We start from the raw sequence: 55,689 nt of genomic DNA on the forward strand, positions 1-55,689 counted from the left end.
GTCCGGCGCGGACCGCGGGCACGGTCGTCAAGGACGAGGGCGAGGGCGGCAAGCAGCTCGCCGCGTTCCTGGCCGACCAGAAGTTCATCTAGTCCCCGCCCGTCAGCGCATCCAACGATCGATCAGGAGCAACGAATCATGGCTGAGATCCTGGTTCTGGTGGACCACGCCGATGGCGCGGTCCGCAAGCCGGCCCTCGAACTGCTGACCCTGGCCCGCCGCATCGGTGAGCCGTCCGCCGTCGTGCTGGGCGCGGGTGCCGCGGCCGCCGACATCGCCGCCAAGGCCGCCGAGTTCGGTGCCGCCAAGGTGTACGTCGCCGACGGCGCCGAGTTCGCCGACCAGCTGGTCGTCCCGAAGGTGGACGCCCTGGCCCAGATCGCCAAGGCCAACGACGTGGCCGCCGTGCTGGTCACCTCCTCCGGTGAGGGCAAGGAGGTCGCCGCCCGCGTGGCGCTGCGGATCGGCTCCGGCATCATCACCGACGCCATCGACCTGGAGGCCGGCGACGGCGGTCCGGTCGCCACCCAGTCGGTGTTCGCCGCGTCGTTCCAGGTGAAGTCCACGGTCACCAAGGGCGCGCCGGTCATCACCGTCAAGCCGAACGCCGTCGCCCCCGAGGCCGTCGCGGCCGCCGGCGCGGTGGAGAACGTGTCGGTGGAGTTCACCGGCAACGCCGCCAAGGTCACCTTGCGCACCCCGCGCGTCTCCACCGGCCGTCCCGAGCTGACCGAGGCCGCCATCGTGGTCTCCGGCGGCCGCGGCGTCGGTGCCGCCGAGGGCTTCGGCGTGGTCGAGGAGCTCGCCGACGCGCTCGGCGCGGCCGTCGGTGCCTCGCGCGCCGCCGTCGACGCCGGCTGGTACCCGCACAGCAACCAGGTCGGCCAGACCGGCAAGCAGGTCTCGCCGCAGCTCTACATCGCGGCGGGCATCTCCGGTGCCATCCAGCACCGGGCCGGCATGCAGACCTCGAAGACCATCGTGGCCGTCAACAAGGACCCCGAGGCCCCGATCTTCGAGCTGGTCGACTACGGCGTGGTCGGCGACCTGTTCCAGGTGCTGCCGCAGCTGACCACCGAGGTGAAGACCCGCAAGGGCTGATCCGCGGCACGGTCCCGAGGACCGGAGGGCGTGGTACCGGGTGCTCGGTACCACGCCCTCCGTCGTCGTGCCCCGGGCCGCGGGGAGCGCCGCGCCGGCCCGTAGAGTCGGCCCGACGGCGCCCGGGCGCGGGAGCCCCCGGCGCGAACAGGGCGAGGACGAGGGCGAGGACCGAGGCATGGCACTGCTGACGGCACTTCATGGCGACCACGGCGACGCGGCGGACGCGCTGCGGATCGACGGCCGGACGCTCTCCCGGGAGGAACTGCTGGGCGCGGCGACCGCGGTGGCCGACCGGGTGGCCGGGGCCCCCGCGCTGGCGGTGCTCGCCCGGCCCACCCTGGAGACGGTCACCGCCGTGGTCGGCGGACTGCTGGCGGGCGTCCCGGTGGTGCCGCTGCCGCCGGACTCGGGCCCCAAGGAGCGCGAGCACATCCTGCGGGACTCCGGCGCCGTGCTGCTGGCGCACGCCGCCGGGGAGGACGCGCCCGACGCCGGGCCGGTGGCGGCCCTGCCCGTCGACCCCGCCGAGCGCTCGGCGACCGGCTACGCCGAACCGGCCGCCGACGCGACCGGCTTCGTGCTCTACACCTCGGGCACCACCGGCGCGCCCAAGGGCGCGGTGATCCGGCGGGCGGCGATCGCCGCCGACCTGGACGCCCTCGCCGCCGCCTGGCAGTGGACCGCCGAGGACACCCTGGTGCACGGGCTGCCGCTGTTCCACGTGCACGGGCTGCTGCTCGGCGTGCTCGGCGCCCTGCGCACCGGCAGCCGGCTGGTGCACACCGGACGGCCCACCCCCGAGGGGTACGCGCAGGCGGGCGGCAGCCTGTACTTCGGCGTGCCCACCGTGTGGTCCCGGCTGGCGGCGGACCCGGCGGCGGCCGGGCGGCTGGCCCCGGCCCGGCTGCTGGTCTCCGGCAGCGCGCCGCTGCCCGTACCGGTCTTCGAGAAGCTGGCGGCGCTCACCGGGCACGCCCCGATCGAGCGCTACGGGATGACCGAGTCGCTGATCACCGTCAGCACCCGGGCGGACGGCGAGCGGCGCCCCGGCAGCGTCGGGCTGCCGGTGGACGGGGTGCGCACCCGACTGGTCGGCGAGGACGGCGGGCCGGTGCCGTACGACGGTGAGAGCGTCGGCGAACTGCAGGTCAGCGGCCCCACCCTGTTCAGCGGTTACCTCAACCGGCCGGATGCCGACGCCGAGGCCTGGACGGCGGACGGCTGGTTCCGCACCGGAGACGTCGCGGTGATCGGGGCCGACGGCTTCCACCGGATCGTCGGCCGGGCCTCGGTGGACCTGATCAAGAGCGGCGGCTACCGGATCGGCGCGGGCGAGGTGGAGGCCGCGCTGCGCGACCACCCGGCGGTCGCCGACGCCGCCGTGGTCGGTGTACCGGACGAGGACCTCGGACAGGCGGTCGTCGCGTATGTCGTGCCGGACGGCGCCGTGACGGGGGAACAGCTGACGGCCTTCGTGGCGGAGCGGCTCTCGGTGCACAAGCGCCCGCGCCGGGTCGTGCTGGTACCCGAACTGCCCAGGAACGCGCTGGGAAAGGTGTTGAAGAAGCAGCTCCTGACGGAGCACCGCGGGCACTGATGAGAGGGCGTCGGGACACGCCCGGTGGTGACGGGTGTTCACTCTGATGCGCCGTCGGCGACCGGTGCCCGGGAAACCTTCCTTTGGCGCACTCCACTGCGCGCGGTGAGCGGACGCGTGCCTAACGTGACGAGCAGGCAGAACTGAATCCACGGGAGACATGCCGCGGCCCCCGGTCGCACGGCCGGGGGCCGCGGCATGTCGGACCGGGGTCTGCCGAAGGTACGGACCGGCGGTGCCGGGACGTACCGCGTGTCCGCAGCAGTTTCCGCAGCCGCCCTTCCGGCGGCCGTACGCCGCAGTGCGTTCGCAGCAGTGAAGGAAGTCAGCAGGGATGACCACCGTCAACACCGGCGCACCGGATGCCGCCGACGAACCGACCGGGCAGCACGCCCCCGCCACCGCCGCCCGCCCCGCCGGCACCGCCCGTCCCTCGCGGGCCGCGCGGATCCGCCGGGGGATAGGCATGGCGGCCGTGATCGCGGTCGGCGTGGGGACCATCGGCCTCGGCACCGGGGTGACGCCCGCCGCGGCCGAGAAGGCCCCGGCGCACGCCGGGTGGGACGGCTCGCGGTACTGGTTCAAGAACAGCCAGGGGCAGTGGCGCTGGACCACCCACTACAGCGTGTACGTGGCGCGGACCGGCGGCGCCACGTCCTCTTCGAAGTCCTCGTCCTCCTCGAACTCCGCCAAGTCCTCGAACGGCGGGATCAAGCAGGGCTGGGACGGCTCGCGGTACTGGTTCAGGAACAGCAAGGGGGAGTGGCGCTGGACCACCCACTACGACATCTACCTGCAGCGGACCGGCGGCTCCTCGTCCTCCTCCGGTTCCTCCGGCTCCCCCCACGAGGTGGCGGCGGACGGCGACGTCGAGACCGCGGTGGAGTACGCGCTCGCCCAGCTGGGCAAGCCGTTCCGGACCGCCGGCAACGGCCCGGACGGGTACGACTGCTCGGGTCTGGTGCAGCAGTCCTTCCGGCGCGGCGGCATCGACCTGCCGCGGGTGGCCAACGACCAGTACGCGGCCACCACGCCGATCAAGGCGAGCCAGCTGCGCCGCGGTGACCTGCTGTTCTGGTCGCCGGACGGCACCGCGCGGGGCATCCAGCACGTGGCGATCTACCTGGGCAACAACCGGTACGTGGAGGCCGCGCGGCCCGGGACGCTGATCCGGATCTCCGGGATCAGCAGCGGGTACTACCCCGCGTTCATGGGGCGGCCGTAGCGCAGGGGGTGCGGGGCGTCCGGCCGGTGGGCCGGGCGCCCCGCACCCGCGCGGTCAGAGGTCGGCCGGGCGGGGGAGGGCGCCGCGGGCGCCGAGTGCGGTGACGGCGAACGCCCCGGCGGCGACGGCGGTGGCGGCCGCGTCCGGCAGGTCGGCCAGGCGGGCGAGGCCGGCGGCCAGCGCCCCGCAGAAGACGTCGCCGGCCCCGGTGGTGTCGACCACCCGGACGGTCGGTGCGGGCAGCCGGGTGAGTGCTCCGCCGACGACGACCACGGCGCCCTCGCCGCCGAGGGTGACCACCGCCCCCTCGCCCTGCCGGGCCAGCGCACGGGCCGCCTCGACAGCGCCCGCCGCGCCGGTGAGCTGCCGCGCCTCGACGGCGTTGGCGACCACCAGCGGGCGGCGCCCGGTGGGGCCGGGGTCGGGCAGGGCGCCGGCCGGGGCGGTGTTGTGCAGCCAGCGGGTGCCGCGGCGGGCAGGGCCGCGGCGACGGCGCGGATGCACTCCGCCGGGACCTCGTTGCTGGTGAGGACGACGTCGACCGGGAGCAGGTGGAGCCGGGCCAGGGCCGCGCCGACCTCGTCCGGAGCCAGGTGGGCGTTCGCGCCCGGCACGACCACGACGCTGTTCTCCCCGGCGGGGTCGACCAGCACGATCGCCTGGCCGGTGGGCGCGTCGGGGTGGGTGTGGACGGCGCCCGTCTCCACGTTCGCGCCGCGCAGGTCGTCGAGCGCTGCCGTGCCCTCGGCGTCGCGCCCCACCTTGGCGACCAGGTGGGTGGCGGCCCCCATCCGGGCCGCGGCCACCGCCTGGTTGGCGCCCTTGCCGCCGAAGCCCAGGGTGGCGTCGGTGGCCAGGACGGTCTCGCCGGGTGCGGGGAGCACGGGGCAGCGGAGGATCCGGTCGGTGTTGACCGAGCCGATGACGATGACCCGGCCGGCGGGGAGCAGCTTCACCGGGGACCTCCGTGGACACCCCCGGCTCCGGCCGGGGGCGGGGGTACCACCCGCTTGCGGGGGAGGAAGGGACCGGCTGCGGAGCGCGTCAGGTGGCGGGGTCTCGCCGTCGGGGCGGACCGCCGTGCGGGCGGCCGCGTCCGGTTGTCAGTGCCGGCCGGTCGGTTGATGTCGTGCATCTCAGGTATTCCTTTCGCAGCTGTCCGACGGAGGCTCAGCGGAAGGCGGCGGCCCGTACGTCCGGTGTGCGCGGGTCGGCAGTCGTTGCGGTTGTCCCGCAACGGGTTCCGCATCCGGGGCAACGGCAAACTGGACCTTGCCGGGATCGGCGATGAGGGCGGGGGCAGGGAGCGGTGGGCGGGAGGACGGGGGAGTGGGAGGGCGCAGGGACGGCGCGAGCGGCGTACGGTCGGGGCGCGCGCCGGAAGTCGGCCGGTCCGACTTCCCGTGCGAACGGTGTGGCGGCGGGGTGCGGCTTTGATGGCGGCCGGTCCGCATATATCCGTACCGGGCCCGTGGCCTGGGCACATGCCGCTGTCAAGGGGCGGGCCGGGGCGCGCGGGCGGGCGCGGCGAGCAGTTTTGGGGAGCGGCATGGCGCGGGTACCACCACGGGTGGCGCTGGTTCGGCCGACGGGGGCGCTGCCCGGTGCGAACGGCATCGGGGCAAGTCGAGGGCAGGGGACGTTGTGATCGTCTGGGTCAATGGCACATTCGGGGCGGGCAAGACGAGCGCCTGCCGCGAGCTGGTGGAACTGCTGCCCGGGAGCGTGCTCTTCGATCCCGAGCTGGTCGGCTTCGGACTGCGCCGGATGCTTCCGGCCGACCGGCTGGCCACGGTGTCCGACTTCCAGGACCTCGCGGCCTGGCGTCGGCTGGTGCCCGAGACGGCCGCCGCGCTGCTCGGCGAGGTGGGCGGGCCGTTGGTGGTGCCGATGACCCTGCTCAGAGAGGACTACCGGGACGAGATCTTCGGTGATCTCGCCGCGCACGGGATCACGGTGCACCACTTCGTCCTGGATCCAGAAGAAACGATCCTGCGAAACCGCATCGCCCACCGCGACGAATGCCCGGGCGACCCGGAGCGCAGCGAGCGGGTCCGCACCTGGTGCCTGGAGCACCTGCCGCACTACCGGGCGGCCCGCCGCTGGCTGGTCGGCGACGCCCGGATGATCGACACCGGCGCGCTCACCCCGCGCGAGACCGCGCACCGGATCGCCGAACTCGTCCGGGTCGGCGCCGCCCGCTGCCCGATCGTCCAGGCCCCCGATCCGACCGGCGACACCGTCGCCTCGGCCGTGCTGTTCTTCGACGAACAGGACCGGGTACTGCTCGTCGACCCGGTCTACAAGCCCGACTGGGACTTCCCCGGCGGCGTGGTCGAACGCGGCGAGGCCCCCACCGACGCTGCCCTGCGGGAGACCGCCGAGGAGCTCGGACTGCGCCTGGACCCCTCGGTGCTGCGGCTGCTCGCCGTCGACTGGGAACCGCGTACCGGCCCGCGCCGCGGCGGCCTGCGGCTGATGTACGACGGCGGACTGCTGGACGACGCCGGCCGGCAGAACCTGCTGCTGCAACAGGAGGAGCTGCGCGGCTGCCGGTTCGTCACCCTGGACGAGTCGGCCGACCTGCTGCCGCCCAGCCGCTACCGGCGCCTGGCCGCCGCGCTGGACGCTCGGCGCAGCGGGGAGCTGCGCTACCTGGAGGCGGGGTGCCGGGTGGCGCTCGGCCGCCTGGCCAGCACGGCGGACGCGGCGTAGGGCCGGAGGGCGTAGGGCCGGAGGGAGGAGGGCCGACCGCGCGGCCCCGGTTGGTGGCGTGGCCGGTGTGGGGGTCAGGATGGGGGCATGCCGTTCACGCTGAGCCATCCCGCCGCCGTCCTGCCCCTGCTGCGCGCCGCCGGGGAGCGCGGGCCGCTGGTGGCCTCGGCGCTGGTGGCCGGGTCGATGGCGCCCGACGTGCCGTTCTTCGCCGAGTCGCTGCTGCCCGGGGTGTACGGGCACGGTGGGCTGACCCATGCCTGGTGGGCGGTGCCGACGCTGGACGTGGCGATCGCCGGCGCGCTGGTGGCGGGGTGGCACGGGCTGCTGCGGGCGCCGCTGGTGGGGCTGCTGCCCGAACGGTGGGCGGGCGGCGCCGAGGCGTTGACGGTCCGCCGGGCCGCGGCGACCGGTGCGGGCGCTACCGGCGGCTGCGGCGGTGCCGGGGGCCTGGGCGCGGACGCGGCCTGGTTCCTGGCCTCGGCGGCGGTCGGTGCGGCCACCCACGTCGGCTGGGACGCGTTCACCCACGGCGGTCGGCTGGGCGTGCGGCTGCTGCCCGTACTGGACCGGACGGTGGCCGGGGTCCCGGTCTACGAGGCGCTGCAGTACGGGAGTTCGGCGCTGGCGCTGGCCGCGCTGGGCGGCTGGGCGGCGCGCGCGGTGCGGGCCGTCGAACCGGTGCGCCCGGCCGTGCGGCCGGCGCCGCGCACCCGGCGGGCGGCCACCGCGGTGCTGGCCGCGGCGACCGCGGCCGGGGTGCTGCACCGGATCGCCCCGCTGCGCCGCAATCTCGTCCCGGAGGTGTGCTTCGGGGCCGGTGCCGGGCTCGCGGTGGGTGCGGTCGGCTACGCGGCGGTGGTCGCGGCCGCCCGCCGGTGGCGTGGCGGGCGGCCCGGGACCGGCGGGAACTCCCGTCAGACGGTGCGCAGTTCCGCGTAGCGGCGGAGGAACAGGGCCTCGGTGAGGGCCATCCGCTCCAGCTCCTGCGGGTCGACGCTCTCGTTGACGGCGTGGATCTGGGTGGTCGGGTCCTCGACGCCGATCAGCACGATCTCGGCCTGCGGGTAGAGCGAGCGCAGGGTGTTGCAGAGCGGGATCGAGCCGCCCTCGCCGGAGGCGACCATCGCGGTGCCGAAGGCCTCGGCCATCGCCTCGCCCATCGCCTCGTAGGCCGGGCCGCTGGTGTCGGCGCGGAACGGGGCGCCGTTGCCCTGGCGCTGGACGGCCAGGCGGGCGCCGAGCGGGACCTGCGCCTCCAGGTGGGCGACCAGGGCGTCCTGGGCGGCCCCGGTGTCCATGCCCGGCGGGACGCGCAGGGAGATCAGCGCCTTGGCGGCGGCCTGCACCGAGGAGGTGGCGCCGATCACCGGCGGGGCGTCGATGCCGAGGACGGTGACGGACGGGCGGGCCCACAGCCGGTCGGAGACGGTGCCGGTGCCGGTCAGGGCGACGCCGTCGAGCACCTTGGCGTCGGCGCGGAACTGCTCCTCCGGGTACTGCACGCCCTCCCAGGTCTGGTCGGCGGCCAGTCCCGCGACCGCGACGTCGCCGTTCTCGTCGTGCAGCGAGGCGAGCACCTTGATCAGTGCCTGCAGCGCGTCGGGGGCGGCGCCGCCGAACCCGCCGGAGTGCAGGTTGCCGGCCAGCGTGGTGATCGAGGCCTCGACCACCGTCATGCCGCGCAGCGTGGCGGTCACGGTCGGCAGGCCGGGGGCGAAGTTGCCGGTGTCGCCGATCACGATGACGTCGGCGGCGAGCAGCTCGGGGTGGGCCTCGGCGTAGCGCTCCAGACCGCCGGTGCCCTGCTCCTCGGAGCCCTCCACGATGACCTTCAGGCCGACCGGGTAGTCGTCGCCGTAGACCTGGCGCAGCGCCCGCAGGGCGGTCAGGTGCATCAGGATGTTGCCCTTGCAGTCGGCGGCGCCGCGCCCGTACCAGCGGCCGTCGCGCTCGGTCAGCTCGAAGGCCGGGCTGTGCCAGCCGCTCTCGTCGAGCGGGGGCTGCACGTCGTAGTGCGAGTAGAGCAGGACGGTCGGGGCGCCCTCGGGGCCGGGCAGCTCCCCGTAGACGGACTGGGTGCCGTCCGGGGTGTCCAGCAGCCGGATGCCGGTCAGGCCCTCGGCGGCGAAGGCCTCGGCGACCCAGTGCGCGGCCTTCTGGCACTCCTCGACCGGGAACTGGCGCGGGTCGGCGACCGACTGGAAGGCGACCAGCTCGGCGAGGTCGGTGCGGGCACGGTCCATCAGGGACCGGACGGCGTCGGCCAGGGGCTGTGTCATCGGTGCTCCGAAAGGGACGGGTCCGCCCGGGGGGTGGTACGGGCGGAGGGGGTCGGTTGGGGTACCGCCGATCATAGGCGGAGCCGTCTGGAGGACAGCGGGGAGCTTCCGGATCGGTGGGTGGTGCGGCGTCCGGGGCACCGGGCGGACGCATAGGATTGGTCGACGTGACTGACTCCGGAAGCCCTGATTCCCGTAGCCCGATCGACAACCCGTCGGACGTTCCGGTCGAGCGCCCGTCGGACGCCCCGGTCGACAGCCCGTCGCAAGCCCCGTCGGAGGGCCCCCTCGACGAGGCGTCGCAGCCGCAGGACGGCGTCTGGGACGTCGTGGTGGTCGGCGCCGGACCGGCCGGGGCCTCGGCCGCGCACGCCGCCGCCGCGCAGGGCCGCCGGGTGCTGCTCCTCGACAAGGCCGAGCACCCCCGCTACAAGACCTGCGGCGGCGGCATCATCGGCCCGTCCCGGGACAGCCTGCCGCCGAACTTCGAACTGCCGCTGCAGGACCGGGTGTCGGCCGTCACCTTCGCCTACGACGGGCAGTACACCCGGACCCGGCGTTCCAAGCGGATGCTGTTCGGACTGGTCAACCGGGACGAGTTCGACCTGCGGCTGGTCCAGTCCGCCAAGCAGGCCGGGGCGGTGCTGGTCACCGGAGTGACCGTCACCGGGGTCGAGCAGCGCGGTGGCGAGCACCGCACGGCCGTGGTCACGGCCGCCGACGGGCGCACCTTCGAGGCCCGGGCGGTGGTCGGCGCGGACGGCAGCGCCAGCCGGATCGCCCGGCACGTGGGCGTCACCTTCGACCAGATCGACCTCGGCCTGGAGGCCGAGATCCCCGTCCCGCCGCAGGTCGCCGCCGACTGGTCGGGCCGGATCCACCTCGACTGGGGCCCGCTGCCCGGCAGTTACGGCTGGGTGTTCCCGAAGACCGAGACCAGCAGCCTGACCGTGGGCGTGATCTCGGCGCGCGGCGACGGCGAGCGGACCAAGCAGTACCTCGCCGACTACATCCGGCGCCTGGGCCTGTCCGGCTTCCCCCCGCGGGTCGAGTCCGGGCACCTGACCCGCTGCCGGGCCGAGGACTCGCCGCTCTCCCGCGGCCGGGTCCTGGTGGCCGGGGACGCGGCCGGACTGCTGGAGCCGTGGACCCGCGAGGGCATCTCGTACGCGCTGCGCTCCGGTCGGCTGGCCGGGGAGTGGGCGGTGCGGATCGCGGAGGCGGGTGACGCGGGCACGGTGCGGCGCGAGGCGCTGAACTACGCGTTCGCGATCAAGGCCGGGCTGGGGGTGGAGATGCGGGCGGGCAAGCAGCTGCTGAGCGCCTTCGAGCGGCGGCCGTACCTGTTCCACACGGCGGTCACCACGGTGCCGGCGGCGTGGCGGGCGTTCGCCCGGACCACCCAGGGGCACACCACCTTCGCGCAGCTGCTGCGGCAGAACCGGGCGGCGCGCAAGCTGATGGCGATGGCCGCCCGGTAGCGGGACCCGGTCCGTGCGGCCGGGCCGGCAGCCCCGTTCGGGGCGCCGGCCCGGCTGGCGGTGGTGGTCACTCGAGCCCGGTCACTTGAGCCCGGTCACTTGAGCCCGGTCACTTGAGCCCTGCGTCGAGGGCGGACATCAGGGTGCCCGACGGGGTGTCGCCGGACATCTCCCAGATCATGCCGCCGAGCAGGTTCTTCGATTTGAGGTAGGCCGCCTTCTGGGCGATCGACCAGGCGTCGTCGAAGGTCCACCACTGGCCGTTCGCGCCCGTGTAGCCGTACGTGGCCACGGACTTGGGATCGTGGTAGACGGTGAGGCCCGGCACGCCGGTGATCAGGTTCTGGTACCCGCGGGTGCCGGCCTCCTCGGCGAACTGGCCGGGCGCCGCGCCGTTCGCGGACTGCCAGACGCCGTGGGCGCCGCCGTCCGCCACGCCCTGCCAGCCGCGCCCGTAGAACGGGAAGCCGATGGTCAGCTTGCGCGGGTTGACCCCGGCGGCGAGGTAGGTGCGGACGGCGCCATCCACGCTGAAATGGAAGCCGTAGGGGTCGTTCGGGTCGGGGTAGAGGTTGGAGGCCTGGCCGGTGCGGTTGGGCTCCCAGGAGTTGTCGCTGCCCGAGCCGTGGAAGTCGTAGCCCTGGACGTTGGCGATGTCGAGCGAGGTGAAGACCTTGCCGAGGTCCCAGCCGGCCGCGACCTTGGCCGGGTCGGCCGGGGTGAAGGCGGTGAGCAGCTTGTGCGGGCCGCCCAGCGCGTCGAGCTGCTTGCGGAACTCGGCCGCCAGCAGGGTCAGGTCGGCCTTGTCGTTCGCGCTCCAGTGGTTGCCCGGGTGGCCGTCGCCGGAGCCGGGCCACTCCCAGTCGAGGTCGATGCCGTCGAAGATCCCGGCGGCCACGCCGTCACCTCCGGCGCCGTTGTAGGCGGGGAGGTTGCCCTTGATCCAGGTGTCCACGCAGGACTTGACGAACTTCTGCCGGGACGCGTCGGTGGCGGCGACGTCGGAGAAGTACTTGGAGTACGTCCAGCCGCCGAGCGAGACGACCACCTTGAGGTTCGGGTACTTGGCCTTGAGCTTCTTCAACTGGTTGAAGTTGCCCCGGAGTTTGCCCCAGCCGTCGTCGGCCACGCCGTCCACCGACTGGTCGGCGCTCATCGGGCGGGCGTAGTCGGCGTCAGCGTCACCGGCGCCGGTGCCCTGGTCAGGGTCCTCCGGGTTGGCGGTGGTGCCCTTGGTGACGCCCGCGAGGCAGGTCAGGTTGACCGGATCGATGTTCTCGAAGGCGTAGTTGACGATGTCGAGCTTGGCCGCGCTGCCCGAGGTGTCGAGGTTCTTGACGAAGTACTGGCGGCCGTAGATGCCCCACTGGACGAAGTAGCCGACCCGGGCGTACGTGCCGGCGCCGACGATGTCCGCGGTGGTCACGGCGAGCGGCGCGGAGGCCGGCGAGGTGTTGTCGGCGGGGTCGCGGGCCTGCACCGTGAAGGTGTAGGCGGTGGACGGCGAGAGGCTGCCGACGGACGCGGTCAGCGTGCCGCCGTCGACCGTCGTCACCAGGGTGGCGCCCTGGTAGACGTCGTACGCGGCGACCCGGACGTTGTCGGTGGCGGCGTTCCAGGCGAGCGCCACGTCCGAGGAACCGACCGATGTGGCACGGAGGCCGGTGGGTGCGGTCGGCGGGACCCGGTCCGTGGAGGGGTCGAAGGTGGTGGCGGTCACGGGCGCGCTGAGCGGGCCGGTGTTGCCGCGGCTGTCCTTGGCCCGGACGGTCAGGGTGTAGGTGGTGGCCGGGGTGAGCCCGGTGACCAGGGCGTTGGCGGTCGGGCCGGAGGCGAGCACGGTGGTGCCGCTGAGCACGTCGTAGGAGGCGACCGGGAAGTCCCCGCCGGTGGCGGCCGGCCAGCTCAGGGCGAGGGTGTGCGCGGTCGACCCGGTGACGGTGGGGGTGCCCGGCGCGGACGGCGGGACGTCGGCGGAGCCGTCGCACTTGTCGCCGTTGATGCGGCAGTTGAGCGGGGTGGAGACCGGGCCGGTGCCGACGAACCAGAAGCTGTACGGCTCGGTGGTGCTGTGGGCGTTGACGGTCGCGTTGTAGTACGCGGCGGTGGCGGTGACGTGCCGGCCGTTGACGGTCGCGGTGCCGTTGCTGGTGTTGCCCAGGGTGACGCCGGCGGGCAGGTCGAAGTCCAGGGTCCAGCCGGTGACGGCGGTGGCGTTGTCGTTGTGGACGATGTACGTGCCCTGCCACCAGGAGCCGTTGTCGGCGGTGGTGAAGGTGGCGGTGAGCTTGCCCGCCGCGTTCGCGGGGGCGGCGAGTGCGGTCAGGACGGCGAGTGGCAGGAGCAGGACGGACAGCAGCGCCAGCAGTCTGCTGCGCATGCGTGGGCGTCCCGCCCGGGGTCGAGCGGACATGGTTCTCCCTGTGGCTGTGGGGGTTGGACAGGGTGACGTAGAACCGGTGGCGATCCGTGTGCGATCGGTGCCCGCGCCGTGGGGGGCGGGGGCATGGGCACTGTAGGAGGACTGGACCAATGCGTCAACAGGTCTGTACCACTGGGGAGTTGGGGGGCGGGCGGTTGGGGTGCTGGAGGGGCGGCGGGGTTGCGGGGCGGCGGGGTGCTCACCGGCCGCCGGAGAGCTCGTCCCCGAGCGCGCTGCGCCGGTAGAGCACCGAACGGCCGTGCCGGGCTCGGGTGACCAGGCCGGTGGCGGCCAGGACGGACAGGTGCTGGCTGACCGCCCCCGGGGTGACGCCCAGCCGGTAGGCGAGCTCGGTGGTGGAGGCCGGCTCGGCGAGCAGGCCGAGCAGCCGGGCCTTCGGCGCGCCGACCAGCGCCTCCAGGGCGCGCGGCGGCACCGGCGGGCCCTCGCCGGCCATGGCGGCCTGGCCGCGTGCCGGGTAGCTGATCTGCGGGGCGCGGGTGCTGTCGATCATGGTGATCGCGCCCCGGACGAAGAAGGTCGGGCAGAGCACCAGGCCGCGGCCGTCCACGGCGGTCTCCACGTCCCCGTCCGTCCAGTGCCGGTTGATCGACAGTGCGCCGTCCGCCCACTCCAGGCGGTGGTCGAGGTCGGTGAACAGGGCCGCCGCGCCGTGCTGGGCGAGCACCCGGGCCCGGTACACCAGGTCGGCCTCCAGGACCGCGCGGGCCTGCGGCCACCAGGCGGGGGCGAGGCACACCTCCCAGTACTCCTCCAGGGAGTCGCAGATCCGGCTCAACAGCCGGGCCGGGTCCCCCAGTCCGGCGGCGAGCAGGGCGGGCAGCGGCTGCCCGTGCGGCAGGAAGGTCAGCTCCAGTTCGGCGCGCAGCTGCTCCGGCGGGAGGGCGCGGACGGCGGCGAGCTCGGTGCGGAACTCCGGTGCGGGGGAGGGCGGCCGTGGGGTCAGGAAGTCGGGGACCCAGCGGTTCTCGGCGACCAGGGAGAGCAGCAGTCGGGAGTCCAGGCGCTCGAAGGAGGGGCCGAGCCGCTCGAAGGCCGGGCTCTGGAGCCGGTACCGGCCCGGGTGGGTCCACATCCGCAGGCTGAGCACGGCCTGGAGGATCGGGGAGTAGGAGAACCAGGTGCTGGCGAGGTCGTCCAGACGGAGGGTGAAGCGGTGCACCGGGGTCCTCCCGTCGGCTGCCGGTCGTCGAGCTTTTAGCCAGAGCCTAAAGGAGTACCGGGCGCGGCCCGGTCGGCGGTGGAATCCTCGGCATGACCACCCCACCTGCGGAGTCCTCCGCACCGCCCTTCGGTGTGCCCGCGCACCAGCCGGCCGGCCGCCTGCCCGAGGCCCTCCGGCGCCGCCTCCACCCCGATCCGACGGTCCGTCGGCTGGCCGGGATCACCCTGGTCAACACGGTGGGCAACGGCCTCTCGCTGGCCGTCGCGGTGCTGTTCTTCACCCGGGTGCTCGGGCTGAGCGCGGCCCAGCTGGGGTTCGGGATGACGGCCGCCGGTCTGTGCGGGGTCGCCGCCAGCGTGCCGGCCGGCCGGGCCGCCGACCGGTGGGGCGCCCGGCGGGTCCTGGTGGTGCTGGTCTCGATCGAGGCCGTGGGCACGGCCGGGTACGCACTGGTGCACGGCTACGCCGCGTTCGTGGCCCTGGCCTGCGCCGTCTCCGCCGTGGACCGCGGCGCGGCCGCGGTGCGGAACGCGCTGTACGCCCAGGTGCTGCCCGCCGACCGCCGGGTGGCCGGCCGGGCGTACCTGCGGGTGGTGACCAACATCGGCATCTGCCTGGGGACCGGCCTCGGCGCGATCGCGCTCCAGTTCGACACCCGGCCGGTCTACCTGGCGGCGATCCTGGCCGACGCCGTCTCGTACGTGGCCGTCGCGCTGCTGATGTACCGGCTGCCGGTGGAGGCCGGTGCGGAGCCGGGCGCCTTCGCGACTGTCCCTCCCCCGGTGGGTGCCTCCTCGGCCGGGACCCGTACGGCGGACCCGGGCGGAAAGGGCGTCGAGCACGGCCGGCGGCGCAATCCGGCGCTGCGTGACGGTCCGTTCCTGGCCGTGACCGCGCTCTGCTCCGTCCTCGGGTTGCAGTTCGCCGTCCTGGAGGTCGGCGTCCCGCTGTGGATCGTCCAGCAGACCGACGCGCCGCGGATCACCGTCGCCCTTGCCTTCATCGTCAACACCCTGATGGTGATCGCCCTCCAGGTGCGGGCCACCCGGGGCACCGAGGAGCGGACGGCCGCCGCCCGGGCCTGCCGGCGCGCCGGACTGGTGCTGGCCGCCTCCTGCCTGGTCATCGCCATGGCGCACGGACTGCCCGGGATCCTCGCCGCCGCCGTGGCGCTGGTCGCGATCGGCTTGCAGTCGCTCGCCGAGGTGATGGGACAGGCGGGCGGCTGGGCGCTGAGCTACGACCTCGCGGGCGAGCACGAACACGGCGCCTACCAGGGGGTGTTCAACGCGGGCTCGGCGGCCGCCGCGATGGCCGGACCGGCGGTGGTCAGCACCGCGGTGATCGGCTACGGGGTGGCCGGGTGGGCGGTGCTGGGTGCGGTGCTGGTGGCGGCGGGCCTGGCGATGGGGCCCGCCGTCCGGTGGGCCGGACGGCGGGAGGCGCGGCTGCGGGCGGCGTGAGGAGCCGGCGGGAATTGTCAGACACGCCCTAGTCCGGGACGACCGCCGTCGCCTCGATCTCGATCAGCACGTCGGGCCGGAACAGGGCCGCGACCTGCATCGCGGAGGCGGCCGGGAGCGGCAGGTCGCCCAGGTACTCGTTCCGGGCGTCCCGGATCGCCGCGAGGTGGGCGATGTCGGTCATGAAGAAGGTGAACTTGACGACGTCCGAGAAGTCGGCGCCGGCGGCGGCCAGGCAGCGGCGCAGGTTCTCGAAGATCTGACGCGCCTGGGCCTTCGGGTCACCCGCGCCGACCAGGTTCCCGTGCTCGTCGAAGGCGACCTGTCCGGAGACCTGGACCAGCCGGCCGGTGCCGGTGACGACGTGGGTGTAGCCCTTCGCGGGGAACACGCCGGGCGGCTGGGTGATGTGGGTGAGGTGCGTGGTGGTCATGGTGCCTGATCGTGCGCCACCCTACGCCGGGACGCAAGCGGTCACCCCCGGTCAACCCGCTCGTCAGCGCACCACTTCGGGCAGCTCGCGCCGGAACGCCCGCTCGGTGGCGGGCAGTTGGGCGGCCGGGCCGGAGGAGCGCAGCACCACGTCCAGGACCTCGCCCGGGTCGGCGGCGTAACCCCCGCTGGCCCAGGCGGCGTTGGCCTCGACCACCGCCCAGCCCCGGTCCGTCCGTCCGACGTCCACCACCACCGCACCCGGCAGCGGGGCGTGCGAGGCCGAGGCGGCCAGCACGTCGCGGGCGAAGGCCAGCACCTCCGGGCCGTCCGCCCCGAGCGGTGCGACGGACAGGTCACCGTCCCGCGCGTAGCGCGAGCCCGTCCGCACCGCGCCGTCCAGGACGAACAGCCGGTACTCCGTGCGGAACCGCACCACCTCGCTCACCAGCACCGGGGTGTCGCCGTCCAGCAGCCCGGGCCCGGGCAGCGCGTGGCCGCCGGGGTAGACCCGGGCGGCGAACAGCTTGTCCGCGGGCGGCTTCACGAAGGCCGGGCCGCGCAGCGCACGGGCCTCGGCCAGCGTGGTCGCCGACACCCGTCGGCCGGTCAGCGCGAGCGGCAGCCGGGCGAGCCAGTCCTCGGCCGGCTCCAGCAGGGCGAGGCCGAGCTCCCGGCCGACCGCGTCCGCGAACAGCGGCCCGCCGTACACGTGCACCGCGGCACCGAGCAGCTCACGCGGCGCCCGCCAGGAGGCGGCGGTGTGCGCGCGCAGGCCGCGCAGCCCGGCGGCGGTGCGCAGCTGGAGGCCGGTCTCGTTGATCCGCGGGGCGAGCAGCAGGACCGGGGGGTCGGTGGTCATGGGCCCATGCTGACGGGCGGTCCGGGACCGCCACCAGCGGTTTTCGGCCCGGCGGCTGGACGGCCTGAGCCGTACCGGGCCCGGCGGCCCCGGCCGGGCGGCAGCCGGCTGCCGCCCGAGGGGTGCCGATCGGCTCTGGCCGAGGGGCGGGTGGGCGTGCCAGAGTCGTGCGGGCGCGGTCCGGGCACCCCGGGCCGCGCCCGCAGTCCGACCCACCCTCAGCCGGAAGGCAGGCCCACGCCGATGACCAGCGCAGAGCCCCTCGTCCGCGTCACCACCGCGGACGCCGTCACCACGCTCACCCTCGACTCGCCGCACAACCGCAACGCGCTCTCCTCCCGCCTGATGTCCGAGCTGCACGCCGGACTGGCGGTGGCCGCGGCGGACCGGGACGTCCGCGCGGTGGTGCTCACCCACACCGGCAAGGTGTTCTGCGCGGGCGCGGACCTCTCCGAGGCGACCGGCGCGGACCCGACGGTGGGCCCGCGCGGCCTGGTCGAGCTGCAGAAGGCGATCGTGGACTGCACCAAGCCGGTGATCGCCGTGGTCGACGGGCACGCCCGGGCCGGCGGCCTCGGCCTGATCGGCGCGGCGGACCTCGCCGTCGCCGGACCGGCCGCGACCTTCGCCTTCACCGAGGTCCGGCTCGGCCTGGCGCCCGCCGTCATCTCGCTGCCGCTGCGCCCCAAGCTGGAGCCGCGCGCCGCCTCCCGCTACTACCTGACCGGTGAGGTCTTCGACGCCGCCGAGGCGGCCAGGATCGGTCTGATCACCCAGGCGGCCGAGTCCAGCGAGTCCACCGGAGTGCTGGTGAAGGGCCTGCTGGACGCGCTGCGCCAGGGCTCGCCGCAGGGGCTGGCGGAGTCCAAGCGGCTGGCCAACGCCGAGGTGGCGCGGTCCTTCGCGCGGGACGCGGACGAGTTGGTGCAGCTGTCGGCGCGACTGTTCGGGTCGGCGGAGGCGCAGGAGGGGATGCGGTCGTTCCTGGAGAAGCGGCCGGCGGCCTGGGTGCGCTGAGCCTGCGACTGGGCTGGGCCTGCGACTGGGCTGGGCCTGCGACTGGGCCGGGCCTGCGACTGGGCCGGGCGTCCGGCGGGGCTGAGCCGCGGCCCGGCCCCGCCGGTCCGGGGTCAGATCGCCGCGGCGGTCCGCCAGTGGTCGAACAGGTCCGGGTCGCCGCTGAGCTCGACCCGCCCGGCCCGCTCGACGGTCAGCCGGTTCCAGAGCAGCGGGTAGAGCTCGGCCGCCGGACCGCTGACCGTCAGGTCGGCGGGCTCGGGGTGCTCCTCTGTAGTGACGGCGAGCGGCTCCCGGGAGAGCGTCAGGTGCCAGGAGCCCGCCCCGTCGGTCGGCCGGATCCGGATGGTGCGCGGGTCGTCGCTGTGCACCTTCGACCGGCCGCGGAGCAGGAAGCCGCGCAGCAGTTCGTCGATGCCGTCCAGGGCGAGCGCGCCGTCGACGCCCGGGCCCGGTGAGCCGGCCGCCGCGTCGGCGTCGAGGCGGTGGACGGCGGTCTCGTGCGCCTGGCGCCGGGCCCAGAAGGCCAGCGGGCTGGGCGCGGGCAGGAAGGTCCAGCACTCGACGTCGGCGGGGGCCTGGGACAGCACGGTCAGTAGGGCGGCATGCCCCTCCCGGTACCAGTCGAGCAGTGCGGCGTCGGACGGGTCCGGGCCGACCACGGCCTGCCGGTCCGCGTCGTCCGGCGGGCCGCTCAGGCCCTTCGCCGGGAAGGCGGCGGCCCAGCGGTGGACCTGGCCGATGTGGCGCAGCAGGTCGCGCAACTGCCAGTCCGGGCAGGTCGGGACGGGGGCGGTGAGGTCGGCGCGGGCGGCGGCGTCGGCCAGCAGGGCGCCCTCGCGGCGCAGTGCGTCGATGTGCTCGGAGATCTCCATGGGACGGAGTCTTCCACCGCCGTCCGACATCGGTGGCGGATTTCGGACGGCCGCCCGGAGCGGTGCGGAAGGGAGTGGTGGGGCCGGTGTGATGTCGGCCTCCCGGTCACCGGGCGGACGCTACGGGCCGGTAACGTGAGCGCATGCCGATAACCCGTTCCCTCCTCTCCACCGTCCGGGACGGCGGCCGCCGGGCCGCCGGGCGCCTCGTCCACCGGGGCTGGCGCTGGGTGCAGCGGACCGGCGCGGTCAGCAACCGGAACCCCGGTCCGTACCGGTTCGGCGAGCTGGGCGACGGCACCACCCTCGCCTTCCCGCTCGGGGCGGTGTTCAACGAGCGGTGGATCACCATCGGGCCGTTCTCGATCATCGGCGAGCGGGTCACCATCAGTGCGGGTTTCCTGCCCGGGCTCGACCTCGGGCCGGAGCCGATCGTGCGGATCGGCGGCGGCTGCGTGATCGGGCGGGACAGCCACATCGTCGGCCACCAGTCGATCGTGATCGGCGACGACGTCTGGACCGGCCCCGGGGTCTACGTCAGCGACCAGGCGCACGAGTACCGGGACACCGAGCTGCCGATCGGCAAGCAGTGGCCGCGCAACGAGCCGGTGGAGATCGGTACCGGCAGCTGGATCGGCACCGGCGCGGTGATCATGCCGGGGGCGCGGATCGGCCGCAACGTGGTGGTCGCGGCCGGTGCGGTGGTGCGCGGCGAGGTGCCCGACCACAGCGTGGTCGCCGGGGCCCCGGCCAAGGTGGTCCGGCGGTGGACCGAGGAGGAGGGCTGGCAGCCGCCGCTGCGGCACGAACCGCCCCGGCCGGTGCCGGACGGGGTGACGGCGGAGCAGCTGCGGGCCCTGGTGGGGTGGGACCTGCGGTTGCCGGGGGAGCGGGACTGAGATCGTTTTGTCGATCCTTTAGCCAATTGCTCCCGGTTTCTGACGTTCCGTCGACTAGCCTGACCGTTCGTTCGAAGCGCGTCCGCGGCTTCGAGGAGTTCATCGAACGGGGGATTTCCACATGCGCAACCGTCTGGTCGGCGGTCTCGTCACCGCCGGAATCGTGCTGGGGGCCGGGCTCGTGACCGCACCCGCCGCGTCCGCGCAGGCCTCGCAGTACTGCTCCTACACCAACGCCGAGCCCACCCTCGGCTACAACTTCACCTCCAGCGGGGATGCGGTGAAGCAGTTGCAGTGCGAGCTCAACTCGATCACCTACTACCCGAACGCGAGTGCGCCGCTGAGCAAGGACGGGTACTGGGGCCCGGCGACCGACGGGGCCGTCCGGAAGTTCCAGCAGTGCACCGGCCTCCAGCAGGACGGCGTCGTCGGCCCGCAGACCTGGGCCAAGCTGGACGGGTGGGTGGTCACCCACGGCTGGATCAACTGCTGATCCCGTGGTGTTGAGCCCGTGATGTTGAGCCCGGGGCGTCGACCCTGGGCCGTTGAGTCCGGGCCGTTGAGTCCGGGGCGTTGACCCTGGGCGTTGATTGCAGCACGGCACCCGCGCCGCGGTCGGCGCGGGTGCCGTCGTGTCACGACCGGCGGGCCGGGGCCGACCGCTCGGCCGTCCGGGCCGCGATCGCGGCGGTGATCCGTAGGACGTCAGCCGGGCGCGCCGGGTCCAGCCCGGTGAGCACGGCGATCCGGCGCAGCCGGTAGTCGACGGTGTTGGGGTGCAGGTGCAGGGCGCTCGCGGTCTGTCGGCGGTTGAGGCCGCCGGCCAGGTGGATGCGCAGGGTGGTGAGCAACTCCCCGCCGTCGGCGAGGGGTTCGAGCAGTGCGGCGAGCCGGGCGCGGGCCTGGCTGGGCCGGGTGAGCTGGTACTCCAGTAGCACGTCGTCCAGCCGGTGCAGCCCGGGCGGTCGGCCGAACGCCCGCGCGACGTCCAGGACTTCGTAGGCGAGGGCGGCGGCGCCGGGCACCTCCGCCGGCGCTGCGGCGGCCGCCCCGGCCAGGACCGGTACGCCGGCGGCGCGGGCCGCGGCGGTGAGGGTGGCGCCGAGCCGGGGCCAGTCGGCCCCGTCCTCGACCCCGCCCTCGGACCCGTCGGCGGGGCGGTCGGCGGGTTCGTCGGCCAGGTCCGGCGGGGTCGGCAGCGGGAGGAGCAGCAGGCCGCCCGAGGGGGTGAGCGCGGAGAGCGCCGACTGCCGGGTGCGGTGGTCGAGTTCGGAGACGAAGCGGCGCAGCTTGCGGCGGGCGGCAATGGCCGGGTCGATGCCGGGGGAGTGCTCGTCCGGGTGGTCGGCGAGGGACAGGCAGAACACGGCGTAGCCGGCCGGCAGTTCGGTGCCGGCCCGGGCGGCGGCCTCCTCGGCGGGGGTGCCGGCGAGCAGCGCGGTGAGCAGGGACTGTCGGGCGGTGGAGCTCCGGTCGCCGGCCGACTGCTGCCCGTCCTGGTAGCCGGCGCCGGCGGCGGTGGTGGCCCGGCGGAGCTGGTCGAGCAGCAGGCGGTTGAGCAGCAACAGGTCGGCGGCGTCCCCGGCGTGGGCGTCCCGGGTGATGAACTCCCAGCAGACCTCCAGCCCGAGGTGGTGGGCGAGCAGGACGGCGTCCAGCGGCAGGCCCTCCTCGGCGCGGCGCGCGGCGGCCTCCCGTACGGCGGTGAACTCCTCGGCGGGGGCGGGGAGTCCGGTGCGGACGGCGTGGGCCAGGCCACGGATGCGGCGCTCGGTGTCCCGGGTGAGTTCGCCGGTGAGCTGCTCGCGCGGGAGGCGGTGGTAGACCGGCACCCGCTCCAGCAGGGCGGCGACCACGTCGGCGGCCAACGCGCGGGCGCCGCCCAGGAGTCGCTGGTCGGCCGGGAGTCCGCCGATCACCGGGACGCGCCACGGCGAGGGGTGTCCGGCGGCTCCGGCGGGGGTGTCGGCGGGGGTGTCGGTGGCCGTGTCGGTGGGGGTTTCGGCACAGGCGTCGGTGGGGGTGTCGGTGGCCGTGTCGGCAGGGGCGTCGGCGAGCTGGTGCGCGGGGAGTTCGGCGGAGCGGCTGGTGGGGGTGCAGTGGAGTGCGTTGTGACCGATCACAGAGAACACCGTCCAGGTCTGGGGTACGCCCAAGGGCCGGGCCGGAGGGGTGACCGCATCATTGAGCCACTCGGGTTACCTGTTGGTAACAAACTTCCGCTGTGGAGGCAACAGTTGAGAACCCCACTTCTCCGCTTCTCCGCAACTCCCCTGCGCCGTCGGCTCGGCGGAGCCTTCGGCGCGGCCGTCCTGGCGGGCGCGCTGCTGGTCGGCGCCGCCGCGGCCCCCACCGGGGCCGCTCCGGCCGCCGCCACCCCGGCCGCCGCCGCTGCCGCGCTCCCGCCCGACGGTGACTCGGTGGCCTCGCCGCCCGGCGCCAACGACTGGAGCTGCCGGCCGTCCGCCGCCCACCCCGACCCGGTGGTGCTGGTGCACGGCACCTTCGCCAACCGCTACGAGAACTGGCTGGCGCTCTCCCCGCTGCTCAAGGGCCTCGGGTACTGCGTCTTCGCCCTCGACTACGGCACCGTTCCCGGCATCACCTCCAGCGGCAGCGGTCTCCTGCTGCCGATCGGCGGCCTCGGGCCGGTGCCCGCCTCGGCGGCCCAACTCGCCCACTTCGTCGACCTGGTGAGGTCCACGACCGGCGCGGCCAAGGTCGACATCGTCGGGCATTCGCAGGGCGGCATGCTGCCGAACTACTACCTGAAGTTCCTCGGCGGGGCCTCCAAGGTGGACAAGCTGATCGGCCTGGCGCCGTCCAACCACGGCACGACCCTCGACGGGATCACCAAGCTGGCGCCGTACTTCCCCGGCGTGGCCGACCTGATCTACACCGTCTGCCAGGCCTGCCGCGACCAGGCGGTGGGCTCCGACTTCAACGCGACCATGGCCTCCCGGCCGGACACCGTGCCGGGCGTGCACTACACGGTGATCTCGACCGTGTACGACGAGGTGGTCACCCCGTGGCGGACCCAGTTCCTGAACGGGCCGGACGTGGACAACCAGGTGCTCCAGGACCACTGCCCGGTCACGCTCGCCGAGCACGTCGCCATCGCGTTCTCGCCGACGGCGCTGCACCTGGTGACCGACGCCCTGGACCCGGCGCACGCCACACCGGTGTTCTGCGGCTGACGACGCCGCTGCCGCCGCTGCCCGTACCCCCGGTTCCGGCGGGGGTACGGGCAGCGCGTCGTGCGGTCCGCGTCGCCCGGCCCGGGCTGCTCGGCCGGCGGTGCTCAGCCGGCGGTGCCGAGCGCGGCGGTGCGGAAGGTGATCGCGGCGGTGACGCCGTCGGGCCGCAGCTCGTGGGCGCCGGGCCCGTCGAGCAGCGCGGCGTCGTAGCGGCCGAGTTCGGTGCCCCCGTCGAGGACGGCCGAACCGGCCAGGCAGACCAGCAGGACGGTCGACCCCTCCGGGACGGCGACGCCGCCGGGCCCGGTCCGCAGTTCCACGGCGGCGTCGGTCCGGCCGCGGCGGGTCATCACGTTGAAGTCCACCACCGGACCGCCGAGCAGCCGGCAGTCGGTGGCGGCGTCGCCGGGGAAGGCGAACGGGCGGAACGGGGCGTCGACCCGCTGCTCGACGCCGTCCACGGCGAGCACCATACCGGCGCCCTCGACCAGGGTGATCACCCGGTCGATCCCGGGGAACGGCGAGAACGGGCCGGCCGAGGCGACGTCGGCCAGGCTCACCCGCCAGTCGAAGTCGGCCAGTCCGGCCCCGGCGGGGGACCCGGCGACCTCCCGGGTCACCCCGCCCCCGTTGAGCCACGGGGTGGCCGGGCGCTCGCTCGCCCGCAGTACCTGGATGCGTCCGGTGGTGGTCATGGGTCCGCATCCTGCCACTGCCGGGGACGATTCGTCAGGGCCGCCCCGGCCGTCGGCGCTGCCCCGGCCGTCGGCGCCGCCCGACGGTCAACGCCGCCCGACCGTCAGCGGCAGCAGGGCTGCGGCGGTGGCCGCGACCGCGACCGTGGTCAGGGCGAGCGGCAGTCCGACCGCGTCGGCGAGGAAACCGATCACCACCGGCCCGATCAGCATCCCGCCGTACCCGAGCGTCGAGGCGAGCGCGACACCCTGCGGCCCGCCCGCCGCTCCGGCGCGCGCGATGGCGAGCGGGAACAGGTTGGCCAGCCCGAGGCCGACCAGGACGAACCCGCCGACGGCCACCGGCACCGACGGTGCCAGGGCGGCGAGCAGCATGCCGGCCGCGGCGGTGAGCCCGCCGAGCAGCATCAGCCGGTTCTGGCCCAGCCGGATGGACAGCCAGGTGCCGCCCATCCGTCCGCTGGTCATGGCGAAGGCGTACGCGGCGTACCCGGCGGCGGCGGTGCCCGCGCCCGCGTGGACGTCGTCGGTGAGGTGGAGGGTGGTCCAGTCGGCGACGGCGCCCTCGCCGTACGCCGTGCACAGCGCGGTGAGGCCGAGCAGCAGCACCAGCAGTCGGACGTGCCTTCCGGTGGCCGGAGCGGCGGCCGGAGCGGCGGCCGGGTCGTCGGCCGGGTCGCGGGTGGGGTCGGCGGTCGGTTCGGCGATGGGGCCGCTGGCCGGTGCGGTGGCCGGGCCGGGGGTCCGCTCCGGGGCGACCGTCGGCGCGGCCGGGCTGCGCAGCAGGACGACGCCCGCGCCGACGGTCACGGCGAGCCCCAGCAGCCCGCCGAGCGCGAGCGCCCACGCGGTGGTCAGCCGCTCGGCGAGCAGTCCGCCGATGCCCGCGCCGAGCAGTCCGCCCAGGCTGTACCCGGCGTGGAAGCTGGGCATGACGGGCCGGCGCAGCTGGGCGACCAGGTCGACGGCGGCGCTGTTCATGGCGACGTTGGCGCCGCCGTACCCGGCGCCGAACAGCAGCAGCACCGCGCCGAGCGAGTACACCGAGTGGGCGTGCGCGGGCAGCGGGACGGCGAGGGCGAGCAGCGCCAGCGAGGCCACGGTGACCGGGCGCGAGCCGTAGCGCAGGCAGAGCCGGCCGACGGCCGGCATGGTGAGGACGGCGCCGACGGACAGGCAGAGCAGGGCCAGGCCGAGGGCGCTGTGGGAGGCGCTGACCTGGCTGCGGACGTCCGGGATGCGGACCACCCAGGCGGCGAAGAGGAAGCCGTCGACGGCGAAGAAGGCGGTGAGCGCGAGCCGTGCGGCGCCCCAGGGGCTGTCCGCGACCGGGGGTGTGCTGCGAGACTGGGGGGAGGTCGGGTCGGCGTGGCGGTGGGAACTGATTTTGTTTCGAAGCGACACAAAGTCACAATAGGGGCGTGCAGCTCTCACCTTCAAGCCCGCGGCCCCGTTCCGGGGCCGACGCCGACGCGCAGCGCGACGCCCACCGCCGCGCGGCCCCCGACCGCGGTCGGACGCTGCTCGGCCCGGCGCTCTCCCTCATCCACACCGGTCAGACGCCCACCCGGTCCGCGCTGACCCGCGCCCTGGACGTCACCCGGGCCACCGCCGGCGCCGTCACGGCCGAACTGGAGGCGCTCGGCCTGATCACCGTCGACTCCCGCCCGGCCGGCGGCGGCCGCGGCCGCCCCTCGCACCGGCTGGCGATCGACCCGCAGGGCCCGGTCGTGGTCGCCGGCCAGATCCACGCCGACGGGCTGAGCGTCACCCTGGCCGGACTCGGCGGACTGCTCGACCCGCCCGTCCACCTGCCGCTGCCCGCCGCCACCGATCCGGTCCGGATGCTGCGCGCCGTCGCCCAGGCCGGCGCCGAGCTGGCCCGCGCGACCGACCGCCGCTGCCTGGCCGCCTCGCTCGCACTGCCCAACCCGGTCACCGAACCGGACGGCACCGCGCTCGCCGCGCTGCACTTCGCCTGGCCCAGCGGCACCCCGGTCGCCGACCTCTACGACGTCGAGGTCGGCCGCGCCGACCACGGTCCGAAGGCCGTGCGGCCGCTGCCCACCGCCATCGCCAACGACGCCAACCTCGCCGCCCTCGCCGAGTACCGGCACGGCGCGGGGCGCGGCGCCCGGCACCTGCTCTTCGTCACCTCCGGCCACCGCGGCGTCGGCGGCGCGCTGGTGATCGACGGGCACCTGCACACCGGCAGCGCCGGGCTCGCCCTGGAGGTCGGCCACCTCACCGTCGACCCGCAGGGCCGCCCCTGCGCGTGCGGCAACCGGGGCTGCCTGAACGCCGAGACCGACCCCGACGCGCTGTTCGCCGCGGCCGGCCTCACTCCGGAGCCCGGCCGCCCGCTGCTCGACCAGGCGCGCGAGCTGTGCTGGGCGGCCGCGACCGACGAGCGGGCGCGGGCCGCGGTGGAGCACGTGATCGACCGGCTCGGGCTCGGACTGGCCGGGGTCGCCAACATCCTCAACCCGGACCGGGTGGTGCTCAGCGGCCTCCACCTCGACCTCCTGGAGGCCGCCCCCGACCGGCTGCGCGCGGTGGTCGCCGACCGCAGCCTGTGGGGGCGCAGCGGGCGGGTGCCGATCGTCGGCGCGGAGCTGGCCCACGGCGCGCTCGCGGGCGCGGCCGAGCTCGGCTGGGGGCCGTACCTCGCGGACCCGCAGTCGGTGCCGGTCTGAGGCGGCGGGCGGGACGGGGAGTGGTGTGGCGGACGGGCGGTGAAAGGGGCGATAAGCGGAAGCTGGGTCTACGAAAACGGTCACTTATCGTGACCCTCGTACACTCGTAGTGAGCAGCGGGGGGCCGCAACGAGGGAGTACGTGACCATGAGCACCCAGTCCGGTGGGACCGTCGGCACCGAACCGGCCGGTGGCGCCGAACCGGCCGTCGGCATCGAGCCGACCGTCGACGTCGACCGCTCCGACCAGCAGTACCGCGACTGGCTCAAGGAGGCGGTGCGCAAGGTCCACGCCGACGCCAACCGCTCCGCCGACACCCACCTGCTGCGCTTCCCGCTGCCGGCCGAGTGGGGGATCGACCTCTACCTCAAGGACGAGTCCACCCATCCGACCGGCTCGCTCAAGCACCGGCTGGCCCGGTCGCTCTTCCTCTACGGGCTCTGCAACGGCTGGATCCGCCCCGGAAAGCCGGTGATCGAGGCCTCCAGCGGCTCCACCGCCGTCTCCGAGGCGTACTTCGCCCAGCTCATCGGGGTGCCGTTCATCGCCGTCATGGCCAAGAGCACCAGCCAGGCCAAGATCGACCTGATCGAGTTCCACGGCGGCGAGTGCCACCTGGTCGAGCGCTCGGACGAGGTCTACGAGGCCTCCGCGCGGCTCGCCGAGGAGACCGGCGGGCACTACATGGACCAGTTCACCTACGCCGAGCGGGCCACCGACTGGCGCGGCAACAACAACATCGCCGAGTCGGTCTTCGCCCAGCTGCGCCTGGAGCCGCACCCGGAACCGGCCTGGATCGTCGCCACCGCCGGGACCGGCGGCACCTCGGCCACCATCGCCCGGTACGTGCACTACATGCAGTACGACACCCGGATCTGCGTCGCCGACCCGGAGAACTCCTGCTTCTTCGAGGGCTGGGTGAACCACGACCCGGACGCCGTCTGTACGAGCGGCTCCCGGATCGAGGGCATCGGGCGGCCCCGGATGGAGCCGAGCTTCGTGCCCGGGGCGGTCGACCGGATGATGAAGGTGCCCGACGCCGCCTCGATCGCCGCGGTGCGGCTGCTGGAGCAGGTGCTCGGGAAGAAGGCCGGGGCCTCCACCGGGACGGGACTGTGGAGCGCGCTGCGGATCGTCGCGGAGATGCGGGCGGCCGGCCGGACGGGCAGCGTGGTCGGACTGATCTGCGACCCGGGGGACCGCTACCTGGACAAGTACTACTCGGACGACTGGCTGGCCGGCGAGCGGATCGACATCGCGCCGTACCGGTCCGCACTGGAGGCCTTCCTGGCGGGCGGCGCCTGGACGGGCTGACGGGCTGACGGGCTGACGGGTCGCCGGCTGACGGGCGACGACTGACAACTGACGGATGACAGACGGCAGATGGCAGATGGCAGACTTTGAAATCTGTCATCCGTCGCCTGTCGGTCGTCATCTGTCATCCGCCCGCGGCACCCGTCAGAAGCGTTCCATGCCCGGCCCAACGCCCCGCCGCCGTCGGGGAGTTCCCGCCCGTTACGGCAGCGGCGCGCTCGGCAGGTCCGCCGGGACGAGCAGCTGCAGCTCCTCCGTGGACGGGTCGGCCAGCGAGGCCACCCGTACCGCGTGGCGCTCGACCATGGTCTCGAACACCTGCCGCGCGGTGCGCCCGTTGCCGAAGTTGGGTCCGCGCTCCAGTCCGCCGAAGTGGTCCAGCAGCGCGTCCTCGGCCGCCTCGGAGAGCGCGTACTCGTGCTCCGCGCACTGCGCCCGGGCGATCTCCAGCAGCTCGTCCGCCGTGTAGTCGGGAAAGGTGACGGTCCGTGAGAAACGGGACGAGACACCGGGGTTGGCGGAGAGGAAGCGCTCCATCTCGGCGGTGTAGCCGGCCACGATCACGACCACCTCGTCCCGGTGGTCCTCCATCAGCTTGACCAGGGTGTCGATCGCCTCGCGTCCGAAGTCCCGGGCGCCGTCCTCGGGGGCGAGGGCGTACGCCTCGTCGATGAAGAGGACCCCGCCGCGGGCCCGGTCGAAGGCGGCGGCGGTGCGGATCGCGGTGGAGCCGATGTGCTCGCCGACCAGGTCGACCCGGGCCACCTCGACCAGGTGGCCGCGCTGCAACACCCCGAGCGAGGCGAGGATCTCGCCGTACAGCCGGGCGACGGTGGTCTTGCCGGTGCCGGGGGCGCCGGTGAAGACCAGGTGGCGGCGGAGCGAGGGGGCCTTGAGGCCGGCCTGGCGGCGGCGCCGGCCGACCGAGATCAGGTCGATCAGCGTGCGCACCTCCTGCTTCACCGTGGCCAGGCCGACCAGCGAGTCCAGTTCGGCGAGCGCCTCGTCGGCCGGGCGGCAGTCCGGGATCGGCGCGATGGTGGCCGTCGCCGCGGCGGCGGAGCCCGCCACCGAGGAGGTCGAGGGGGCGGTCAACACCGGTGCGGCTGTGGCGTGTTGGGCGGGCCTCGGGGCGGGCAGCTCGGGCCGGCCGGCGGTGCCCGGTCCGGCCGGGGCGAGCGGGGCCACGTCGTCCGAGGTGCACCCCTCCGCGACCGGTCCGGGCTCGGAGAACTCGAACCCGGCCCGCTCGTTCTGCTCCGCCCGGCAGCGGGTGAGCTGGGTGCGGCAGCCGTCGATGATGTGGAAGCCGAAGCCCTTGCCGTGCGAGACCCGGCAGTCCTCGAAGGTGCCGCGGCCCTGGGCCGAGACGTACACCCCGGCGTCCGTGCTGGCGCGTACGGTGCACTCGCGCAGCACCGGGTCGGCGCCCTTGGTGACGATCACCCCGGTGGCGACGTCCGAGATCTCGCAGTCGGTGAGCAGCCCGCCACTGCCGTGGTCGCGGAACCAGAGCCCGGTCCCGGCCTCCTGCACCTGGCAGGAGGCCAGTGTGACGGTGGCTCCGCCGCTGACCGAGACCGCTGAGCTGCGGATCCGGCTGAACGAGCAGCCCCGGGCGACGGCCGCGGAGTCCCGGTCGAGGACGAACAGCGCGTCCGGCAGGTCGTACAGCGAGCAGTCGGTGAGGGTGAGCCGGGCGCCGTCGCTGACCCACAGCGCCGGGTACTCGCCGTTGGAGCCGTGGATCCGGCAGGACTCGGCGACCGCCTCGGTGCCCTGGTCCCAGACCGAGAGCGCGCCGCGCCCGAAGTCCCGCACGGTGCTGTTGGAGAGGCTGAGCTTGGCGCGTCCGCGCAGGTCGGCGCCGTTCTCCGGCAGGTCGTGCACCCGGCAGCCGGTGAGCACCAGTTCGGCCTCGCCGTCCAGGGTCAGGCCGTTGCCGGTGACCCGGTGGATGTCGCAGTCGACCAGCCGCCCGCCGGCCTGCGCCTCGGCCTGCACGCCGCTGCCGCGGATCTCGTAGATCTCGCAGCCGGTGAGCTCCGCAGCGCTGCCCGGGTCGGAGAGCAGCACGCCGGCGCCGGAGGCGTGGTGGATCCGGCAGCGGTCCAGGGCGGCGGTCGCCCCGCCGAGCACGGCGAGTCCGGCCTGGCCGGCCGCGGCGACCTCGCAGTCCTCGAAGGCGGCGGCGGTGCCCTCGCCGCGCAGCCGCAGCCCGAGGCCGCCGGGGTTGGCGACCACGCAGCCGCGCAGGGTCGGGCGGGCGCCGCCGCCGATCTCGATCCCGGTGGCGGAGCGGGTCTCGATCCGGCAGCCGCTGAACGCGGGCGTCGCCTGCGCTCCGGTGACCAGGACGGCCGGGACGGAGCTGTCGCCGCCCTCGACCACCAGGTCGCGCACGGTCGCGGCGGCGGTGACGGTGATCGCCACCCCGGAGGCCGGTTCGATCCGGACGGTGCCCGGGCCCTGGGCCGCGACGATCGTCACCGGCTTGTCCAGCAGCACGTTCTCGCGGAAGGTGCCGGGCCGGACGGTCACGGTGTCGCCCGGCTCGGCGGCGGCCAGGGCCTCCGCGAGCGTGTCGTACTCGCCCGCGCGGCGGCGCCAGCGGGATGCGCTGTCCTGGGTGACCCGGACCCTGTGCTCAGCCATGACGGTCTGTCGTCCCCACCTTCGTCGTGCCGGCGATCAACGGGCCGTGGGCGCGGGGGTGCGCGGGCCGTCCGCCCACCGTAGCGCGCCCGGACGGGTGATCCGTCCGTCCGTCCGGACCGGCCGGTGCGCCCGCCCGGGGCCGCTCGGCACCGGCGGGCACCGGGGGCGCCCACCGCGGCCACAGGTTCCGACCACTTGCTTCAACGAGCGCGCACAGCCGGAGTTCCGTGCCGGCGGGCCGGAGGCGGAGCTCCGGGCAGGGAGTGGGAGCCGGGGCAGGGCGCGGTGGTGGTGTCAGCGCCCGTCGGAGGACCAGTGCGCCCCGTCCTCCAGGACCTCGACGTCGTCGCCGAGGCGCAGCGTCCCCAGCACGTCGCCCTCGACGCCGACCGGGCGCTCGGGGATCAGGTTCTGCCCGAACGCGGCCATCCGCAGCAGCCGGTGGTGCCGGGCCAGGGTGCGCAGCGGCTCGGGGCCGCGCCGCTCGCCGCTCTCCTGGTCGGTGGTGGTGACCACGCAGCGGCCGCAGGGCTTGACCACCTGGAAGGTGAGCGCGCCGATCCGGATCCGGCGCCAGCCGTCCTCGGCCCAGGGCTCGGAGCCGGCGACCACCACGTTGGGGCGGAAACGTTCCATCGGCAGGGTCTCGTGGCCGTCCGGGTGCTCGGCGGCGATCAGTTCGTTGAGCCGCTCCAGCGAGCCGGTGGTGGTGAGCAGCAGCGGGAAGCCGTCGGCCATCGACACGGTGTCGCCGGGCCGGCCGTACTGCGGGTCGACGGGCCGGGCGCGCGGGTCGTCCAGGTGCACCAGGCGGTAGTCGCCGAGCCGGTCGGCGATCCACTCGTGGGCGTCCTTGGCGGCCTCGACGGCGCGGAAGCGGGTGCCCCAGACCTCGACCTCGGCGACCGGGTCGCCGGCCTCGGCGGCGGGCGCGGCGACCTCGATCCGGGAGCCGTCGGGGGCGGTCAGCGCGAGTGCGCCGTCGGGCAGCAGGTCTACCCGGATCTGTCCGAGGGCGGCGTCGTCGCGCTGGCTGACGAAGCGTCCGGTGGGGTCGGCGAGCATCCAGCGGCGGTCTCCGGCCAGACCCCAGGGGTGGACCGCGGCGGTGTCGGGGCTCAGGCGGTACATCGACTTGACGGGGTAGACGTGGAGTCCGGTGAGGCGCATCCCTCCATCCTGCCAGCAGCGATCGGGGCGGACGCGGCCGCCCCTGAGGCGCCCCGCGGCTGCTCCGGACCGGTTCGGGACCCCCGGTCCGGGGGACCTGCCCGGGTCCCCGTACGCCGTTGCCCCCGTACGCGCACGGACCGCCCGGTACGCCGTGGGGGGCGTTCCGGGCGGTCCGTGGATGACCCGTTCTCCGTTCGCCCGGCGTTCGGGGGGCGCCGGGTGGTGCTCAGGTGGTGCGGGTGCGGGCCGGTGGGGTCGGCCCTGTGCTGCGCTCGGGCTCAGTAACCCTGGCCCTGCGGCTGGTAGCCGCCCTGCTGGTAGCCGCCGGGCTCGCCGTACGGGCCCGGGCGCTGCGGCTGCATCGGGCGGACCGGTGCGACCGGCGCCATGGCCGGGCGCAGCTGGGCACCGCCGAAGCTCTGGTCGCCGCCCTGGCCCTGGAAGCCGGGGCCGGCCGGGTTCGGGCCGCCGAAGGACTGCTGGCCGCCGAAGCCCTGCGGACCACCCTGCGGGCCGCCGGGCTGGCCCTGGCCGAAACCGGCCGGTCCGCCGGTCGGCTGCGCGCCGAAGGTCTGCTGCCCACCCTGGCCGATGAAGGTGTTCTGGCCGCCGAAGCTCTGGCCGCCGGTCGGCTGGTAGCCACCGCTGGCGGTCTGCGCGAAGGTCGGGGCGGCGGGCTGCGGTCGCTGGTACGGCTGGGGGGCGCCGTAACCGGGGACGGGCGGCTGCGGCGCGGAGGCGTACGCGGGCGCGGGCTGCGCCGGGATGTACGCCGTGGCCGGGCCGGCGGAGGGACCGCTGCTCGGGCCGGGGCCCAGGGCGAGGCGGGCGGGCGGCAGCGCGGGGAGGTTGCTGCCGGCACTCTCGTACCCGTTGTTGTACCGGTTCTCGTAGGACTGGCCGAGGCCGGATCCGTAACCGGAGGACAGTGCCGGGGGCAGGGCCGCCGGCACGTTGATGGGTGCGATCTGGGGGACGCCGCGCTCAGCCACGAGGCTGTCGTAGATCGGCGTGCCGGAGGAGAAGGACGGAGAGGGGTAGCCGACTCCGTCGTAGGAGCGGGGCGAGGTCATGGGGCATACGGTAAGCCCACAATGCGCCTGCTGAGGAGAGCGGGAGGGGGAGCAGTTCGAGTGTTTACACAGTCTTCGCCCGCACAAAGGTTTCGAAAGTAGGAAGAACGGACATACCGGCGTTCAGTTCCGGACAGTCCTGGCACCCCGTCAGTGATCGAACAGCACCCGGACGCAGCCGTCGCAAGGCCTTGCGGTGACCGGCCGGTGGCCGTTCGGGGACGCCGTGGAGAAACTTTTGCGGACGGGGCGTGCGCCGGCGCATTCGAGCCCCCGCCGACGGTCCGGCGGGGGCTCGTGAATGTTTGGGGAATAAATTTCCCGTCAGCGCCCACAGCGGGCGATCCGGACGCGGTCCAGGGGTGGTCCGCACGCGGTCCGGGCGCGATCAGGGCGCGATCAGGGCACGGTCCGGACGCGTTCCGGGGCGTCAGTGCGACTGCAGCGCCTGGGACTGCGCGGGCAGACCGGGCCGGGCGGCCACCTCGGTGGTGCAGAAGGAGCAGCGGGTCGCGGCGGCCGGGATCGGGCTCAGGCACTCCGGGCAGTCGACCTTCGCGGCCGGCGCCGGCGCGGCCTTCTCGAAGCGCTCCTGCAGCTTGCCGACCGGCACCACCACGGCGAAGTAGATCAGCGCGCTGACCAGCACGAACCCGATCAGCGCGTTGACGAAGAGGCCGTACGGGAACTTGGTGCCGCCCACCTCGAAGGTCTTCTGGGTGAAGTCGCCGACCGCGCCGGTGGCGACCCCGATCAGCGGGGTGAGGAAGGCGCTGACGAACCCGGTGACGACGGCGGTGAAGGCCGCGCCGATCACGATGCCGACCGCGAGGTCCACCACGTTGCCGCGCAGCAGGAAGCTGCGGAATCCCTTGAACACCGGGCGACTCCAAATCCGAGCGGGGAAGGGGGAGATGGGGCAGAACGGCGGGCGCCCCGGCCGGACATCCTGCCGACCGGCGCGGGCCGAGGTCCAACCGCGTTCACCCGATCCGCGTAACCGGCCGACGGCCCGGGGCGGGCGGGCCCGGGCGGGCCCGGGCGGGGTGCGGGCCCTCCGCGTACCGGCCGTTCGGCCGCCCGCGGCCCGTGGTTGACCCGTTGGTGTGACGCCCGGGTGTGACGCCCGGGTGCGATCCACCGGTGCGATCCGCCGGTGCCGGCCCGCCGCTCTGCGCCTCCCGGCGGCGTGAGCCGGTCCCCCGCGCGGCGTGCGGGGGAGCGGAGGGCGGCCCCGCGGAGCGGCGGGGGGCGAGGCGGGGCGCACGGCGGTCGCAACCGGCGCACACCGGCGGGTCCTCAGCGCACATCCGGTGTACGGGCGCGGGCGCACGGGCCACCACCAGGTTGCGCGAAGGGGCTGTACCGCGCGGGGCGCTGTGCCAAGGTCGGTCCATGCCCGACCCTACGGCGGCCGATTCGGCCGGAGCCCGCCCGCGCGTCCTGCACCTGATCAGCGACGAACGCCGGGGCGGCGCCCAGAACTTCGCCCGTGACCTCCACCGGGAACTGCGCCGCCGGGGCCAGGCCTCCGCGCTGTGCGCACTCGCCCCGCACCCGGCCGTGCCGCCCACCCGACCGGGCGCGGGCACGACCGGGGTGTGCACCGCGGGGACGGCCGTCCCCGGGACCTGCGGCGACGGCTGCCCGGACACCGCCCGGCTGCGCGCCGCCGCCGTCCTCGGCTCCGGCCGCCTGCGCCCGAGCACCCTGTGGGCGCTGCGCTCCGCCGCCCGCGCCGCCGACGTGGTGCTCGCCCACGGCTCCGACACCCTGGCCGCCTGCGCCCTCGCCCTGGCCGGCACCTCCACCCCCTTCGTCTACGTCTCGGTCGGCCACCCCCGCTACTGGACCGCCAACCGGCTGCGCAGACTGCGCGGGGGCGCCCTGATGCACCGCGCCGCCGCCGTCACCACGCTCACCGACGAGGCGCGCGAGGTGCTGGAGGGACAGTTCGAGCTGCCCGGCGGCAAGGTCCGGGTGATCCCCAACTCCCGTGCCGCCGAGAGCTATCCGCCTGCCGACGGCCGGGACGACCGGCGCGCCGCCCGGCACGCCCTGGGCCTGCCCGCCGACGTCCTGCTGGTCGCCTGGATCGGTGCGATAGCCCCCGAGAAGCGGCTCGACCTCGCCCTCGACGTGCTCGACCGGCTGCCCGACGTCCGGATGGCCGTCGCCGGGGAGGGTCCGCTGCTGGAGGCCCTGGCCCGCCACCCGGCCGCCGCCCGCGCCCACTTCCTCGGCCCGCTGCCCGACCCGGCCCCGCTCTACCGCGCCGCCGATGCGCTGCTGCTCACCAGCGACAGCGAGGGGGTGCCCGGGGCGCTGATCGAGGCCGCCCTGGCCGGGGTGCCCGCCGTGGCCACCGACGTCGGCTGGGTGCGCGAGGTGGTCCGGGACGGCGCCACCGGAGCGCTGGTCGCCCCCGGGGACCCGCTCGCCCTGGCCGAGGCGCTGGCCAAGGTGCTGGCCTGCAACCGCGCGGGCCTCGGCGCGGCCGCCCGGGCGCACGCGCTGGAGCACTTCGAACTGGGCGCGGTGGTGGACGACTGGCAGCGGCTGGTCACCGAGGTGTGGACGGGCGGCCCGCCGAGCTGAGCCGCCCGCCCGGCTACGCCGTTCGGGCGAATCCGGGCCCGCCGCCCCGTACCGACTCGCCGGTAACGGGGCATCAGCACCACACTGCCCGGTGTGAACTCGAAGTCGCTGCTGCGGTCCGCCGTCCTGCTCGCCCTCGCCGCCGGGATCGCCGCGTCCCCCGTCCAGGCCGGTGCGGTGACCCACCATGCCCCCTCCGAGGGAACGCAGTTCGTCAAGCTCGACCACCCGCAGCCGGTGCGCGAGGACGCCCGTACCGAGGCCGTCGAGTTCTTCTGGTACGACTGCGGCCACTCCCAGGCGCTGGAGCAGCCGTTGGAGACCTGGGCCGAGAAGCACCGCTCCGACGTCGCGCTCCGCCGGGTCCCGGCGATCTGGCCGGGCAGTCCGGAGGAGGGCGTGCAGCGTGCCCACGCCCGGCTGTACTACACCCTGGAGCGCCTCGGCCTGGTCGAGCGGCTCCAGGTCAGCGCCTTCCGCTCGATCCACTCCGACCACGCCGACCTGACCACCGAGACCGCCGCCACCGACTGGGCGGTGCGCCACGGCGTCGACGCCCAGCGCTTCCAAGCGGCCTACCGCTCCGCAGAGGTGCGGCAGTCGGTGGACGACGCGGCCGCCCAGTTCGTCCGCTACGGCATCAACGAGCTGCCGACGGTGGTCGTCCAGGGCGAGTACCGGACCTCGCCGACCAAGGCCGGCGGCGTCGAGGCGATGCCCGAGGTGCTCGACTACCTGGTGCAGCAGGAGCAGGTGAAGAGCCACCGGACCACGATCGGCAAGTGACCATCGGTCAGCTCGCTCCGGTGGGCCTTTCGGCCGACCCCGCCGCCCCCTATGCCTAACCGTTCAGATGCGTTTTAATGGTTAGCATGAGCGAGCTGACGATCCCCCACATCCACCACCGCCACGTCGACCTCGACGGGCTGCGCGTCTTCTACCGCGAAACCGGCCCGGCCGACGCCCCCGTCCTCCTGCTGCTGCACGGCTTCCCCTCCGCCTCCCACCAGTACGCCCGGCTGCTCGACGCGCTCGGCACCCGCTACCGCCTGATAGCCCCCGACTACCCCGGCTTCGGCCACAGCGACAGCCCCTCGCCCGAGACCTTCCCGTACCGCTTCGACACCCTCGCCGACGTCATCGAGCGCTTCTGCCTCGCCCTCGGCCTGGACCGCTTCGCGCTCTACGTCTTCGACTTCGGCGCCCCCGTCGGCCTGCGGCTGGCCACCCGCCGACCGGAGTGGATCACCGGCCTGGTGGTCCAGAACGGCAACGCCTACGAGGACGGACTCTCCGACCTGGCCCGGGGGTTCATCGCCCAGCGGCGCGGCGTCCCCGGCGCCGAGGAGGCCGCCCGCTCGATCCTCACCCTGGACGTCACCCGCAGCCAGTACGAGGGCGGCACCACCGACCCGAGCCTGGTCGCCCCTGACGGCTGGACCCTCGACCAGCACTTCCTCGACCTGCCCGGCCGCAAGGACGTCCAGGTCGAACTCGCCCTCGACTACTTCTCCAACGTCGAGCTCTACCCGGCCTGGCAGGCCTGGCTGCGCGCCGAGCAGCCGCCCACGCTGGTGATCTGGGGGCGCAACGACCCGTTCTTCACCGAGGCCGGCGCCCGCGCCTACCTGCGCGACCTGCCCGGGGCCGAACTGCACGTCCTCGACACCGGGCACTTCGCCCTGGAGGAGAAGCTGCCAGAAATCGCTCCACTGATCGACGACTTCCTCGCCAGGACGCAGAAGTAGCCCTCGTGGAAGGGGAGTTCAGTCCCGGCGCAGCAGCTGGGTGACGAAGCCGAGCGTCCCCCGGTAGCCGTGCAGCCATCCGGTGCGGTGCTCGTCCGCGGCCTCGCGGGCGGCCGCCGCGTCCGGGTCCTCCGGGTGGTCCAGCGCCCACTCGGCCAGCGAACCCGTCCAGGAGAACTCGTAGTCGTCCCACTCCCGCGCCGAGCTGACGTGCCCGTACACCGGGGTCCAACCCTCCGCGAGCACCCGGTCGGTGGTCGTCGCGAGGTCCGTGAAGTCCTCCGGGACCGCGCCCAGTCCGTCCAGCGCGGCCCGGGACGGCTCCCGCTCCCAGAACCCCTCACCGACCAGCAACCGCCCACCCGGCGCCAGGAGTTCACGGGCCGCCGCGAGCGTGGGCAGCAGTCCGCCGAAGGCGTGGGTGGCACCCACGCAGAGCACCAGGTCGAAGGGCTCGCGGTCGGTGAACTCCCGGGCGTCCCGGTGGTGCAGGCCGATCCGGCGCACCACGCCGAGCGCCGTCGCCGCCTCCCTCGCCCGGGTCAGCGCCGTGGCGTCCACGTCCACCCCCACCGCCCGCCAGCCCGGCCGGGCGGCCAGCGCCCGCAGCAGCCAGGCGCCCTCCCCGCAGCCGAGGTCCAGCACCCGGCCGCTGTCCTGCCCGCCCAGCGCGCGCTCCAGCAGCCGGGACACCGAGCCGTCCGACAGGGGCGCCGCGATCGGGCGGTGGGCGTGGGCCAGCCGGGAGATCCGTTGACGGTCCATCCGAGCAGTATGGGCCCCGACCGGCCGGTAGCGCCCGGCTTTTCCCACCTCCCGACTCACGTCCCGGCTCACCCCCCCGGCTCACGTCCCGGTTCACGCCCCGGAGTAGGTCCGGCCCTTCCAGGCGGCGCCCCGGCCGCGCCAGTGCTGCACCGCCGAGTCCACCGTCATCAACAGGTACAGCGAGGCGGTGAACGGCAGCAGCAGCACGGCGGCGGCCGGCTGCCCGTAGTACCGGACCATCGGCAGGTAGGTGCCCGCCATCAACGCCCAGGCCGTCCCGCCCGCCGCCGCCACCCACGGCGCTCCCGCCACCAGCCCGGCCACCAGCGCCACCGGCGGCACCAGGTACACCAGCGCCAGCCCCAGCACCGTCCCCAGCAGCAACAGCGGCGAGTGCCGCAACTGGGCGTACGCGCTGCGCGACACCATCCGCCACAACTGCTCCAGCCGGGGGTACGGGCGGACGCTGTCCACTTCCCCGGCCAGGCCCAGCCAGATGCGCCCACCCGAGGACTTCACCGACCGGGCCAGCGACACGTCGTCGATCACCGCGCCCCGGATCCCCGCCACCCCGCCCGCCCGCTCCAGCGCCTCCCGCCGCACCAGCGAACAGCCGCCCGCCGCGGCCGCCGTCCGCGCACCCGGGCGGTTGCTCCGCCGGAAGGGGTACAGCTGGGCGAAGAAGTACACGAAGGCCGGCACGACCAGCCGCTCCCAGCCGGTCTCCACCCGGAGCCGGGCCATCTGCGACACCAGGTCCAGCCCGTTCGACTCGGCCGCGGCGACCAGCTCGGCCAGCGAGTCCGGGCCGTGCGCGATGTCCGCGTCCGTCAGCAGCAGGTGCTGGACGTCCGGGCCGGCCAGCTCCACCCCGTGCCGCAGCGCCCACAGCTTGCCCGTCCAGCCCTCGGGCAGCGGGGGAGGGGTGGTGACGGTCAGCTCCAGCCCGCCCAACGTCCGCAGCTCCGCCGCCACCGCGCCGGTGCCGTCCGAACTGTGGTCGTCCACCAGGATCACGCGCGCCCGCCCCGGGTACTTCTGCGCCAGCAGCGTCGGCAGGCTCACCGGCAGCACGGCCGCCTCGTCCCGGGCCGGCACCACGATCGCCGCCTCCGGCCACCGCGCCGGCGGACGGCGCGGCGGCAGCCGGACGTCGGTGCGCCAGAACGAACCGTGGCAGCACGCCAGCCAGAGCCAGACCAGCAGGGAGAACGCGGCGATCCACAGCAGCACGGTCACCCCGGCAGTCTGCCGCAGAACCGGCGGCGAGGGGTGGATCGACTAAAGTCTTGCCTCGTGAAGATCGCACTGATGGACTCCGGAATCGGCCTGCTGGCCGCCGCCGCCGCGATCCGGGAGCTGCGCCCGGACGCCGATCTGGTGCTCTCCTCCAACCCGGCCTCGATGCCGTGGGGGCCCCGCACGCCCGAAGAGGTCACCGAGCTGGCCCTCGGCTGCTGCCGGGCCGCGGCCGCCCTCGGCCCCGACGCCCTGGTGATCGCCTGCAACACGGCCTCGGTCCACGCGCTCGACACGCTGCGCGCCGAACTCGAACCCGGTCTGCCCGTCATCGGCACCGTCCCGGCGATCAAGCCCGCCGCCGCCCTCGGCGGCCGGGTCGCGATCTGGGCCACCCCCGCCACCACCGGCAGCGCCTACCAGCGCGGGCTGATCCGCGACTTCGGCGGCACCGCCGAGGTCACCGAGGTCGCCTGCCCCGGCCTGGCGGACGCGGTCGAACACGGCGACGACGCCGCCATCACCGCCGCCGTCGCCGACGCGGCCGCCCGGACGCCGGAGGGCACCGACGTGGTGGTGCTCGGCTGCACCCACTACGAACTCGTGGCCGACCGCATCCGCGCCGCCGTCGCCCCCACCGCCGCCCCGGGCCTGGTTCTGCACGGCTCCGCCGAGGCCGTCGCCGCCCAGGCCCTGCGCCGCGTCGCCGACCCCACCCGCACCGGCACCGGCACCCTCACCGTCCTCCACGCCGGCGCCCCCGCCACGCTCCCCCCCACCGCCACCCTCTACCCCCAGGGCCTCACCCTCACCCCGGTCCCCGCCTGACCCCCACCACCCCCGGGCGCCGCAGCAGACGGCCCACCCGCAGGCGACCCCTGCGGCACTGCCGCGCACGGAAGGTCGGTTCCGTCGACTTCCTGCGCACCAAGGCCCCGGCCCAGTAGCCGCCTCCGGCAGTGCTTCCGCGCCCCGGAGTCAGGGCCCCGGGCACCCGCACAGGAAGCCCACCCGGCCGACCTTCCCTGCCCCCGAGGCAGCCCGGCCGCCCGGAGCATTCGGGCCTCGTGCTGAGCGGTCCTCGCCCGGCCTGGTCCCCCGCCGGCCGAGCGCGCGTCCCCCAGCCGACTCGTGGCTACCGCGCCTGCCGTACAGGAAGTCGACCCAGCCGACCTTGCACGCTGCGGGCCTCGGCCCCTGGGCATCCGGGGCGGAATCGCGCGGGAAGTCGGCCCGGCCGACTTCTCATGGAGCAGGGCCCGGCCTTGCGGGGGTTGGGGCCGCGGATCCGTCCCCTGCGCGGGGGCCGAGTGGCGCAGGCTCGTCGCCGGAAGTCGGCCTGGCCTGCTGCTCGTGGGCGGGGTGGTGCCGTTCGGGCAGGGGGGCTGCCTGGGAGGCAGGACGGGGTGCGTCCCGGGGCCCCGCGCCGCGCCGCGCGGGGAGTCGCCCCGGTCGACCTCCCGCGCGGCGGTGTCAGCGGTCAGGCCACCTCTTGGCGGCGCCAGCGGCGGTAGGCGGGTTCGAGGCCGGAGAGGATGGTGTCGAAGCGGCGGGTGCTGGTGCTGGAGTCGACCTGGAGGCGGCTGATCTGGAGGGGGTGGGAGGGGAGTCGGGGGCCGAGGCGGTGGTCGGAGAGGAAGCCGAGCTGGTAGCCGAGCTCCTGCAGGACGGTTTCCGCACGGGGGTCGTGGCCGCCGTCGGGGTAGGCGAAGGCGGTGGGGGGTTCGCCGAGCCAGTGGGTGAGGGCTTCGTGGGCGCCGGTGATCTCGGCGCGGACGGTGGCGTCGTCGCAGCGGCCGAGGCACGGGTGCCCCTGGGTGTGGTTGCCGATGGCGACCCCGCCGTCCCGCAGGGCGAGCAGGTCGGCCGGGGTGAGCTGTTCCTGGCGGGGAGGCCGGCGGTCGGCGCTGACCCGCAGTTCGTGCAGGCTGCGGCGCCGGTCCGGGTCGGGCATGGCCTTGAGCCGGGGGAGCAGCTGGGAGGGGTGACCGCAGTCGAGTGAGCGGGCGCGGCCGCCGTGACGGGCGAGGAAGTCGGCCTCGTGCCACCAGAAGGGGCGTTCGGTGCCGATGAGTTCGGAGATGACGAAGGCGGTGGCGGGGATGCCGCGGGCGTCGAGGGCGGGCAGGGCGTGGGTGAGGACGCTCCGGTCGGCGTCGTCGAAGGTGACCAGGACGCTGCGCGGCGGCAGCGGCCGCCGCTCGGTGACGGCCTGGAGGACGGCCTGCAGCGAGACGGGGGTGGCGAGCCGTCGGAGCCGGTCGAGCTGGGCGCCGAAGGAGCGGTGGTCGGTCACCCCGTGGTAGGCGAGGACGGCGAGTCGCTGGGCGGCCCGGGCCCGGAACAGCGGTTGTACGGGGGCGAACCGCAGCCATTCGCCCCGTGCGTCCTGCTGTTCCTTCGCGGGGTGCTTCGCGTCGGCCTGCTTGGTCTCCAGGTGTTTGGTGTCGAGGCGTTTGGCGGCGAGCCGGGTCGAGTCGAGCAATGTCGTGTCGAGCAGGGTGGTCTCGACCCGGGTCTTCTCGATCCGCACCGTTTCGAGCCGACCCGTTTCGAGCCGACCCGCGTCGAGCCGACCCGCGTCGAGGCGCTTGGTCTCGACGGCCGGTCGGGGTCGGCCGGCGCCGTGGTGGTCGGACGCGCAACCGGTGGTGGGTGGGAGGGGGCGCAGGCCGGGCCGGGGCCTGGCGCGTGCAGTGGCGGTCGATGGGGTGGACTGGGTCTGCGGCAACGGTTCCCCCTTGGTCGCCGAGCGGCGTGGCGGTACCGCCGGAGGACGGAGCCCGGCCTCCGGCTCCAGGGGGCGGCGGCTCCGCTCCCTGGGTATTCCGGTTCTCGGTGGGGGTTTCTCACCCGTCCCGTGAACGGCTCCTGGATCACTCGATGCCCTTGAGACCGCTGCACCGGACGGATGGTTGTACCGGGGGGACGAGGATTTTTCGTGGACTGATTGTGGAGCCCGTACACGCGTCAGCAGGCCAGGAGTGCCCCCCGAGGCGCGGTCGCGGAGGGTGTGCGGGCCCTCACTCCCCGCGGGCTGCCCCGGGGGCCCTCCTGAGTTACCTTGGGCTCATGGCAGATGCGGACCGTGATCACTTCCACCTGCACGGTGCGACCCGATGGAACCGCGCGTGCAGCGGCGGAGCCCTGGTCACCCACCGGATTCCGCTGGCGGCGGCGGGTGTGGCCTGTCTCGTGCTGGGCATCGTGGTGGCCGTGATCGTTCCGGACAGTGACGGTCCGGCGTGGGCGATGGCGGTGGCCGGCTGCTTGGCGGCGGGGGTCCTGCTGCTCGGCCGGATCGCCTTCGGGGTGGTCCGGCGGCGGGGTGCGGCGCTCTGACGGACCCCCTGGTCACTCCGTCGGGCGTCCGGTCGGACGGTCCGCCGCGGGCCGATCAACTTTTCAACAGATGTATTAACAGATAGAGCGAATTTGGTCAGAACGACCGAATTTCATCTCATCGGACAATCCTGCACCCCCTTCTTCCGCAATTCCGGATGACGCCCCCTTCCCCCCTCCCCGGTGAATGCGTTCCCGCGGGCCCGAGCGCCCCGAGCGGCTGGTGACGGTGACCGCCGGAGGCCCGAGGGGTGGGCTGGATAGGCTGCGTCGCATGGCGATCCCTCCCTTCCTCCTTGAACTCCGCTCCCTCGTGGGCCACCGTCCGCTCTGGCTGAGCGCCGTCGCCGCCGTCGTCGTGGACGACCGGGGGCGGGTGCTGCTCGCCCGCCGGGCCGACGACGGCCGGTGGGCGTCGGTCGGCGGCATCCTCGATCCCGGCGAGCAGCCCGCCGACGGCGTGGTGCGCGAGTGCCTGGAGGAGACCGGTGTGGAGGTCGTGCCGGAGCTGCTCGCCTCGACCACGGTCACCCCGCCGGTCCACTACCCGAACGGCGACGTGACCCAGTACCTGGTGCTGACCTTCCGCTGCCGGGCGGTCGGCGGCGAGGCCCGGGTGAACGACGACGAGTCGCTGGAGGTGGGCTGGTTCGGGCTGGACGAGCTGCCGCCGATGCTCGACTTCGAGCACGACCGGCTGCGCCATGCGCTGGAGTGCCAGGGCCCGGCGGTGTTCACCTGGGAGGGTCGGGAGCGCCCGTAGCGAGCTCGACGGACCTCGGCTCCTGCGACGGACCTCAGTCCTTGTGCTGCCGGTAGGCCTCCTCCGCGGCGTCCAGCACCGCGGCCAGGTCCCCGCCCGCCGTGGCGGTCGCGGTGGCGGCCACCGCGCCCTCCACGAACGGGGCGTTGGCGAAACGGACCGGGAACGGCAGGCCGTGCTCGTCGGCGTCCGAGAGCAGCGCCCGCACGGTGGTGACGGCTCCGCCCAGGTCGGCGAGCACCACCACGCCGTGGCCCTGGTCGACCCGCCGGGTGGCGGCGGCCACCAGTACCGCGCTGATGCCCGGTCCGTCCGTCGGATCGCCGCCCGTCGCGGCGACCGTCGCGGGGGAGTCGGATCCGGTCAGCGCGAGCGCCAGGGAGCGTACGGCGGTGGCCAGTTCCTGGCTGTGCGAGACCAGGACGATCCCGACCCGGCCGTGCGTGGCGGGCCGCGCCTGGGTGGGGCGGGGCAGCGAGGTGGGCGAGGGCGGGGTGCGGGGGGCCGGCGGGTGGGCCGAGGGAGCGTCGGAGATGGGGATGACGTCGGCGCGGGTGCCGTCCCGGCGGCTCATCGGCTGCTCCCTGGGTCGAGGTGGCGGGCGGGCGGGTGGTCGGACGGGGCGCGGGCGGGACCGTACGCGCCCTGGCAGCACTCTGGCAGCTGCCCGCGGCCGGGTCCGGCGGGACACGCCCCACCGGGGCCCCGACGGCTCCTCGGCCGGCCCTCCGGTCCGCCCGGCGGGAGACGTGGCGCAGACCCGGCGCAGGCGCGGGGGCGACCTCGCCAACCCGCTGACCGGGGCCGCTGGCTGTGGTTAGGCTGGCGCGGGAATGCCGTCGGGAGGAGATCGGTCAGTGGCAGTCAACAGCGGTACGGACACCGGGGCGAACACCGGGACGGTCGGCGCCGAGCCGCAGCTCGCGCGGAACGGGAAGCCGAAGGTGGACTTCACCGGGGCCGAGTGGCTGTGCAGCAGCCAGGGCGTCGGGGACGTCCAGATCGCGTTCGTGGACGGGTACATCGGGATGCGGGACGGCCGCCAGGAGGACGGGCCGGTCCTGGTCTTCACCCCGGCCGAGTGGCGGGCCTTCGTGCTCGGCGCCCGGGACGGCGAGTTCGACCTCACCTGATCGTCCGCGCCGTCCGGGCGCACCCGCGGAGCGGTCCGAGCTGCAGGAAGAGGTGCGGCGTCCGGGTCCGCTCCGTCGGTGCGTCCGCCTGTCCGTCGGTGCGTCCGCCTGGGTGTCCATCGGTGTGTCCGGGGCGGCCGGGTCGCTGATTCCGGTACGGGACATCACGGCTGACGATCTTTTGAGCGTGCCCCGTCAGAATTTCTGTTGACTGTTAGACAAACGCAGCTCAGAGTATGAGCACAGGCAGACGCCGTGCCCACCGCCCCCACGCGGCCAGACACGGCGCCTGCTGTTGCGGCCCGGCAGCACTGCCAGGCCATACCTCCCAGTCATCCCCTGCGCACCGGGGTGCGTCGGCCGGTCCCGGCCCACGAGGGGCCGGCAGTCGCCGGGAGGCTGGCGCCACCGCCGAGAGCGACTCGGCTGGCGGCACCGTTTGCTCGGGACCCGCACGCCCCCACGCGGCGGCGTCCCGAGCAGATCCACGGGAGCGACGGGCCGGGGCCCCGCGGATCTGGCTCTTGTTGCATGGAACTGCGATGGAACTGTTGGCTTGTGTGTTCGTGCTGTGTGCGACGACGAAGCTGGGTGCTCGGCAGTTCGGCACGACGAGTGCACAGTGAGGGATACGCGTGTAGGGCCGCGTTGCGACATGCCGTCCCCCCGGAGGGTGAAACCCAGAACGGCTGTCGTGCTGAACCGAACGTAGCCCGGACGGTTGCTCAGAGTCAACATTGGTCTCTGAGCGTCGACCTCCCGCCCGTCCCCCGTCGGTGTCCCACCCGCCTCGCGAGTGTGGTGTGCCGGACACGTACGATGTTCCCATGTCTTTTCTCCGCCGTCGCTCCGGACAGCCCGCCGGCCCGGACTTCGACGTGCTCGCGATGGACCCGGGTGACTGGCCCGGCGACTTCGGTGCGGCCATGATGACCGGCCCGGACGGCTCCTGCCAGGGGATTTTCCTGCGCTACGACCTGTTCGGCGGCAGAGGCCCGGCGATGTTCATCGGCAACCTCCCCGAGGGGTCGCCCGCCCGGGACACCGGCGACGAGGTTCCCTTCGAGGTGCGGCAGCTGCTCGCGGCGCTGGAGAACGACGAGCCGGTCGAGTTCGCCTCGGCCGAGGACTTCCCGGTGATGCTCGGGGACGACCTGCTGATCGTGAAGAAGGTCAAGGTCAGCGAGGAGCGCGTGTTCTGCGCCCAGTTCGGCCGCAGCGACGGGGTGCTGGTCACCATCGCGTCCTGGGACCGACCGATTTCGGACGACCTGTATCAGCTGTTGAAGCCGCTGCCGGCCGACATGTTCCAGCAGGGCTGACCGGTCCCCGCCCGCGGCCCGGCCGGTCCCCGCCCGCGGCCCGGCCGGGGCCGGCCCGCGGCCCGGTCAGGGCTCGGACGCTGCTTGACGGTATCGATCACCGGTTCGTACAGTCGCGAACATGCCGTGCCGTCTCCCGCTGTTGACCCGTCGCAGGCATCTGGACCTGTGCCGGACCGCCAGTGCGGTGTGTCCGGGCCACTGAGGGGGGATCTCGCCCCCGTGGCGGCGGGCGACCGACCGGACCGGGTCGGCGCCGAGACCGGGGGTGGGCCGCGGGCCGGCCTCCGGGGCCGCCGGTCCGTCCGCGCGCCCGTACGGCGTGCCGTCCGCACCCGCTGAGCCCATGCTGCCGCCCGGAGGCACCAGCCCCATGACGACCATCGCCGCCAACGATCGTTCACCGAACGATCGTCCCCGAACCGAGCCGTCGGATTCCGGCCATCCCGCACCCTCCGCCCCGCCCGCGCGGCCGACGGCCCCCGCCCGGCCCTCCCGGCCCTCCCGGCCTTCGGCGCCCGCGGCGCCCGTCCCGCCCGCTCCCGCCGCACTTGCCGGATCCGGCCCGGCGACGGCCACCGGTTCCGTCGCGGCCGCCGCGACCACCGAGCCCGACCGCTCGGCGGTCGAGGCCGCCCTGGCCGGCCTGCCCCGGGTGGTCGACCTGCTCGCCGCCCGCGCCGAGGAGCACGACCGCGACGCGACCTTCCCGTACCAGGGCATCGAGGCGGTCCACGAGGCCGGGCTGCTCACCCTGACGGTCTCCCAGCGGTACGGCGGACCGGGCGGGACGCTCGCCGACACCGTCCGGGTGCTGGCCCAACTCGGCCACGGGGACGCTTCGGTGGCCGTGGTCACCGCCTTCACCCTGCTCCAGCACGCCGAGCAGGCCCGCCGCCCGAGCTGGCCGGCGGCCGGCTACCGGCGGCTGCTGACCGAGTCCCGGCGCGGGCCCGCGCTGGTCAACACGCTGCGGGCGGAGCCCGGCGGCCGGCCGGACGAGCCGCTCGGGACGGTGGCCCGACGGGACGACGAGGGCTGGCTGCTGACCGGCCGGAAGACGTACTGCACCGGCGCCGAGGCGCTGGCCTGGATGGCCGTCACCGCGCGGACCGACGAACCCGAGCCGCGGGTCGGCACGTTCCTGGTCCGGGGGGAGAGCGAGGGGCTGGAGATCGACCCGACCTGGGACCAGCTCGGCCTGCGGGCCAGCGCCAGTCACGACGTCGTCCTCGACGCGGTGCGGGTTCCGCTCGAACTCGGGCTCGGGCTGCGCACGCCCGGTCGGGAGGACGCCCAGGAGGCCGAACTCGCCCGCGCCTGGCACGACCTGGCCCTCGCCGCGGTGGCGGTCGGGGTCGCCCGGGCCGCCGAGGCCTGGCTGGTCCGCTTCCTGAACCAGCGGACCCCGGCCAATCTCACCGAGCCGCTCGGCACCCTGCCGCGCTACCGCGCCGCCCTCGGCGAGATCGACGCCCAGCTGATCGGCGCCGAGGAACTGCTGCACGGCCTGGCCCCCCGGGTCGACCGTGGCGAGGCGGACGCCGTGGCCCGGACCGGGCCGGCCCACCTGCTGGCCACCCGGGCCGCCACCGCGGCCGTCCAGCAGGCCGTCGCGCTCACCGGCAACCCGGGGCTGAGCCGGCGTCACCCACTGGAGCGCTACCTGCGGGACGTGCTGAGCAGCCGGGTGCACCTGGCGCCCGAGGAGGCCGTGCTGGACGCCGCCGGCCGGGCCGCCCTGGCACACGGCGCCCGGACGTAGCGTCACCGGCCGCGGCGCGCCGCGCCAGGGCCGGTGACGGGGTCCAGCGGGGGTTCGGCGGAGGTGTCAGCGGGTGCCGACCGCCGCCCGGACCGCGCGGCGGGCCAGTGCGGCGTCGTCGTAGAGCCGGCGGATCATGATCCGCTGCTCCTCGCCGGCGCCCGGCACGTCGTACAGCCGGATCTCCCGCATCAGCACCAGCACCAGGTTCACCAGGAACGCGTCCCGGGCCATGGTGCCGCCGCTCTGGGCGAGTTGGCTGATCTGGCGGCGGGCGGCGGTGTCGCCGGAGAGCACGCTCCAGAGCACCGCCAGGTCGTAGCCCGGCAGGTACCAGCCGGCCTGCTCCCAGTCCACCAGCACCGGCCCGGACGGCGCCAGCAGCATGTTGCTGAGCAGCGCGTCGCCGTGGCACAGCTGCAGCGGGGTGTTGCCCAGGCCGTGCAGCAGGCCGCGCAGGTCGCCGGCGTCCCGGTCGGTGAGCTGGCCCACCGAGTGGTAGCGGGCGATCTCCAACGGGTAGTCCAGGCGCGGCTGGAACACGTCGCTCGGCGGCCGCCAGAGGTTCAGCGTCCGGACGGCGCCGAGCAGCGCGCGGACCTCGCCCGGGGTGGGCGCGTTGACCGGGTGGCGCTCCCGGGCGGCCGGGCGGCCGGGGACCCGCTCCATGACCAGCACGCACCGGTCGTGGTCGGCCGCGACCAGCCGGGGCAGCCGGACCGGCGGGCGGTGCCGGACGAACGCCCGGTAGACCGCGACCTCGTGGTGGAAGTCGGCCACCAGCTGCTCGAAGTACTCACTCCGCACCGCCTGCGGCGCCAGGCACTTGGCGACCACCGGTGCCCGCCCGATGGTGCCCGCCACCAGGATGTGGCGGCTGCCCTCGCGCAGGACCTGGCGCGGGGTGAACGCCGGACATATCCGCGCGATGCTCCCCAGCGCGGCCCGCACCGACGGGGTCTGCAACGCCGCCGGGTCGATCCGCTCGGGCCCGACCGGCTGGCCGGGCCGCCGGGTGCGCAGCACCTGGCCGTCGGCCTGCCGGGCCAGCGGGAGGCGGTGGCCGGCCGGCGGGGCGGCCTCGGGTGCGCGCAGTCCCAGCGCCGTGCGGCCGCCCGGGACCCGGGCGTCGGCGGCCCGGCCCTCGGTGCCCCGCGGGGCCACCGGGCGGCTCGCCGGGGGCACCTGCCTGGGCCCCGGGCGGCCGGTGGCTGCGGTGGGGGGGCGCAGCGCGGTGCGGCTCGCGGTCGGCGTGGGGGTCGTCGCTGAGGAGTACATGGGCTGAGGGTGGTCCCTTCCGGTCCGTCTGCGGGTTCGCCCCGCGGGGCGGGGGAGGGCTGGTGCCGCGTGCTTCCTGGCGTGACGGCGGCCCTGCTTCGGTCGGTGGGTGGTGCGCGGGCGCCGGGCACGGACGAGGGGTCGGGAACCCCTGTTCGACGGCGTCCCGGTCGTCCGCACCCTGGGGAATGCGGTCGCCCGGACTGCCGTGGCCGTGCCCGGCGCCCCCGCGCCACCCGGCCGCGCCACCCCCTCGGGTGATGACCGGGAGCGTCCCGCGCCACGGTCGGGGGACCGCCCCGACGCTGGTGGGACGCCGCCCGACCCGAGGGGCGAGGTGGCGCATCCCTACAACACACCCGTCGGGCACTGGCTTAGTAGTCTGGCGGGCCCTGGCGAACGGTGGCGAATGCTCGCCTGGCACTTGCCGGAGCCTCTAGCCTCGGAGGTGCCGAGGAACCTGGGGGCTTCATTTGAGCAGGGAACCCAACACCCGACTCGCCGATCTGTTCGTCCTGACCGGATGGTCCAAGGGCGAACTGGCCCGGCTGGTCAACCGTCGGGGTGCCGCGATGGGTCAGCAGCAGCTGTCCACCGACACGTCGAGGGTACGGAGGTGGATCGAGCAGGGGGAGATCCCGCGCGATCCGGTGCCGAGGGTGCTGGCGGCCGTGTTCACGGAGCGGCTCGGACGTGTCGTCACCACTGAGGACCTCGGTCTGGAACGACACCGGCCCACCAGGTCCGGAGCGGAGCCGTCCGCAGCAGTCCCGTGGTCGCCGGATCGAACAGCCGCGGTCCTCACCGAGTTCACGGGAATGGACCTCATGCTGAACCGACGTGGATTGGTGGGCGCCGGAGCCGCGCTCACGGCCGGGGCGGTCGTCGCCGACTCCCTCAAGAGCTGGCTGGGCGGGGACGCGGTCGCGTACGCGGCCTCCCTGCCGGGCCCGCGCCAGGTGGTCACCGGGGGCGGGGCGCGCCCGGTGGTCGACGTGTACGACGCGGGCCCGGTCGGGCTCGACGAGGTGGAGTCGCTGGAGCGCTCGGTGCAGGTGTTCCGGGCCTGGGACGCCGCGCGCGGCGGCGGGCTCCAGCGCAAGGCGGTGGTCGGCCAGCTCAACGAGGTCGGCGGCCTGTTGACGCACCGGCACGCGCCGGCGGTGGAGCAGCGGCTGTGGCTGGTCGCGGCCAACCTGGCGGTGCTGGCCGGCTGGATGTCGCACGACGTGGGCCTGGAGCCCACCGCCCAGAAGTACTTCATGATGGCGGCCGAGGCCGCCAAGGAGGCCGGCGACCGGCCGCGGGCCGGTGAGGCGATCTCCCGGGCGGCCCGGCAGATGGTGCACCTCGGCCGGGCCGACGACGCGATCGAGCTGATGTCGGCGGCCAAGGCGGGCGGCGGCCTGCTGCTGCCCAGAACGCGGGCGATGTTCAACACCGTCGAGGCCTGGGCGCGCGCCTCGATCGGGCACTCCCAGGACACCTACCGGTTGCTCGGCGAGGCGGAGGACCTCTTCACCGAGGACGCGACGGAGCCGCCGCCGACCTGGATGCAGGTCTTCGACGAGGCCGAACTGCGCGGCATGCAGGCGCTGGTGCTGCGCACCCTGGCCGAGCACGACCCGGCGGCGGCGCCGCTGGCGCGGCGGCACGCGGAGCGGGTGATCACCCTGCGGGAGGGCACCGGACAGCTGCGGTCGGCGCTGTTCGACCGAATCACCCTGGCCTCGGTGCACTGGATCACCGGGGAGCCGGACGCGGCGGAGTTCCAGGCCAAGATGGTGATGAACCTGATCGGCCAGAACTCCTCGCACCGGACCTGGGACCGGCTGCGCGAGATGTACCGGCTGACCGCCCGCTACCGGGGGCTGCCGGTGGTGGACGAGCTGCGGGCCGAGCTCGGGCGGGAGCTGCGGGCGGCGGACGCGAAGAACCGGCCGCGGCCGTCGTGAGACGGGCGGCCGGTCCGGGGGCGGAGCGGGACGGCGGCGGAACGGGACGGCGGCGGAGCCGGTCGGGAAGGCGCCGGCCCGGGCAGGGCTGTCCGGGAGGCGCCGGTCGGGCGGGGGCCGACCCGGAACGGCTCGGGGTTCAGGCCGGCGGGGCCGGTCGGAGCAGCATCCGCAGCGCGGTGACGGTGCCGTCGGCGTCGAGCACGGGCTCGCCCGCGCACTCGACGTGGTCGTGCCGTCCGCCGGGGCGGCGGATCCGCAGGGTGCCGGCGGCCGGGCGCCCGTGCACCAGGGCGTCGGTCATCATCCGGCGCAGCATCGGCCGGTCCGCCTCGGGGAGGCGGTCGGGCAGCCGGTCCAGGCTGAGCGGGCCGTGGCCCGGGTCGCAGCCGAGGAGGAGGTAGGTCGCCTGGTCCCAGCGGACCGCGTCGGTCAGCAGGTCCCACTCGGCCGAGCCGACGGGCCGGTCCTCGCCGGTGCCGCCGCCGAGGTAGGGCCCGGACGGCTCCTGCGCCGTGCCGTCCACTCTGCCGTCCGTTCCGCGGTCGGAGCCGTCGTCGGCGTTGCCGTCCGTGCCCGACCGGGCGCCGTCCACCGTGGCGGTGTCCGGCGGGCGGGCGGTGCCTAAGGGCATGTTCATGACGGGTCCATCGCTCGGTGTGCCCCCTCGTGCGCGGGGCGTCGTGGTGGTGAGAAGACTGTCGCACAGCGTTCGGGGCGGTGTGGGCGATTTGGACAGAACGCAGGCAAAATTCCCCTGGCATATGCCACTGTGGCAGCGGGCTTCGTCGCCCTGTGTGCGGAAGGGGGTCCGAGGCGGTAACCTTCGGTGATTCCGGCGCCCGGGCGCCCACCGCAGTACCGACCAGAGACCCCGGCGACGGAAATCCCGTTGCCACTACGACCGCCGCAACGGATGCTGACCTCATGTTCGAGCCAGTGATAGCACCTAGCGCCAGCCTCCTTGGCCTCCTGCAACGAGGCCGTGGTGACGGGCAGCTCCATGCGCTGGCCGCCGACCGTGCCGAGGCCATCGCCGCGCTGGAGGAATGCGTCACCAGGGATCCGCGGGCCGACTGGCAGGTCGAGAGCCGCTCCCTCTACTACGCGCGCCTCTACATGGAGCTGGAGGCCTCCCTCGACGGCATCGAGGACCACCTCCACTCCGCCGAGGACCTCGTCAGCGACGACGAGAGCCGCACCGGCCTCGCCCTCTCCGTCCTGGGCCACCTCGCCGCCTACGGCCGGCGCGACGCGCTGCTGATGCTGCGCGAGTACGCCGCCACGGGTGCCAACTGGGCCTGGGCCCTCGACGAACTCGCCCTGCGCGACGACGACCGGGGCCTGCTGCTGCTCGGGACGGCCGTGCTGGACCGGTTCCCGCCGGGCCCGGAGGGCGACGCCGAGCTGCGCGACTTCATCCGCAACGCCTACGAACCCAGGCCCTGGCGGCTCTGGGCGGCCTACCACCCGAGAGTGGCCGCCGCCGCCGAGCAGTCCCCCTTCGACCTCTGGCAGCGCCAGCTCAACCGCGGCGGCGTCACCCCGGGCTGGTCCACCGCCGACGTCCTGGCCTGGGCCGACCAGGGCCAGCTGGGCGACCTCGGCGCCGGCGCCTTCCTGAGCCGCCCCGAGCCCGTGCGCACCGACGAGGACCGCTCGGGTCCCGACGCCGTGGACCGCAGGGCCGCCGCGGCCGCCCGCTGCCTGACCGCCGTGGTCCGTCCCGAGGACCGTCCGGTCCTGCTGGAGGCCGCCCGTGGCGGCCTGCCCGGCGCCCGGCGGGCCGCCCTGCGCTACCTGGTCGACCAGCGCGACCCGGCCGCCCTCGAACTGATCGAGGCCGCCGCAGCTGACGTGGACGAGCGGATCGTCCGGGCCGCATTGGAGCTGCTCGGCCGGATGCGCGGCCCCGAGGTGCTGGCGCAGGCCCGCCGCTGGGCCGACCCGGCCAGCGGGGGCGCCGACAGCGCGCTCGGCGAGACCGCCGTGCGCCTGCTCGCCGACGCGGGGGAGCCGGCCGACGCGCCGCTGGTGGTCGCCGGTCTGCGCCGCTGGATCTCCGTGCACGGGGTCAGCGGTACCGGGCTCGGGTCCCTGGTCGACGGTGCGGGGCGGCTGGCCGCCGCCGACGCTGTCCCGGTCCTGCGCCACGTCTACGGGGAGGCCGCCTCCTCCGAACTGCGCGGCCGCGCCGCCCGGGCGCTCGCCGTGACCGATGTGCGCTTCCCCGAGGGGCCCGCCGTCGAGTGCCTCTGGGACTGCGAGGAGTCCACCCGCGAGCTCGCCGCGCGCCATGTCGCCACCACCGGCGACGCGCGTGTGCTGGAGCGACTGCGCAGGCTCGCCGCCGACCCGGCCGAGGAGGCCGAGGTCCACGCCGCCGTACGCGGCCGACTGACCGCCCGGGAGCCCGGGCGGTAGGTCCGTCAGCATCGGGTGGGCCGGGGCACCGTGTCGGTGCCCCGGCCCGTCGTCGTCACCGGGCCGTTCCGGCCCCTGGTGGAACCGCGTTCTACTTGACCGAGCCCGCGTCCGGGGCCAGCACGCCACCCGCCACCAGACCGATGATCAGAACGCCGAGCAGCACCCGGTACACCACGAACGGCAGGAAACTGTTGTTCGAGATGTACTTGAGGAACCAGGCGATCGCCGCGTAGCCGACCGCGAAGGCGATCAGGGTGGCCAGGATCGTCGGCCCCCAGGCCGGCGCCGGGCCCTCGCCGATCTTGAACAGCTCCAGCGTCCCCGAGGCGAGCACCGCCGGGATCGCGAGCAGGAACGAGTAGCGGGCCGCCGCCTCCCGGCTGTAGCCGAGCAGCAGGCCCGCGCTGATCGTGCCGCCGGAGCGGGAGACCCCGGGGATCAGCGCCAGCGCCTGGGCGAAGCCGTAGGCGGCCGCGTGCGGCAGGGTCAGGTCGGTGATCGGACGGGCGTGGCGCACGGCGCGGGTGCGGTCCGCGAATGCCAGGACGAGGCCGAACACGATCAGCGTGGTGCCGATGATCCGCAGGTCGCGCAGGTGGGTCTCGATGGAGACCTGGAACAGCTTGCCGAGGACGCCGATCGGCAGCGTCCCGAGGATCACGAACCAGCCCGTCCGGGCGTCCGGATCGGAGCGCAGTGCCGGGCGCAACAGCGACAGCGCCCAGGTGCGGACGATCGAGGCGATGTCCCGGCGGAAGTAGATCAGCACGGCGGCCTCGGTGCCGAGCTGGGTGACGGCGGTGAAGGCGGCGCCCGGGTCGTCCCAGCCCAACAGGGCCGAGAACACCCGCAGGTGGGCGCTGGAGGAGACGGGCAGGAACTCGGTGAGCCCCTGGACCAGGCCGAGAACGGCCCCGTGGAACCAGTCGATCACCGAACACCCGCCGGGGGTATCGGGCGGGCGTGGCGGGGGTGCGGCATGGGCGGGTCCTCGCGGGTCGGAGCGGGCGTGCGGACGACCGCGACCCGCGCGGCCCCGGGCCGCGCACGGGCCCGGCGCGCGGCCGATGGTACGGGGTGAAGGTAACAGTTCTTTGTTCACCCTTTAACCGGACTTTGCGCACCGGGCTTGCACCGGAACGGCGTCCGGTGTGCGCCGGGTTCGGGCTCGCACCGAGGTGGCATCGGGTTCGCCCCCGGCCCGCGCCGGGTCAGCCGGCTGGCCGGGCCCGGACCCAGGTGCGGTCCGCCGTCAGGTACCTCTCGATCCGCAGCCCGGCGTCCGCCAGGGCCTCCTCGAAGGCCGCGGTCGAGAGCGGCCGGGACAGGAAGGTCTGGGTCCAGGTGCCGTCCGGGAAGACGTACTCCGCCCGGACCGAATTCACCCCGGCACCGACCGGTGTCGCCGAGAGGATCCGGGCCACCCCGTCCGTCCCGGCGATCCGGCTCTCCCGCGGCACGTTGCGGTGCCAGTCCTCGCCCTCGCGCTGCACCAGCACGCAGCCGTCCCCGGCGACGTGGCGGCGGCAGGTCTCCAACAGGCCCTGGCGGACGGCCGGATCGCCGGCGTGCACCAGGAAGGAGGCGAGCAGCACGACGTCGAAGCGCTCGCCGAGGTCCAGCCGCTCGATCGGGCTGCGCACCGTGCGGACCTCCGGGCGCACCCGGGCGAGCATCTCGGCGGACTCGTCCACCGCCGTCACGGCGAAGCCGCGCTCGACCAGCGGGTGGGTCATCCGGCCGACGCCGCAGCCCAGTTCGAGGATCCGGGCGCCGGGCGGGGCGGCCGCCCCGATCACGTCCGGGGCGTCGCCGACCGGGAGGCGGGTCCACACCTCCACCGCGCAGCCGTCCGGGGTGATCGCGCCCGCGCCCGTGCCGTGGTAGCCCTCGCGCCGGTCGTCGTCCTGGCGCGCGTCGCCGTTCTCGTGCAGGTCGTTGCCCATGAGGGCCATCGGAACACGCGAGGGGCGGGGAGGGAAGGCGGTCCGGACGGCTTTCGGTCAGCCCGTCAGGAGCTCCAGTTCGGCCAGGGTGGCGCGCAGCCAGGCGAGTTCGGCCTCGGTGGTGGCCCGGGCGGTCAGCAGCAGGCCGCGCCGGAACGGGTCGGCGAACTCCTCGGCGCTGCGCGGGCGGTCGCCCTCGTAGAAGAAGCTGGCCGGCTCGGACAGGAAGGCCGGCCGACGGCGGTCGCCACGGCGCTCGGGGAGCCGGCGCGGACGCCCTAGGCTGGACGGCACCGCCGGAGAGGAGCCCCTACGATGCCCGTCGCCGTCCCGCCCGCACTGGCCGCGTCACTGGCCGGGTCCCTCGGCGCGCGTGGACGTGCCTGGGCGGCCCGACTCCCCTCCCTGGCAGCCGAGTTGACCGAACGCTGGGAGCTGCGCCCGGACGGCCCGGTGGCCCACGGCGTGGTCGCGCTGGTGCTGCCGGTGCGCCGCGCCGACGGTACGCCCGCGGCGCTCAAGCTCCAGCCGGTGGACGAGGAGACGGTGGGCGAACCGCTCGCCCTCCGGGCCTGGGGCGGCCGCGGCGCCGTCCGGCTGCTCGACCACCAACCGGCCACCGGTGCCATGCTGTTGGAGCGCCTGGACCCGTCCCGCTCGCTGCTCACCGTGGCCGACGACCTCGCGGCGGTACGGGTGATCGCCGAATTGCTGCAACAGCTGACACTCCGTCAGGCGCCGCCCGGCCTGCGCACCTTGACCGAGGTCGCGGACGGCCTGCTGCGGAGCGCTCCGGCCGCGGCCGCCGCCCACGCCGACCCGGACGAGCGGCGCCTGCTCGCCGACTGCGCGGCCGCCCTCCGTGCCGTCCGCGCCGAGCCGGGCGACCGGCTGCTGCACTGGGACCTGCACTACGGCAACGTCCTCGCCCCGCTGCCGGGCGCCGACCGGGCGCCCTGGCTGGCCATCGACCCCAAGCCGCTGGCCGGGCACCCCGGCTTCGAACTGCTGCCCGCGCTGCGCAACCGCTGGGCGGACG

The 55,689-nt window shown here is 74.9% G+C and carries 48 protein-coding genes and 3 pseudogenes (1 of these 51 only partly in view); 27 read left to right on the forward strand and 24 right to left on the reverse strand.

The genetic code is table 11. The features are described 5' to 3' along the window. From ACZ58X_RS34700 to ACZ58X_RS34715, 4 genes and pseudogenes are all read left to right on the forward strand, one after another. Window positions 1-92 (forward strand): annotated as a pseudogene (locus ACZ58X_RS34700) (electron transfer flavoprotein subunit beta); the annotation flags it as partial. A gap of 46 nt (window positions 93-138) precedes the next feature. Then, window positions 139-1,101, forward strand: coding sequence for an electron transfer flavoprotein subunit alpha/FixB family protein (locus ACZ58X_RS34705; RefSeq protein ID WP_470337554.1), 963 nt, complete (start codon window positions 139-141; stop codon window positions 1,099-1,101). A 178-nt stretch (window positions 1,102-1,279) separates the two neighbouring features. Next, the gene (locus ACZ58X_RS34710; protein ID WP_470337555.1) at window positions 1,280-2,701 is read left to right on the forward strand and encodes an acyl-CoA synthetase; all 1,422 of its coding nucleotides are present in this window, start codon (window positions 1,280-1,282) and stop codon (window positions 2,699-2,701) included. A gap of 334 nt (window positions 2,702-3,035) precedes the next feature. Then, window positions 3,036-3,926, forward strand: coding sequence for a C40 family peptidase (locus ACZ58X_RS34715; protein ID WP_470337556.1), 891 nt, complete (start codon window positions 3,036-3,038; stop codon window positions 3,924-3,926). Between the two features lie 54 nt (window positions 3,927-3,980). Here the strand turns inward: ACZ58X_RS34715 and ACZ58X_RS34720 are convergent, their stop codons facing one another. Next, entirely contained in the window at window positions 3,981-4,430 is a 450-nt protein-coding gene (locus ACZ58X_RS34720; RefSeq protein WP_470337557.1) for a PfkB family carbohydrate kinase, read from the reverse strand. Window positions 4,431-4,450: 20 nt separating this feature from the next. After that, window positions 4,451-4,882: pseudogene (locus tag ACZ58X_RS34725) on the reverse strand (PfkB family carbohydrate kinase); the annotation flags it as partial. 688 nt (window positions 4,883-5,570) lie between these two features. On the opposite strand from ACZ58X_RS34725, the gene ACZ58X_RS34730 reads away from it, so the two are divergent. After that, window positions 5,571-6,641 (forward strand): NUDIX domain-containing protein, encoded by a 1,071-nt coding sequence (locus ACZ58X_RS34730; RefSeq protein ID WP_470337558.1) that lies wholly within the window; start codon window positions 5,571-5,573, stop codon window positions 6,639-6,641. An 87-nt stretch (window positions 6,642-6,728) separates the two neighbouring features. Next, the gene (locus ACZ58X_RS34735) at window positions 6,729-7,583 is read left to right on the forward strand and encodes a DUF4184 family protein (protein WP_470337559.1); all 855 of its coding nucleotides are present in this window, start codon (window positions 6,729-6,731) and stop codon (window positions 7,581-7,583) included. On the opposite strand, the gene ACZ58X_RS34740 is transcribed toward ACZ58X_RS34735, so the two are convergent. Then, window positions 7,559-8,923 (reverse strand): M20/M25/M40 family metallo-hydrolase, encoded by a 1,365-nt coding sequence (locus ACZ58X_RS34740; RefSeq protein ID WP_470337560.1) that lies wholly within the window; start codon window positions 8,921-8,923, stop codon window positions 7,559-7,561. The genes ACZ58X_RS34735 and ACZ58X_RS34740 overlap by 25 nt on opposite strands. 167 nt (window positions 8,924-9,090) lie before the next feature. On the opposite strand from ACZ58X_RS34740, the gene ACZ58X_RS34745 reads away from it, so the two are divergent. Next, window positions 9,091-10,404 carry a geranylgeranyl reductase family protein gene (locus ACZ58X_RS34745; RefSeq protein ID WP_470337561.1) on the forward strand — a complete coding sequence of 438 codons (1,314 nt, stop codon included), beginning with the start codon at window positions 9,091-9,093 and terminating at the stop codon, window positions 10,402-10,404. Between the two features lie 109 nt (window positions 10,405-10,513). Here the strand turns inward: ACZ58X_RS34745 and ACZ58X_RS34750 are convergent, their stop codons facing one another. Both ACZ58X_RS34750 and ACZ58X_RS34755 read right to left on the reverse strand, forming a co-directional pair. Continuing rightward, window positions 10,514-12,784 (reverse strand): glycosyl hydrolase family 18 protein, encoded by a 2,271-nt coding sequence (locus tag ACZ58X_RS34750; protein WP_470337562.1) that lies wholly within the window; start codon window positions 12,782-12,784, stop codon window positions 10,514-10,516. Window positions 12,785-13,025: 241 nt separating this feature from the next. Next, the gene (locus tag ACZ58X_RS34755) at window positions 13,026-14,009 is read right to left on the reverse strand and encodes an ArsR/SmtB family transcription factor (protein WP_470337563.1); all 984 of its coding nucleotides are present in this window, start codon (window positions 14,007-14,009) and stop codon (window positions 13,026-13,028) included. A gap of 92 nt (window positions 14,010-14,101) precedes the next feature. Here ACZ58X_RS34755 and ACZ58X_RS34760 point away from each other — a divergent pair, with 92 nt between their 5' ends. Continuing rightward, window positions 14,102-15,475 carry an MFS transporter gene (locus ACZ58X_RS34760; RefSeq protein WP_470337564.1) on the forward strand — a complete coding sequence of 458 codons (1,374 nt, stop codon included), beginning with the start codon at window positions 14,102-14,104 and terminating at the stop codon, window positions 15,473-15,475. Window positions 15,476-15,503: 28 nt separating this feature from the next. Here ACZ58X_RS34760 and ACZ58X_RS34765 read toward each other — a convergent pair whose 3' ends face one another. Beyond that, window positions 15,504-15,908: a RidA family protein gene (locus ACZ58X_RS34765; RefSeq protein ID WP_470337565.1), complete on the reverse strand. Its 405-nt coding sequence runs from the start codon at window positions 15,906-15,908 to the stop codon at window positions 15,504-15,506. 63 nt (window positions 15,909-15,971) lie between these two features. Further along, complete coding sequence (locus ACZ58X_RS34770; protein WP_470337566.1) at window positions 15,972-16,769, reverse strand: ATP-grasp domain-containing protein; 798 nt, start codon at window positions 16,767-16,769, stop codon at window positions 15,972-15,974. A 243-nt stretch (window positions 16,770-17,012) separates the two neighbouring features. Between ACZ58X_RS34770 and ACZ58X_RS34775 the strand changes: the two genes are divergently transcribed. Then, window positions 17,013-17,786 carry an enoyl-CoA hydratase family protein gene (locus ACZ58X_RS34775; RefSeq protein WP_470337567.1) on the forward strand — a complete coding sequence of 258 codons (774 nt, stop codon included), beginning with the start codon at window positions 17,013-17,015 and terminating at the stop codon, window positions 17,784-17,786. Window positions 17,787-17,899: 113 nt separating this feature from the next. On the opposite strand, the gene ACZ58X_RS34780 is transcribed toward ACZ58X_RS34775, so the two are convergent. Beyond that, entirely contained in the window at window positions 17,900-18,661 is a 762-nt protein-coding gene (locus ACZ58X_RS34780) for a maleylpyruvate isomerase family mycothiol-dependent enzyme (RefSeq protein WP_470337568.1), read from the reverse strand. 143 nt (window positions 18,662-18,804) lie between these two features. Between ACZ58X_RS34780 and ACZ58X_RS34785 the strand changes: the two genes are divergently transcribed. Both ACZ58X_RS34785 and ACZ58X_RS34790 read left to right on the forward strand, forming a co-directional pair. Beyond that, a complete protein-coding gene (locus tag ACZ58X_RS34785) occupies window positions 18,805-19,560 on the forward strand; it encodes an acyltransferase (RefSeq protein WP_360244683.1) in 756 nt (251 codons plus the stop codon). A 121-nt stretch (window positions 19,561-19,681) separates the two neighbouring features. Then, a complete protein-coding gene (locus ACZ58X_RS34790; protein WP_470337569.1) occupies window positions 19,682-20,053 on the forward strand; it encodes a peptidoglycan-binding domain-containing protein in 372 nt (123 codons plus the stop codon). Between the two features lie 142 nt (window positions 20,054-20,195). Here the strand turns inward: ACZ58X_RS34790 and ACZ58X_RS34795 are convergent, their stop codons facing one another. Next, entirely contained in the window at window positions 20,196-21,683 is a 1,488-nt protein-coding gene (locus ACZ58X_RS34795) for an RsbRD N-terminal domain-containing protein (protein WP_470337570.1), read from the reverse strand. 114 nt (window positions 21,684-21,797) lie between these two features. On the opposite strand from ACZ58X_RS34795, the gene ACZ58X_RS34800 reads away from it, so the two are divergent. Then, window positions 21,798-22,757, forward strand: coding sequence for an esterase/lipase family protein (locus ACZ58X_RS34800; RefSeq protein WP_470337571.1), 960 nt, complete (start codon window positions 21,798-21,800; stop codon window positions 22,755-22,757). A 104-nt stretch (window positions 22,758-22,861) separates the two neighbouring features. Here ACZ58X_RS34800 and ACZ58X_RS34805 read toward each other — a convergent pair whose 3' ends face one another. Both ACZ58X_RS34805 and ACZ58X_RS34810 read right to left on the reverse strand, forming a co-directional pair. Then, on the reverse strand, window positions 22,862-23,452 hold the full coding sequence (locus ACZ58X_RS34805; protein WP_470337572.1) for a HutD/Ves family protein: 591 nt from the start codon (window positions 23,450-23,452) through the stop codon (window positions 22,862-22,864). Between the two features lie 87 nt (window positions 23,453-23,539). Next, window positions 23,540-24,856: an MFS transporter gene (locus ACZ58X_RS34810; protein WP_470337573.1), complete on the reverse strand. Its 1,317-nt coding sequence runs from the start codon at window positions 24,854-24,856 to the stop codon at window positions 23,540-23,542. Between the two features lie 116 nt (window positions 24,857-24,972). On the opposite strand from ACZ58X_RS34810, the gene ACZ58X_RS34815 reads away from it, so the two are divergent. Together ACZ58X_RS34815 and ACZ58X_RS34820 are read left to right on the forward strand one after the other, a co-directional pair. Then, window positions 24,973-26,148, forward strand: a complete 1,176-nt coding sequence (locus ACZ58X_RS34815) for an ROK family protein (protein WP_360244730.1) — start codon at window positions 24,973-24,975, stop codon at window positions 26,146-26,148. A 147-nt stretch (window positions 26,149-26,295) separates the two neighbouring features. Next, entirely contained in the window at window positions 26,296-27,462 is a 1,167-nt protein-coding gene (locus ACZ58X_RS34820) for a PLP-dependent cysteine synthase family protein (RefSeq protein ID WP_470337574.1), read from the forward strand. A gap of 201 nt (window positions 27,463-27,663) precedes the next feature. Here ACZ58X_RS34820 and ACZ58X_RS34825 read toward each other — a convergent pair whose 3' ends face one another. From ACZ58X_RS34825 to mscL, 4 genes are all read right to left on the reverse strand, one after another. Further along, the gene (locus ACZ58X_RS34825) at window positions 27,664-30,117 is read right to left on the reverse strand and encodes a right-handed parallel beta-helix repeat-containing protein (protein WP_470337575.1); all 2,454 of its coding nucleotides are present in this window, start codon (window positions 30,115-30,117) and stop codon (window positions 27,664-27,666) included. A 297-nt stretch (window positions 30,118-30,414) separates the two neighbouring features. Then, on the reverse strand, window positions 30,415-31,290 hold the full coding sequence (locus tag ACZ58X_RS34830) for an MOSC domain-containing protein (protein WP_470337576.1): 876 nt from the start codon (window positions 31,288-31,290) through the stop codon (window positions 30,415-30,417). Window positions 31,291-31,571: 281 nt separating this feature from the next. Further along, window positions 31,572-32,366: a DUF6643 family protein gene (locus ACZ58X_RS34835; protein ID WP_470337577.1), complete on the reverse strand. Its 795-nt coding sequence runs from the start codon at window positions 32,364-32,366 to the stop codon at window positions 31,572-31,574. Between the two features lie 430 nt (window positions 32,367-32,796). Next, window positions 32,797-33,246: a large conductance mechanosensitive channel protein MscL gene (gene mscL / locus ACZ58X_RS34840; protein ID WP_470337578.1), complete on the reverse strand. Its 450-nt coding sequence runs from the start codon at window positions 33,244-33,246 to the stop codon at window positions 32,797-32,799. A gap of 515 nt (window positions 33,247-33,761) precedes the next feature. On the opposite strand from mscL, the gene ACZ58X_RS34845 reads away from it, so the two are divergent. From ACZ58X_RS34845 to ACZ58X_RS34855, 3 genes are all read left to right on the forward strand, one after another. Beyond that, window positions 33,762-34,964 carry a glycosyltransferase family 4 protein gene (locus tag ACZ58X_RS34845; protein WP_470337579.1) on the forward strand — a complete coding sequence of 401 codons (1,203 nt, stop codon included), beginning with the start codon at window positions 33,762-33,764 and terminating at the stop codon, window positions 34,962-34,964. Between the two features lie 93 nt (window positions 34,965-35,057). Then, the gene (locus tag ACZ58X_RS34850; RefSeq protein ID WP_470337580.1) at window positions 35,058-35,750 is read left to right on the forward strand and encodes a thiol:disulfide interchange protein DsbA/DsbL; all 693 of its coding nucleotides are present in this window, start codon (window positions 35,058-35,060) and stop codon (window positions 35,748-35,750) included. Between the two features lie 86 nt (window positions 35,751-35,836). After that, window positions 35,837-36,712: an alpha/beta fold hydrolase gene (locus tag ACZ58X_RS34855; protein ID WP_470337581.1), complete on the forward strand. Its 876-nt coding sequence runs from the start codon at window positions 35,837-35,839 to the stop codon at window positions 36,710-36,712. Between the two features lie 18 nt (window positions 36,713-36,730). Here the strand turns inward: ACZ58X_RS34855 and ACZ58X_RS34860 are convergent, their stop codons facing one another. Continuing rightward, entirely contained in the window at window positions 36,731-37,477 is a 747-nt protein-coding gene (locus ACZ58X_RS34860; protein WP_470337582.1) for an SAM-dependent methyltransferase, read from the reverse strand. Window positions 37,478-37,570: 93 nt separating this feature from the next. Further along, the gene (locus ACZ58X_RS34865; RefSeq protein ID WP_470337583.1) at window positions 37,571-38,719 is read right to left on the reverse strand and encodes a glycosyltransferase; all 1,149 of its coding nucleotides are present in this window, start codon (window positions 38,717-38,719) and stop codon (window positions 37,571-37,573) included. Window positions 38,720-38,776: 57 nt separating this feature from the next. Between ACZ58X_RS34865 and ACZ58X_RS34870 the strand changes: the two genes are divergently transcribed. After that, on the forward strand, window positions 38,777-39,547 hold the full coding sequence (locus ACZ58X_RS34870) for a glutamate racemase (RefSeq protein ID WP_470337584.1): 771 nt from the start codon (window positions 38,777-38,779) through the stop codon (window positions 39,545-39,547). A 652-nt stretch (window positions 39,548-40,199) separates the two neighbouring features. On the opposite strand, the gene ACZ58X_RS34875 is transcribed toward ACZ58X_RS34870, so the two are convergent. Next, the gene (locus tag ACZ58X_RS34875; protein WP_470337585.1) at window positions 40,200-41,252 is read right to left on the reverse strand and encodes a polysaccharide deacetylase family protein; all 1,053 of its coding nucleotides are present in this window, start codon (window positions 41,250-41,252) and stop codon (window positions 40,200-40,202) included. Window positions 41,253-41,791: 539 nt separating this feature from the next. On the opposite strand from ACZ58X_RS34875, the gene ACZ58X_RS34880 reads away from it, so the two are divergent. Beyond that, entirely contained in the window at window positions 41,792-42,061 is a 270-nt protein-coding gene (locus tag ACZ58X_RS34880; protein WP_470337586.1) for a hypothetical protein, read from the forward strand. Window positions 42,062-42,335: 274 nt separating this feature from the next. Then, window positions 42,336-42,824 carry an NUDIX hydrolase gene (locus tag ACZ58X_RS34885; protein WP_375892347.1) on the forward strand — a complete coding sequence of 163 codons (489 nt, stop codon included), beginning with the start codon at window positions 42,336-42,338 and terminating at the stop codon, window positions 42,822-42,824. A gap of 34 nt (window positions 42,825-42,858) precedes the next feature. On the opposite strand, the gene ACZ58X_RS34890 is transcribed toward ACZ58X_RS34885, so the two are convergent. After that, window positions 42,859-43,398, reverse strand: a complete 540-nt coding sequence (locus tag ACZ58X_RS34890; protein WP_470337587.1) for a PTS-dependent dihydroxyacetone kinase phosphotransferase subunit DhaM — start codon at window positions 43,396-43,398, stop codon at window positions 42,859-42,861. Window positions 43,399-43,768: 370 nt separating this feature from the next. On the opposite strand from ACZ58X_RS34890, the gene ACZ58X_RS34895 reads away from it, so the two are divergent. The 4 genes from ACZ58X_RS34895 to ACZ58X_RS34910 all read left to right on the forward strand — a co-directional run bounded on the left by ACZ58X_RS34895 (window position 43,769) and on the right by ACZ58X_RS34910 (window position 47,044). Continuing rightward, the gene (locus ACZ58X_RS34895) at window positions 43,769-43,957 is read left to right on the forward strand and encodes a DUF397 domain-containing protein (RefSeq protein WP_360243590.1); all 189 of its coding nucleotides are present in this window, start codon (window positions 43,769-43,771) and stop codon (window positions 43,955-43,957) included. A gap of 827 nt (window positions 43,958-44,784) precedes the next feature. Beyond that, window positions 44,785-45,279 (forward strand): hypothetical protein, encoded by a 495-nt coding sequence (locus tag ACZ58X_RS34900; RefSeq protein WP_375892343.1) that lies wholly within the window; start codon window positions 44,785-44,787, stop codon window positions 45,277-45,279. 121 nt (window positions 45,280-45,400) lie between these two features. After that, on the forward strand, window positions 45,401-45,484 hold the full coding sequence (locus ACZ58X_RS34905; protein WP_363440578.1) for a putative leader peptide: 84 nt from the start codon (window positions 45,401-45,403) through the stop codon (window positions 45,482-45,484). A 168-nt stretch (window positions 45,485-45,652) separates the two neighbouring features. After that, window positions 45,653-47,044, forward strand: coding sequence for an acyl-CoA dehydrogenase family protein (locus tag ACZ58X_RS34910; protein WP_470337588.1), 1,392 nt, complete (start codon window positions 45,653-45,655; stop codon window positions 47,042-47,044). Window positions 47,045-47,110: 66 nt separating this feature from the next. On the opposite strand, the gene ACZ58X_RS34915 is transcribed toward ACZ58X_RS34910, so the two are convergent. Further along, a complete protein-coding gene (locus ACZ58X_RS34915; protein WP_470337589.1) occupies window positions 47,111-48,322 on the reverse strand; it encodes an aminoglycoside phosphotransferase family protein in 1,212 nt (403 codons plus the stop codon). Window positions 48,323-48,795: 473 nt separating this feature from the next. Here ACZ58X_RS34915 and ACZ58X_RS34920 point away from each other — a divergent pair, with 473 nt between their 5' ends. Beyond that, window positions 48,796-50,277 carry a DNA-binding protein NsdB gene (locus tag ACZ58X_RS34920; RefSeq protein ID WP_470337590.1) on the forward strand — a complete coding sequence of 494 codons (1,482 nt, stop codon included), beginning with the start codon at window positions 48,796-48,798 and terminating at the stop codon, window positions 50,275-50,277. A 139-nt stretch (window positions 50,278-50,416) separates the two neighbouring features. On the opposite strand, the gene ACZ58X_RS34925 is transcribed toward ACZ58X_RS34920, so the two are convergent. Next, entirely contained in the window at window positions 50,417-50,917 is a 501-nt protein-coding gene (locus ACZ58X_RS34925; protein ID WP_470337591.1) for a PAS domain-containing protein, read from the reverse strand. Between the two features lie 287 nt (window positions 50,918-51,204). On the opposite strand from ACZ58X_RS34925, the gene ACZ58X_RS34930 reads away from it, so the two are divergent. Beyond that, window positions 51,205-52,701: a HEAT repeat domain-containing protein gene (locus ACZ58X_RS34930; protein ID WP_470337592.1), complete on the forward strand. Its 1,497-nt coding sequence runs from the start codon at window positions 51,205-51,207 to the stop codon at window positions 52,699-52,701. A 91-nt stretch (window positions 52,702-52,792) separates the two neighbouring features. Here the strand turns inward: ACZ58X_RS34930 and ACZ58X_RS34935 are convergent, their stop codons facing one another. The 3 genes and pseudogenes from ACZ58X_RS34935 to ACZ58X_RS34945 form a co-directional block, all read right to left on the reverse strand. Then, window positions 52,793-53,635, reverse strand: a complete 843-nt coding sequence (locus ACZ58X_RS34935) for an undecaprenyl-diphosphate phosphatase (protein ID WP_470337614.1) — start codon at window positions 53,633-53,635, stop codon at window positions 52,793-52,795. Window positions 53,636-53,915: 280 nt separating this feature from the next. Beyond that, a complete protein-coding gene (locus tag ACZ58X_RS34940) occupies window positions 53,916-54,650 on the reverse strand; it encodes a class I SAM-dependent methyltransferase (RefSeq protein WP_470337593.1) in 735 nt (244 codons plus the stop codon). A 57-nt stretch (window positions 54,651-54,707) separates the two neighbouring features. After that, window positions 54,708-54,893: pseudogene (locus ACZ58X_RS34945) on the reverse strand (PadR family transcriptional regulator); the annotation flags it as partial. A 72-nt stretch (window positions 54,894-54,965) separates the two neighbouring features. Here ACZ58X_RS34945 and ACZ58X_RS34950 point away from each other — a divergent pair. After that, on the forward strand, window positions 54,966-55,689 hold the 5' portion of the coding sequence (locus ACZ58X_RS34950; RefSeq protein ID WP_470337594.1) for an aminoglycoside phosphotransferase family protein. The gene runs 203 nt beyond the window's last position; 724 of the gene's 927 nt are visible here — the first part of the coding sequence; its start codon is at window positions 54,966-54,968; the stop codon falls past the right edge of the window.

This window comes from Kitasatospora sp. NPDC040550, assembly GCF_055594965.1.

Bases quoted from the DNA above. Each gene is read 5' to 3' on its own strand.
- ACZ58X_RS34705 (WP_470337554.1), top strand. From the start codon at position 139: ATGGCTGAGATCCTGGTTCTGGTGGACCACGCCGATGGCGCGGTCCGC.
- ACZ58X_RS34710 (WP_470337555.1), top strand. From the start codon at position 1,280: ATGGCACTGCTGACGGCACTTCATGGCGACCACGGCGACGCGGCGGAC.
- ACZ58X_RS34715 (WP_470337556.1), top strand. From the start codon at position 3,036: ATGACCACCGTCAACACCGGCGCACCGGATGCCGCCGACGAACCGACC.
- ACZ58X_RS34735 (WP_470337559.1), top strand. From the start codon at position 6,729: ATGCCGTTCACGCTGAGCCATCCCGCCGCCGTCCTGCCCCTGCTGCGC.
- ACZ58X_RS34740 (WP_470337560.1), bottom strand. From the start codon at position 8,923: ATGACACAGCCCCTGGCCGACGCCGTCCGGTCCCTGATGGACCGTGCC.
- ACZ58X_RS34750 (WP_470337562.1), bottom strand. From the start codon at position 12,784: ATGCGCAGCAGACTGCTGGCGCTGCTGTCCGTCCTGCTCCTGCCACTC.
- ACZ58X_RS34760 (WP_470337564.1), top strand. From the start codon at position 14,102: ATGACCACCCCACCTGCGGAGTCCTCCGCACCGCCCTTCGGTGTGCCC.
- ACZ58X_RS34765 (WP_470337565.1), bottom strand. From the start codon at position 15,908: ATGACCACCACGCACCTCACCCACATCACCCAGCCGCCCGGCGTGTTC.
- ACZ58X_RS34770 (WP_470337566.1), bottom strand. From the start codon at position 16,769: ATGACCACCGACCCCCCGGTCCTGCTGCTCGCCCCGCGGATCAACGAG.
- ACZ58X_RS34775 (WP_470337567.1), top strand. From the start codon at position 17,013: ATGACCAGCGCAGAGCCCCTCGTCCGCGTCACCACCGCGGACGCCGTC.
- ACZ58X_RS34780 (WP_470337568.1), bottom strand. From the start codon at position 18,661: ATGGAGATCTCCGAGCACATCGACGCACTGCGCCGCGAGGGCGCCCTG.
- ACZ58X_RS34785 (WP_360244683.1), top strand. From the start codon at position 18,805: ATGCCGATAACCCGTTCCCTCCTCTCCACCGTCCGGGACGGCGGCCGC.
- ACZ58X_RS34790 (WP_470337569.1), top strand. From the start codon at position 19,682: ATGCGCAACCGTCTGGTCGGCGGTCTCGTCACCGCCGGAATCGTGCTG.
- ACZ58X_RS34805 (WP_470337572.1), bottom strand. From the start codon at position 23,452: ATGACCACCACCGGACGCATCCAGGTACTGCGGGCGAGCGAGCGCCCG.
- ACZ58X_RS34820 (WP_470337574.1), top strand. From the start codon at position 26,296: ATGAGCACCCAGTCCGGTGGGACCGTCGGCACCGAACCGGCCGGTGGC.
- ACZ58X_RS34825 (WP_470337575.1), bottom strand. From the start codon at position 30,117: ATGGCTGAGCACAGGGTCCGGGTCACCCAGGACAGCGCATCCCGCTGG.
- ACZ58X_RS34830 (WP_470337576.1), bottom strand. From the start codon at position 31,290: ATGCGCCTCACCGGACTCCACGTCTACCCCGTCAAGTCGATGTACCGC.
- ACZ58X_RS34835 (WP_470337577.1), bottom strand. From the start codon at position 32,366: ATGACCTCGCCCCGCTCCTACGACGGAGTCGGCTACCCCTCTCCGTCC.
- ACZ58X_RS34845 (WP_470337579.1), top strand. From the start codon at position 33,762: ATGCCCGACCCTACGGCGGCCGATTCGGCCGGAGCCCGCCCGCGCGTC.
- ACZ58X_RS34855 (WP_470337581.1), top strand. From the start codon at position 35,837: ATGAGCGAGCTGACGATCCCCCACATCCACCACCGCCACGTCGACCTC.
- ACZ58X_RS34860 (WP_470337582.1), bottom strand. From the start codon at position 37,477: ATGGACCGTCAACGGATCTCCCGGCTGGCCCACGCCCACCGCCCGATC.
- ACZ58X_RS34880 (WP_470337586.1), top strand. From the start codon at position 41,792: ATGGCAGATGCGGACCGTGATCACTTCCACCTGCACGGTGCGACCCGA.
- ACZ58X_RS34885 (WP_375892347.1), top strand. From the start codon at position 42,336: ATGGCGATCCCTCCCTTCCTCCTTGAACTCCGCTCCCTCGTGGGCCAC.
- ACZ58X_RS34890 (WP_470337587.1), bottom strand. From the start codon at position 43,398: ATGAGCCGCCGGGACGGCACCCGCGCCGACGTCATCCCCATCTCCGAC.
- ACZ58X_RS34900 (WP_375892343.1), top strand. From the start codon at position 44,785: ATGTCTTTTCTCCGCCGTCGCTCCGGACAGCCCGCCGGCCCGGACTTC.
- ACZ58X_RS34905 (WP_363440578.1), top strand. From the start codon at position 45,401: ATGCCGTGCCGTCTCCCGCTGTTGACCCGTCGCAGGCATCTGGACCTG.
- ACZ58X_RS34910 (WP_470337588.1), top strand. From the start codon at position 45,653: ATGACGACCATCGCCGCCAACGATCGTTCACCGAACGATCGTCCCCGA.
- ACZ58X_RS34915 (WP_470337589.1), bottom strand. From the start codon at position 48,322: ATGTACTCCTCAGCGACGACCCCCACGCCGACCGCGAGCCGCACCGCG.
- ACZ58X_RS34925 (WP_470337591.1), bottom strand. From the start codon at position 50,917: ATGAACATGCCCTTAGGCACCGCCCGCCCGCCGGACACCGCCACGGTG.
- ACZ58X_RS34930 (WP_470337592.1), top strand. From the start codon at position 51,205: ATGTTCGAGCCAGTGATAGCACCTAGCGCCAGCCTCCTTGGCCTCCTG.
- ACZ58X_RS34940 (WP_470337593.1), bottom strand. From the start codon at position 54,650: ATGGGCAACGACCTGCACGAGAACGGCGACGCGCGCCAGGACGACGAC.